This is a genomic window from Bacteroidales bacterium, from assembly GCA_035299085.1.
Lineage (GTDB): Bacteria > Bacteroidota > Bacteroidia > Bacteroidales > UBA10428 > UBA5072.
Map to the genome: position 1 here is coordinate 173,015 of DATGXG010000048.1, position 57,671 is coordinate 230,685.

A 57,671-nucleotide genomic window follows, 5' to 3' on the forward strand; every position below is an offset into this window, starting at 1 on the left:
GGGCGGTTGAATGCGATCTTGATACGGATAATATTTGCAGCAATACATTCACATTGGAATGGCCTCCAAAATCGGGTAAAAAGCAGGACTTTCCGGAAATCGACAAAGCCGGCTGGTTTACAATTGAACAGGCACGTGAAAAGATACTGAACGGGCAGATACCGATACTGGAGGAGTTGATGCAAAACGTTATTGCGAGGAGCGGGGCGTAACCCAGCCGTCATTGCGAGACTTCGATTCCTGCGAAGTCGAAGCAATCTGCCAGCGCAGGAAATACCTCGCCAAGACAGACTCCAGGACCTCAAAGTAGGTCTTTGCCATGCCCTGCCTGTTCGGGCAGATTGCTTCGTCGCATTTTCATACTACTATAATCAGGTGTTTACCACGCTCCTCGCAATGACGTTTGCCTGAACCTTTAAACTCTTCAACTTGTTCCTTCCAAAACAAGGAAATGAATCCAACCCCGTTCAATGAAATCAATCCAGACATCACATCAGGCCGGAACCGGTCATACTGGACAATCTCATCAAAGCCTATCCAATTTGAAACGCTTAAAAAGAACATGGAAACCGATATACTGGTTATAGGCGGGGGTATTTCAGGATTAACTACAGCATATTGTCTTTCCAGGTCTGGCCGCAAGGTTGTGCTTGTTGAAGACGGATTTATCGGCAGCGGGGAATCAGGACGCACAACGGCCCATATAACCTATGCTCTTGATGACCGGTATTCAGAAATAGAAAACATGTTCGGTCATGAAAAAGCGCTTCTGGCAGCTAACAGCCATATGACGGCCATTCAATGGATCAATTCCGTTATCCACACTGAAAGCATCAGCTGTCATTTTAAAAGGGTTCCCGGTTACCTGTTCCTGCACAATTCAGATAAAATTGAAACCCTTGAGAAGGAGTACCAGGTCACCAAAAGTCTTGGTCTTTATACCGATGTTCTTCCTGAAACACCCGGAGTATCAGCGCTTATTGAAAAACGTTGCATTAAATTCCCTGGCCAGGCACAGTTTCATATTTTGATGTACTTAAAAGGACTTTCAGAAGCATTTATCAGGAAAGGAGGCAAAATTTTCACCGAATCCGGGGCTGAAAACATAACAAAAGAAGGAGCCACAGTCAACGGATATAAGGTAAAAGCCAGCCAGATTGTTGTAGCCACAAATTCTCCTGTAAATGACCTGGTGACAATGCACACAAAGCAATATACATATCGCACATATGTGATTGCAGCCAGTATCCGGAAGGGATCTCTTCCCTATTCACTCTGGTGGGATACCGGGGGCCAGCAGTCGAAATGGGTTACCAAGCCCTATCATTACGTGCGTCTTGAAGAATTTGATGAGAAGTTTGATCTTCTGATCGCGGGTGGCGAAGATCATAAAATCGGGCAGGCAGATAAAGAGAATATACCCGAACAGAACAGGTATGAAAACCTTGTAGCATGGACTCGTAAACATTTTCCGGCTGTTGAAACAATTGCCTATAAATGGTCAGGCCAGGTGATGGAGCCTGTGGATTCACTGGCATTCATCGGGAAGAATCCGGGTGATGAAAACATTTACATTATTACTGGTCACTCAGGTAACGGTATGACATATGGCACCATTGGCGGAATGCTGGTTTCGGATATGATACTGGGAAAGAAGAATATTTGGGAATCGCTTTATGATCCATCAAGAAAACCTACCCATGCAGGCGGTGATTTCGTGAAAGAGGCAGTGAACATGGCTGCCCAATACTCCGACTGGATTTCAGCAGGGGATGTAAAAGAACTGGCAGATTTGAAACCGAGGCAAGGTGGTATATTTACATCAGGATTAAAAAAAGTAGCTGTATACAGGGATGACATGAGCATATTGCACGCCTTTAGTGCGGTATGTCCGCATCTTGGCGGAATTTTACGCTGGAATGCGGATGAAATGTCATTTGATTGCCCGGCACATGGTTCAAGGTTCACAACCGGTGGAAAAGTAATTAACGGACCGTCGCAATCCGATCTTAAAAAAATAGAAATTAAGGAATAATTTTCTATTTTTGAAAGGGTTTCTTATCTGTATACCCACAAATCAACATTTCGCTTTACTGTTTTCATATGAAGTTCTGTTTGCTCTTTACCATAATTCTGATGATGGGATTGAAGGGTACCTGTCAGCCTGATACCAGTATTGTTCCCATAGTAGCCTACTGGAAAACCGGTGATATTTGGGGATTCAAAGTAACTAAAATTAAACAAACCATTCAGGATCAGAAAGTAGTTCAAAATGATTCCATTCATTACTTGGCAAAAATGGAGGTCCTGGCACAGGATTCTGATACTTATACACTTGACTGGACTATGGCAAACCCGTTTTATGACGCCTTCGGGTTACCTGCTTCGGTTAGAAAAAAATACCCGAACTACAACTATACAAATGTTATCTATAAAACAACTGAAACAGGCGTATACATTGGAATTCAGAACTGGCAGGAGATTGGTACAATGCTGAAAAAACTGATAGGTGAAAAAATTAGCAGCCTTTCTTCAGACACAATAAGTCAGGCCGGGCAGATCCGAAAAGAACTGAATTCTTTGTCATCAGTATATAATACTAAAAGGGGAATTGAACAGCTTGTCTTTAAAGAGCTGATGATGTTTCATTTTCCTCTTGGAAAACAATATACTGTAGGCAAAATATATAACTATAACGAGAAGGTGCCGGTGATGAAGAATAGTCAGCCTGCAACCGGAAACGGCATTATTGTGCTTCGACACTTAAACAAGGAAAAGCAGACTTGTGAGTTGTTGCAAAGAATGAAAGTTCTGCCCGACTCGGCGAACACCATGTTAAAAAACTATTTTTTGCACCTTGGCATGCGAAAAGAAGCTATTGCCGGTGCGATTTCGGAGTCAATTGTCAGTGTGTATGACGATAACATTTACAATTACTTAATTGATCCGGGTATTCCCTTAAAAATATTAGTATCGAGGGAGACCGTTATTGATGTTCTGGATGATCATGTGAAACAGATTGACAAGACTATTATCGAGAAAGTTCCTTAACCAAATCTCAGATACATGAATCCAATTGACCTCAAACCCACAAACACCACCCCTGCCATTGTTCTTCATGATGACAAACTACTGATTAAAGGCAGATCCATTCCGCTGAGCGAGGCTAAGTTTTATGATCCCTACATTGAATGGGCAAAGGATTGCAGGTTTGACCATCTTTATGTAGATATCAACCTGGAGTATATGAACAGCAGTTCTTCAAAAAAACTCCTGTATTTGCTTAAAACGCTCGACGGAAATCCTGCAATTCGTGAACTTACCATAACATGGTATTTTGAATCGGGCGACGATGAATTGAAAGACCAGGGAAGGTTATTCGAAAAATTAATGAAACATGCCCATTTCAGGTATGTAAAATACGGCGATAATTCTTAACGGCGTATTTTTCTTACCTGTTTTTGCTTTTCGACGGAAGCAACGCCCTGAATTCGCAGGTCGTCAAGGTCACGATCCTGTTCAACTTTGCCTGTAATTACACCTGATATTTTCAGAACCTGTGTTATTTCACAACCCAGGTTCTGAAGACGGCTTGCCACCTCATCAATAGTCCCGAGATAATCGTCAGTTACCGATGCAATAAAATATTTTTTCATAATACAAATTTTAGGGAGCCTGAACCAGTCCCGACCCTGCATCAACCGAACTGAGCTTAAGCCTCTTTGCATGTTGTGTAATCAAAGCCCAAACGCCAAGCGGTCCGGCTTTCTTGTTTTGTTCGAAAAACAATCCTGCAATACCTGCCACAAAAGGAGTTGCCATACTTGTGCCATCCCACTTTTCATGTTTTCCCTGTTCATTGATCATGCTGTATACTGAAACGCCCGGAGCTGCTATATCCACCTGTCCCCCTTTTGCTTTGGTTCCCCCGCAGGAAAAAGGTGCAATTTTCATAGAACTGTCAACTGCACCAACGGCCATTATAGAAGGGCAATTGGCAGGATGGCCGACAGGTGCTACAAAAGAAGGTCTGTTACTTTCATTTCCCGCGGCTGCAACAATGAGAGCTCCGTTTTTAACAGCCCTTTTTGCTACCGATTCATATGTTTCGGAATAAGGCTCTCCAGGCTGGCTAGCTGCGCCCAGCGACATGCTGATGACCCTGCACTTATTTGTCATTGCCCATTCGATACCGGCAAGAATGCCACCATCGGTCCCTTCGCCCTGGTCATCGAGAACCTTTCCCACGAATATATTTGACTCACATGCAACCCCATAGCGAAAACCGTCGGCATCCTTATACCCGCATGCAATTCCGGTGCAATGAGATCCATGTCCGTCGACATCGCCCGCCTTGCCCGTACTCACAAACTTTTTGGTTTTTATATTCCGGCCTTTCAGGTCTTCATGCTGTTTGAAAACACCCGTGTCAAGGATGGCAATGTTAACTCCTTTTCCTGTAAAAGGTGTCTCAAATACACCGGTGGCCTTTATTCCCCAGGAGAATTCAGCATTATCAGCGGGGGCTTTTACTTTACGAGTTCCGATTTTGTAAACATACCTTTCCGGCTCAACCGACAAAACACCTTTGCCAGCAAGCTCACGGTTAACAAAATCAATTTCATCTTCCCTGTTGAAGTTGATAACCGCCACGTTCAGCATTTCAAAATAAATGCCATCGCCGGTTGAAAAGGCCTTATCGAAATTTTCAGGATGGAGGGCGTAATCATTATAATGGGCCATCCGGATGGACGCATTATGAGTGGCCTTAAAAAACCGCTCACGTTTCAGATTTGAGTTTAGCAGGATCAGGTTTCGCCCTGTGTGCTTTTTTGTCTGAGTGTTTTTTGTTTTCATGAGAGAGTTTATTTGGGTTAAAGTATTGGGCTAAACGACACTTAAACAATGATTTCAAAAATAGTTGAAAAATGTAAACATTTTTCATATATTGCGACAAGAAGGTGAATAAATTACTGACAAAGCCTTATTCCTTAAACCCTTTATATGAAGAAAAAGATAATCCTTGAGTACTCCATCAACTCATCACCCAAAGTGGTTTATCCAAGGTTAAGCACTCCCGGCGGATTATCAGAATGGTTTGCCGATAATGTAAATATAAAGGGAATGCAATACAGTTTTTTTTGGGAAAACACTGAACAGAAAGCGGATATCATTCAACGGAAGGAGAATAAATACATCCGATTCCGCTGGGTTGATTCAACTGAACCTGAAGCACACTGGTTTGAATTCAGGCTGAACACTGACGAGCTTACGGGTGATACCGCATTGATCATCACTGATTTTGCCGATGACGACGATAAGGAGAGCGTTATTGACCTTTGGAATTCACAGGTTTCGAAGCTTAAGCATGTAATTGGCCTGTAATTGCTTTACCTCTCCAAAAATATCCTAGCTTTGTAAACGTTTTTGATGTTTTATTTATAGGAGACCGGCGTGAAACGTTTGCACAGATTGGTTATAAAATCCTTTCTCGGGCCATTTGTAATGACCTTCTTCATTGTCCTTTTCCTGCTTCTGATACAATTCCTCTTTCGTTACATTGATGAACTTGTAGGTAAGGGGCTGGGTATAAAAATTATTGGGGAATTCTTCATGTATGCATCAGCTGGCCTTGTTACTCTTGCATTGCCTCTTTCTGTGCTTCTTTCATCGCTGATGACATTCGGAAATATGGGTGAGTTTTATGAACTCACAGCCATTAAGGCATCCGGCATATCGCTTCAGAGGGTCATGATCCCGGTTGTCATCCTGGCCATATTGATTTCTGCGGCAGCTTTCTTTTTTGCCAATAATGTAGTTCCGATCACCAATTTAAAAATGCGGACTCTCAGGAACGACATGAAAAACCTGCATCCAGAGGTGGTCATTAATGAAGGTGTTTTCAATAAGCTCATTGAAGACCGTACCATCAGGGTAGGCAGGAAAGACCCTAACACCAATATGCTTTATGATATAAAAATATATGATCATTCAGGAAGCCGCGGCAATCTTGATGTGACAACGGCTGATTCAGGCCGGATGAAGATGACTGAAGACAAGCGGAATATGATTATTACCCTGTGGGATGGCTACAAGTATACCGAAGTAGAAGAAGGAAGACGCAGGCGCGACAGGCGTTACCCTCACAGGACGCTTAAATTCAGGGAAGAGAACATTATTATTGCGATGTCTGGATTTGAGATGACCCGAACGGATGAAAATATATTCAAAAGCTCTTACCAGATGCTTAATGTTTCCCAGCTTAAGCGTGCCAAGGATTCTTTGAAGAGGGACATCAGGATCGGCAGTGAAACATTTTCGCAAAATCTGATTACAAGCAGTTTTTTTAAGCTCAACAGCAAAGCCACAACCTTCGGACAACGGTACAACCAGATCCGTTATGCGCGAGATCAGAAGTTAGGGAGTTCAAAAGAAAATACAACAATCGGTGCTCCTGATCCATATGATCCCCTGAGAGTGGTTAACAGCCGGCCGGCCGGTAACCAGACTGTTACTAAACCCAAAACGGCCGAACAGAGGAAAGTAGAAGCCCGACGGGCTGCCTCAATGGCCCGAAGGGACCTTGCAAATCCTAAACCGGCTATTCCGGATACAATAGTACAGGCAAGAAGAGATTCCATTTTTGAGGCTGCTCAGAAAAAGCTGAAGAAGATCGACAGTTTTGACAGCCTGTATCAGTCGCTTTCTCTTGCCAATAAACACCGCGTAATAACCGAAGCCACCAATAATGTATCATCGAATACCTACATGGTTCTCACCTCAACCGAGCGAATGGATTATGAGACCCGGAAACTACGCAAGCATGAGATCGAGTGGCATCGCAAATTCACTCTTTCAATTGCCTGTCTTATCTTTCTGTTTATAGGCGCACCTCTTGGTGCTATTATCCGTAAAGGCGGACTCGGCTTGCCGACCGTAATTTCAACCCTGCTGTTCATAATGTACTATGTGATCTCATTAATCGGGCAGAAACTGGTTGAAGAGAGCATCTTAACTTCGTTCCAGGGAATGTGGCTGTCTTCATTCATACTGATCATAGCCGGAATATTCCTCACCTACCAGGCGACCAATGACTCGGCCATTCTCAACATCGACACCTACCTCAACTGGATTCGTGAAAAAGCCGGATTAAGGCGAGGCGCGCTTCTTGAAAAGAAGATGCACATTGCGGGAAAATTCGAAATTATTGAGATACCAAGGACCCAACTTCAGGATAATTTCAGGGAAATAGGAGAAATGGCGGGGCGGTGTGTACAGCAGCTTGAAAATGACACAACATGGTCTGAACTCTTTAAGAAATCACTTCATAACACAGGTTTCTTCTATCTTCTTGAATTTGGTATACATTACAACAGTTTTCTCGACCAGGTAATTTTAAGTACCTGGTTCAGGATACCGTATTTTGAAAAGAGACTTGAAGAATTTCCTATTATTCACGGCCGGATAACTTCTGAATTTTTTAAACTTAAAACGTACCGCCTGATTGCACTGATTATTTTCCCTGTAGCCCTGATCAGGCTTTTCCATTTGAGGTTTAAAATCTACCAGTTAAAAAGGAATCTTATGCAGGTTTCGGATTTATCAACCGGTATGATTAATTTATTGAACAGTTCCACCTACAGAAACATATTAGTTACGCTTGAATGAAAATACTGCAACTGACCAATAAACCTCCATATCCGCCACGAGACGGTGGTTCACTGGCTATGTTCGGTATGGCAAAAGCGTTAAAAAGCCTGGGCCATGAAATAGTTGTTCTCACTATGTTCACAGATAAACACAGGTTAAAACTCGAACAACATAAGGAATTCAGCAAGATAATGGAAGTGCATACCGTGTATGTCAATACGATTGTCAATCATACAGGTATGCTGATGAATTTACTGTTTTCCAAAAAGCCCTATACAGCTACAAGATTTTATTCCCGCGTTTATGCCAATGAGTTGGCGAAACTGTTGCAAAGCCGGCACTTTGATTTTGTTCAGCTCGAAGGTTTGTACCTCACTCCCTACATACCGGTAATTCGCAAATATTCAGATTCAAAGATTGTTTTGCGTGCCCATAACATTGAACATGAAATCTGGGAAAGAATTGCACATGAAGAAAAAGTGTATTACAGGAAAAGATATTTCAGTATCGTCGCTCAAAGGGTGATGGATTTTGAATATAAAGCACTGAATACCTATGATCTGCTGGTTCCGATAACTGAGAGGGATCTGTTAAAATTTAAAAGCATGGGTAACCTGAAACCCGCCCATGTTAGTCCTGCCGGCGTGGATATCAACCCCGAATGTTCCCGGGATGAAGTTCCATCGATGCCGGGCACAGGATTCAGTTTATTCTACCTGGGTTCACTTGATTGGATTCCCAACCAGGAAGGTCTTGTATGGTTCACTACCCATGTATTTCCCAAACTTCGCCGGAAATATCACGATCTCAGGCTTCATGTGGCAGGGCGAAATGCCCCCATGTTACTTATAAGCAAGATTGTTCAGCCCGGTGTTGTTTATCACGGGGAAATCAATGATCCCGATCGTTTTACCAGGGAACACACTGCTCTGATTGCACCCTGTTTTTCAGGAAGCGGTATGCGACTCAAGATTATCGAGGCAATGGCACTGGCTAAACCAGTGATCACAACCACAATGGGAGCCGAAGGCCTGTCGGCCGTAAATGGGAAACATCTATTTATAGCTGATGATCCTGACAATTTCAGCCAGGTAACAGAAATGCTTATCAATGACCGCGATTTGTGCATCTCAACAGGAAAAGAGGCGTGGAAATTTGTATGTGAACATTATAATAACAGGGACATAGCCGTGTCACTTGCTGCATTTTATAACAATTACATGAAATGATCCTCAAGGTCCTTTTTTGGTTTTTCCTTGGCATTGTAATCTATACCTATGCAGGATATACCTTACTGTTATTAATTGCCAGCGGGCTGCGCAGATTATTCACCGCCTGGAACACTACGGATGAAACACGGGCGGAACCTGCTGTAAGCCTTCTGATACCTTCATATAATGAAGAACGATATGTTATTGAAAAAGTCAATAATTCACTCGAACTGAATTACCCGGCTGATAAATTAAAGATAATTTGGATAACAGATGGCACAAATGACAATACATATGAGCTTCTATGCCGTTATCCGCAGATGGTCATTATGCATCAGCATGAACGCCGGGGAAAGATCCATGCCATGAACAGGGGGGTTAAATCGGTCTCCACACCGGTTGTTATTTTCACCGACGCCAATACGATGCTTAATCCGGAAGCTATCCGAGAGATCATCAAACCTTTTTCCGATCCGGCAACCGGTTGTGTAACGGGTGAAAAGAGGATTGCCGATAAGGGATTGCAGAAAGCTGCCGGCGCAGGAGAAGGATTATACTGGCGATATGAATCATTTATCAAGAAGCTTGAATCGGATACCGGATCGGTAATGGGCGCTGTGGGAGAAATTTTCGCAATTCGCACTGAACTGTACGATGAAGTTAAGGAAGATACCATTCTCGATGACTTTACGCTTTCATTACAGGTACTGCAGAAAGGTTATCATATCAGGTATGCTCCGGGCGCATGGGGTACCGAAACCGCATCATTAACCGTTTCCGAAGAAATGAAAAGAAAGGTAAGGATAGCCTCAGGCGGGATGCAGTCTCTTCTTCGCATGGGTGAATTGCTGAATCCTTTCAAATACGGAATGACAAGCTTTAAATATATTTCTCATAAAGTTCTCCGCTGGACGTTGGTACCTTTCTCCTTTCCGGTAATTTTTCTTTTGAATCTGGCTATAGTGCTTATTGGTAAAAGCCCGGTATATGAAGCGATGCTGGGATTGCAATGCTTATTTTATGTACTGGCACTTGCCGGAAAACTGATGGAAAATGTAAGAACACGACTTGGTTTCCTTTTTGCGCCATATTACCTCCTTATAATGAATTATGCCGTATTAACCGGCTTTTTTAAATTCCTCAGGGGAGATTATTCGGTTAAATGGCAGAAAGTCAAACGCACCTGATGAATTTCATTGATTTTTAGACCTGAATTTGATTTATTCGTAGTTGTGGTTCTACAAATTGTATAACAGTTGTAACTTTGCAGATTAATTTTTTACATGAATCTCTCATCCGGATTGGGTTATGAATAACATGCTGATTGAATTGAATACAGTTAAGGAGGCCATTGCAGATATTAAAGCCGGAAAAGTTGTTATTGTTGTTGATAATGAAGACAGGGAAAACGAAGGCGATTTTATTTGCGCTGCCGAGCTTATAACACCAGAAATAGTAAATTTCATGGCCACCTATGGCCGGGGATTGATCTGTGCTCCTATTCCCGAGAAAAGATGTGAACAGCTTGAACTGGAATTAATGGTGAAAAGCAATACCTCATTGCATGCCACACCCTTTACGGTTTCTGTTGATCTGCTCGGCCATGGCTGCACCACCGGTATATCGGCCAGTGACCGTGCCAAAACAATCCGGGCACTTGTTGACCCTGATACCCGGCCGGAGGATCTTGGCAGGCCCGGACATATTTTCCCCCTGAAAGCAAAAGCAAAAGGTGTGTTACGCAGACCCGGACATACCGAGGCCGCCATTGATCTTGCCCGTCTGGCCGGATTAAAACCCGGTGGCGCCCTGGTTGAAATTATGAATGAGGACGGCAGTATGGCCCGTCTTCCGGAACTTCTTGAAATTGCCAAGAAACATAAGCTCTGTATTATCACGATCAAATCCTTGATCGCTTATCTCCTTGAGCAGGAAAGTCTTGTAATTAAGGGTGAGAAAGCAAAGCTCCCCACTAAATACGGAACCTTTACAGTAATCCCATTTATTCAGAAGTCAAACCGGCTTGAACACCTTGCGCTCATAAAAGGCACCTGGACGCCTGATGATCCGGTGATGGTAAGGGTTCATTCATCATGCATGACTGGTGATATTTTCGGTTCTTACCGATGTGACTGTGGACCGCAGCTTCATGAGGCCATGAAAATGATTGAAAAGGCGGGGCAGGGTGTTGTGGTTTACCTGAACCAGGAAGGAAGGGGAATCGGACTTTTCAACAAAATAAAAGCCTATAATCTTCAGGAAAAAGGCCGTGACACTGTCGAAGCCAATATCGAGCTGGGATTTGAGGAAGATGAACGTGACTACGGTGTGGGCGCCAGTATTCTTCATGAATTAGGACTCGGAAAAGTAAGGCTGATAACAAATAACCCTGTAAAACGTGCCGGCCTCGAAGGTTATGGGATTACAATTGTTGATAATATACCGCTCTGTATTCCTCCGAACGAGCACAATGAGTTTTACCTGAAAACCAAGAAAAACAAGATGGGTCATTTGCTGGATCTTCTTGAGGACAAGGATTTCAGAATTGTTAACGAATAAGGAATGGACAAAAACCCGGGCATCGTTTTCATGGGAACTCCCGAGTTCGCTGTGGCTTCTCTTGACGCTATATTTAAGGCCGGATATGATATAAGGGGTGTTATTACAATGCCCGACAAACCTTCAGGAAGGGGTCTTCAGCTACATCAATCTCCTGTAAAGGAATATGCCCTGGCTCATGGTCTGAAAGTATTGCAGCCGTTGAAACTTAAGGACCCTGATTTTCTGAAAGAGCTGAAATCGCTTGATGCCGGTCTCCAGGTTATCGTTGCCTTCAGGATGCTTCCTGAAGAAGTATGGAATATGCCGCCAATGGGAACCTTTAACCTTCATGCATCCCTTCTTCCTCAGTACCGGGGCGCTGCACCCATAAACTGGGCAGTTATCAACGGGGAAAAGAAAACCGGAGTAACAACATTCTTCCTTAATCATGAAATAGACAAAGGATCGGTGATCCATCGCCGTGAGACGGAAATTGGTGAAAACGAAAATGCAGGCGACATTCATGACCGGTTGATGGAAATGGGTGCTGAACTGGTTGTGGAAACCATTCGGGATATAATATCGGGTAAAGCCAGGGGAGTTGCCCAGGACATGATCACTGAACAGGGAGAACTCAGGCCTGCTCCGAAAATTTTCCGTGAAGACTGCCGGATCAGGTGGGACCAGGAATCCATAAAAGTCCACAATTTTATAAGGGGATTGAGCCCGTTTCCAACAGCATGGACTGAATTCGAATCGGCAAATGGGGTAATCACAGGAATGAAAATATATGAAGCGCGGCCGATGTATGAGCCACATAACCATACTTCAGGAACCATTGTAACTGACGGGAAGACCTTTTTAAAAGTGGCCACAAAAGACGGTTTTATTAATATACTGAAACTTCAGCAGCAGGCCAGGAAACAGATGGGTGTAGAGGAGTTTTTGAGGGGGGCACAACCGTCGTCATTGCGAGGAGCGAGATAAGTACTTGATTATAATCAGAATTTAAGGCGACGAAGCAATCTGCCTGCACAGGAAACTGTTCGGGCAGATTGAAAAAGCCCGTCATTGCGAGGAGCGTGAACTTACAATGATTATAAAACTGTTTAATTGCGACGAAGCAATCTGCCTGCACAGGAAAAGCCTAACCAAGACAACAATTTGGAACTGAATGTATCACTCTTTGCAGGGCTCAGCCTGTTCGGGCAGATTGCTTCGTCGCAAAATATTCCTATTATAATCAAAGATTACTCAAGCTCCTCGCAATGACGTATGCATGGCATTGACTGCTCTTTTCACCAATCCACCTTTATCTGCTCCTCATCCGAATCGTTAAGGTCTTTCTTTACCGGTGCTGACCGGAAATGATTCCGGCCATGGGTTCTTACGGCTTTCCTGAGTTGCAGAACAGATCCGGGAACAAGTTTTGTCCCGGGTTGCATATTGTTCATTGAATACAGTTTGTCGAGCCTGACTGCATAAAACTGTGAAATCGTATACATGGTTTCCCCTTCTTTAACGATGTGGGTTTCCTTACCGGCCTCGGCCCTCTTTCGTTTTGGCTGAATATACACTACCTGTCCCGCTTTCAGCGAATCCACATCGGAAAGATCATTGTACTGCGGCAATTCCCACGAAAGTTTACCGAGTTCTGCAGTAACCGATTCAAAAGTGTCGCCCTTTTTGGCCAGTATGTACTTCACCCGGTTACGCTCAAGCACCGGACGTTTTGCTGCGTTTGGTGCGACCGGGTTTTTATCCCTGTTTTCCTTCACATCATCAACCGCCATCCGGTCATAGGTGTTCAGGCCGAAATCTTCGATGATTTTAATGATCGACTCGGCATAATGAGGGTTGGTAGCGTAGCCGGCCTTCTTTAATCCCCTCGCCCACCCTTTATAATCAGTTGGGTTCAGTTCAAACAAAAAGGCATACCTAGTTTTGGAACGCAGGTAATCGGAATGATCACGGTAGGAATCCTCAACAGATGCGTATTTTCTGAAACATTCATTTCGGGTTTCGTCGTCTTCAAGAATGGTCTTTCCGTCCCAGTCGTTATGACATTTTATTCCGAAATGATTATTGGCAACTCTTGCCAGACGGCTGTTTCCATCTCCACTTTCAAGGGCACCCTGTGCCAGGGTAATGCTGGCCGGAACACCCGACCGGTTCATTTCGCGGATTGCAATTTCCCTATACTTATCGAAATACATCGGGCGCGTCATCTTTTCGGGATACTGAGCCAGCAGCAATTTACAGCTGATCAGCAGGCAAAGCATGAATAGTCCTTTTCTCATTTTAACATTGCATATGCTGCAAAATTAACGTGAGAACGGGAAGCTGTGTTGTGGAGTTATTAACAATTCAACAGCATCGTCATTGCGAGGAGCTTGTAAGATCATTGATTATACTATAAATTATTGTCGACGAAGCAATCTACCCGCACAGGCAGAACTTCGCCAAGAGAGACCTTTTAAAGTGTCTGTAGTGGTAAGGCCCTTCCTGTTCCGGCAGATTGCTTCGTCGCCGGAGAATTCGGTATAATCGTTGATTTGCCTGGCTCCTCGCAATGACGATATACCTATTCCATAGTGATCCTCGATCCGTATTTCTTATTCTCAAGCTTGGTAGCTTCAGTGATTACACTTTTGGCACCGCCGCGTTCAATGAAGAACAGGGCAGCTTCCATTTTAGGGGCCATGCTGCCTTCGCCGAACATGCCCTGCTTAATATATTCCCTGGCCTGTTTGTAAGTAATGAATTCCGCAATTTGCTGGTCAGGCTTTTTATAATTCAGGTAAACATAAGGCACATCGGTAAGGATATACAACTCATCGGCATTAATCTTCACAGCCAGCAAAGAAGACGCCATGTCCTTGTCGATCACCGCTTCAACAGGCCTGTAATTCCCTTTTGAATCTATATACACAGGTATTCCGCCACCTCCGGCAGCCAGGACGATATTTCCCTGTCCAACAAGGTATTTAATTATATCGCTGTTCAGAATTTCGACTGGCTCAGGTGAAGCAACTACCCGCCGTAAGCCGCCGTCCGACTTTTTTTCTTCCTTAAAAATCCATCCCTTTTCTTTCGCCAGCTTTTCAGCCATTTCAGGTGAATAACTGCGACCAACACGTTTTACCAAATTCTTAAAAGATTTCCTTTCCCGGTCGACAACCACCTGGCTGATCAAACTGACAATATTCTTTTGAATACCATGTTTGTGAAGCACATTTCGCAGAATTCTTTCAATCATATACCCTATCTCTCCCTGGGTGCCGGCAACGCAAATGTCGAGAGGCATTTGCGGTATGCCATAAACCTGCTCCCCCGCATCGTTACGCTGTAACAGGTCGCCTACCTGTGGGCCGTTACCATGGGTAATGACAAGTTCGTATCCGTCACGGATAAGAAAAATAAGATTCTCAAGAGTTTTGAACGTATTTTTTTCCTGTTCTTCAATTGTTCCTTTTTGATTGTCACGCTGAAGCGCATTGCCTCCAAGGGCTACAACCGCTAACTTTTTCATAGGCTGAAATTATATCTGTTGAAAAGGTAAGTGATTCTACCGGTTCAAAAAATGATAATGTTCCATGTTATCGAACAGAACTTAAAAGCATTATATTTACATTACAGCTAAAGAAAAGTTATCTCATGGAATTACAAAGGACCTTTGACATTCTCGACAACTTGCTTAACATTTGCCCTGAGAAGGAAGACATTCTGTCAAACAAGGAGAAAGGCACCTGGATTAAATATTCGGTCAGGGACTACGCCAGCCAGGTTGAAAATGCAAGTTACGGTCTGATCCATTTAGGTCTTAAAAAAGGAGATCTTGTGGCCACAGTTTCAAATAACAGGCCCGAATGGAACATCATGGATATGGCCCTGAGCCAGGTTGGAATTATCCATGTACCCATCTACCCTACAATAAGTGAAGATGATTACACTTACATCCTGAATAATTGCGAGCCGAAATTGCTTTTTGTTTCTGACAAATCTTTGTATGAGAAACTAAAGCCCATTGCCGAAAAGATTAGCAGCATCAAAGGAATCTACAGCTACAATGAACTGGAAGGGGTGAGAAACTGGAAGGAAATTTTGGAAACCGGAAGCCGGTTCGTTGAAACCTACTATAACACGCTCGACAAAATAAGGAAGAATATAGTGCCCGAAGACATTGTCACCCTTATATACACATCCGGTACAACGGGAAATCCCAAAGGAGTGATGCTGTCACACAGGAATATAATGAGCAATGTGGATTCGATTTCGCATACGTATAGTTTCAACTGTACGCACCGAACCCTGAGCTTTCTGCCCATAAGCCATGTTTTCGAAAGGACAATCAATTATTATTTCCAGAGTATCGGCGTGAGCATATATTATGCTGAAAGCCTTGGAACAATTGCTGAAAACCTGAATGAAGTAAAGCCACATGTATTCATTTCAGTCCCCAGGCTCCTTGAAAGAACCTATGACAAAATTATCAGCAAGGGAAGGGATTTGCGCGGGATTAAGAAACAGATTTTTTTCTGGGCCGTGAACATCGGAATGAAATACAGAATACCACAAACCAATAATTTTTTTTACAGATTACAGCTAAGCATTGCCGACCGCCTTGTTTTCAGCAAGTGGAGACAGGCCCTTGGAGGGAATGTGCAGCTTATTGTGGCAGGCGGAGCAGCACTTCAGCCCCGGCTTTGTGTAATCTTTAATGCAGCCGGCATTCCTGTTGCCGAAGGATACGGTATGACCGAATCTTCGCCTGTGATTGCCGCGAACCGGTTACCGGTAACCGGTGATATCCGCATCGGAACTGTTGGTCCGGCTATTGACGGAGTTCAGGTGAAGATTGCCCATGATGGTGAAATCCTTGTGAAAGGGCCTAACGTAATGGCCGGTTATTATAAGGAACCTGAAATGACAAAAGAAGTGATTGACGATGAAGGATGGTTGCATACCGGTGATATAGGGATCATGATAGAAGGAAGGTATCTGAAAATCACCGACAGGAAGAAAGAAATGTTTAAGCTGTCAAGCGGCAAGTACATTGCACCGCAGGTTATAGAAAACAAACTGAAAGAATCGAACTTCATTGAACAGGTAATGGTGGTTGGTGAAAATCAAAAGTTTGCCAGCGCCATCATTTCACCTGATTTCAATTTCCTCCATAATTGGGCTATGCGTCACGGTATTGAATTCCGTGATAATGCCGAGCTTATTCAGCTGCCGCAGGTCATTGCGCGGTATCAGAAGGTTGTGGTCGAGATGAACAAACAGCTTGGCCAGACTGAACAGATCAAACGGTTCAGGCTGGTGCAGGAAGAATGGAGCCAGAATACCGGAGAGCTATCCCCTACCCTGAAGTTAAAAAGAAAACTTCTTACCAACCGATACTCTGCTATAATTGAAGAAATCTTTTCAGTACAGAAAGGAGATCTTGGAGAATAAACGTTTTGTAAATCATGCAATATGAGTTCGCAGATACTGGGACCCTTCGAGGGAAGTGGTCTGAATTTTATGAATTTTAGCGGGAAGAACCTTGCAGAAAGATATGAATCCTTCAATCATTGGGGTATACTCCGGCAGGAACAGAATTTATGGCCGTTCGGGCTCGAAAACGATAACAGGAGGCCGTTGAATTTCGGAACCCAGGATTACCTGGCATTATCCACACATAAAGATCTGATCCGGTCGCTTCAGCAATTTATTGAAGAGAACGGCATTATCCACAGTGCCGGATCCCCTACTCTTACAGGGAGGACCATATGGACAGCCGAACTTGAAAGGAAACTTGCTGTGCTGCTGCAACAGAATACGGCGCTTGTTTTTCCGACAGGTTGGATGGCTTGTTTTGGCGCAATTGCGGGACTTACCAACAGCAAGGATACCATAGTAATTGATTCACTGGCCCATAATTGCATGCAGATTGCTTCAAAATTCTCAACCGGCAGCCTGTTTAAGTTCAATCATAATGACATGACACACCTTGATAACGTGCTGGAAAGGTGTCGCCAGACGGACGATAAAAACGGCCTGTTCATTGTTACCGAGAGTTTGTATTCGATGAATTCGGATGCGCCTGACCTGAGGCGGCTCATGGAACTGGCCCATAAATATGAGGCCATAGTTATCATTGATACAGCACATGATCTTGGAGTGAAAGGTAAAAAGGGCCTTGGCCTGCTGGAAAGCATTGATTTGCAGTATTCAAAAAATCTAATCATTTGCGGGGCTTTCAGTAAGGCATTCGGTACCAACGGCGGGTTTGTGGCAGGGCCGGAGGATATAAGAAGACAGATGACCATCATGTCACCCAGCTACATGTTCTCAACCGGCGCCTCCCCTCTTCAGTGCCATATTGCTAGTAAAAGCATTGATCTTGTCTTTTCGGAGGAGGGTGATCGCCTGCGGAAACGGCTCAAAGAGCTTGTTGATTTTACTGTCAAAAGTTTCAGGGAAAACGGTTTCATCGTGAACGGTGAGCCTTCACAGATAGTTCCGGTTCTCATAGGGCATGAAAGGCCTACCCGGATGATTTTTAAAAAGATTTTTGAACGCGGGCTGCTCCTGAATCTTATCGAATTTCCGGCAGTCCCTAAAGGAAAAGCAATTTTCAGGTTCCAGCTTATGGCTTCTCATAAAGAGGAAGATATCCTAAAGGCGATTTCAATGCTTAAAACGGCACGTGAGGAAGTTGAAAAGGAGATGATCGACCTGATTGACTGAATGCCTTTTTTGTTACATTTGTCTGCTAATTTCAAAAAACATCACCTATGGCCATTGTAGGCACGATTGTTCACGGGGTTTTGGTAAAGAAGAAGAACAACCTCGAAAAAAAACAACTCAATTTTGATGTACAGCAGGATACTCTTGCAAAACTGCTCAACAAAGCAAAAAACACGGCTTTTGGAAAAGATCACGGTTTTACTGAAATTTTAAACAGTAACGACCTTGTTGCCAATTTTCAGAAACAGGTGCCCTTATATCACTACGAAACTTTATTTAACGATTACTGGCATAAATTACTTGAAGGCAAGCCTGATATCACATGGCCCGGAAAGGTTAAATATTTCGGCCTTACATCAGGCACTTCCAATGATTCAAGCAAAAGAGTTCCGCTTACACGCGATATGATCAAATCAATCCGGCGTATCGGAATCCGGCAGCTTCTTTCGCTGGCCGACCTTGAATTACCTCCTAATTTTTATGAGACCAGTGTTCTTATGCTTGGAGGAAGTACCACACTGGTGAATATGGAAACCTATTTTGAAGGTGACCTGAGCGGAATCCTTGCCGGACGCCTTCCTTTCTGGTTTAACGGCTTCTATAAGCCCGGCCAGATATCAAAAGAAAGAGACTGGAGTACAAAGCTCGATAAAATAGTCTCTAAGGCAAAAGATTGGGATATCGGCGGTATTTGCGGTGTTCCGGCCTGGGTTCAGATCCTTCTTGAGAAAATAATCGACAGGTATGGTTTACAGACCATCCATGATATATGGCCCAATTTCAGGGTTTTTGCACATGGCGGGGTTCATTTCCAACCCTATAAAAAAAGCTTTGAAAAACTTATGGGCAAGGAAGTATTCTATCTTGAAACCTACCTTGCTTCGGAAGGATTCCTTGCCTACCAAAGGAAAAGGGACCACGCGATGCAGTTGTCACTCGATAACGGTATATTTTTTGAATTCATACCCTTCAATTCTGCCAACTTCAAGGCAGATGGAAGCCTTGCCGAAAACCCGGAAGTGCTTACAATCGACCAGGTAAAAGAGAATGAGGATTATGCTCTCCTGATTTCTACTAATGCAGGCACCTGGAGATACCTGATAGGTGATACAGTTAAATTTGTATCAGCACGCGACTTTGAAATAGTGATTACCGGAAGAACAAAGCATTTTCTTAGTCTTTGCGGTGAACACCTCAGCGTTGACAATATGACAAGGGCTGTCAGCCTTGTTTCAGAGAGAATGAACATCGACATAAAAGAGTTTACAGTTGCCGGCATACCTCATCAGAATCTCTTTGCCCATAAGTGGTATATCGGAACCGATGACAAGGTAGCAGACAAAGAAGCACTGAAGCTTCTCCTTGATAAAACGCTGAGTGAACTTAACGATGATTATGCTGTGGAAAGAAGGGCTGCCCTGAAGGATATTATGGTTGAGGTCATGCCGGTGCAGGCATTCTATGATTGGCTGAAGATGAAGGGTAAAGAAGGCGGACAGTATAAATTTCCGCGTGTCATCGGCAGGCAGTTCGAAGAATGGAATGAATTCTGCAGCCCGTATCTGATTTGATATGAGTATCATTCTCAATGGCTTGCTGACCGGACTCCTCCTGAGTGTTCTGATCGGCGCTACTTTTTTTATGCTTATAGAAACCAGCATGACCAGGGGTTTCAAGGCCGCCATGTGGTTTGATGCCGGAGTTGTGCTTTGCGATTCCCTCATTATAACAGGTACCTATTTCTTCGCTGCCTGGATTAACCGCACACTCGTTCATAATCACTATTTCGATATCGTGGGAGGCATAGTTTTTATGGCTTTTGGCGTGAACTATATAATTTCAAGGCGCCGGAATGAATCGTCGGGTATCATAATCCGGAAACATTTCCGCGTATTCATGAATGGCTTTTTCATTAACCTGCTGAATCCGTCTGTTGTAATTTTCTGGTTGGGAACAATGGCGGTAACGCTTACAAAATTCAAGTACACCGGCAGGCAGGTGTTTTTTTATTACATGACCGCTTTGCTTACTATGGCGGCAATTGATATTTGCAAGGCATACTTTGCTTACCGGTTAAGCAGTATCATCCATTCCAAAGTTCTGAAAGTGGTCTATATCATTTCAGGAATCATTATGATTGGCCTTGGTATCTGGATTATGCTGAGATAGCCTCAGGGTCTGGCTTTTGGGACGCTTACAGAAGAATTATCCGGAATAAAATTCTTATCCAGCGGACGGTTTACAAAATGTATGTTTTCAATAGTGAAAAATGCATTCGGTGCCATCCTGTCAATCACTTCAATAGCGGTTTTCAGATTTTTGCGGTTGACAATAATGTACAATATTTCTACAGTGCCCTGCATTCCTGCTGCTTTAACCACAGTGACACCGAAACCGGTGCGACGCAAAGTATCTGCAAGATCAGGACGTTCTATTTTCGTGATTACCCTGATCATTTCATGTCCAATGGCAAGTTTTTCATCCAGCAGCATGCCCACGTAGTTGCCGGTGGCAAAGCCTGCCGCATAGGCCACATAGGTAATCCAGTTATCAAGGTTTTGCATGATACGCGTAATGGCCACAATCCAGATGAGAATTTCAAAAAAACCTATCACAGGGGCAATTTTTTTCAAACCCCTTGTCATAAAAATGATCCTCATTGTATCCAGGGATACATCGCAAATCCTTAGGCAGAAAATGAGAAGCGGCAGCAACAGGTAATCAAACCAGGGCGAATTCAGAATGTCCATAAACCGGATATTAGGGGTTATGTGGCTAAATTAGTCAAAAAAAAAGAGACAGGTTTTTGCCTGCCTCTTTTATGCCGTTTGACGCTTCGCCGTTTCATGCTTCGCGTTTCAAGCTTCGCGTTTCAAGCTTCGCGTTTCAAGCTTTGCGTTTCAAGCCTTGCGCTTGAACAACATGAAACAACTTTGAAACAACATGAAACAACTTCAAAATTTACTTCAATTGCTTATTCAAAAAGCCTGCCAGCGCTTTTCCAAGCTTGGCATAACCTTCTTCAATACGGTATCCTGTGTCATAATCAAAACCCATGGCATCACGGCCCGGACAGTTCTGAACGGTAATGAGGGCTACTTCTTTTCCTGATGCATCTTTAATAATAACCTCTGTATTAATGAAGGCGGGTTTACGGGTAACTCCCACGTTAAATCCGGGTTCAATGAATGTGGTGTGCACAACCATGGTATACTTGGCATCCGCTGCCTTGGGATCAACCTTTGCATTATTTGTATTCTCATTGAAAAGCTGTTCAAATTTCGGCTGATAACGGCCACTTCTGTCGGCTTTCCACTGTTCCTTCCATTTGTCGCCTTTGCCGGCTTCACTCTTATTATAGTCGGCCGATTTCTTAGCAATGTAATCGTCTTCTTTATCAAATTTACCTACACCCATATTGCTGTAGTCATAAGTAACCAGGAGAGTTTGCTGGCCTTTCAACTGATCAACCGATCCGCTTTTCAATGTAATTTTCTGCGCGCTGGCCGTAAAAGCCGACAACAACAGAACTGACATGATCAAGATCAAATTTTTTCTCATAGTAATGAATGTTTTTGTGATGAATGTTAAAGAACGTTCATGTTACGATCATTTTCATCAAAGTGTTACAGGAACTATCCCTGCTTTTTTAACACGAACAGCGAATTTGAAGTGATCCGTGAATCGCCTGAAGTTCGGACTTCAAAACCGTGTTTTTCAGCCAATTCCTTAATCTTGGTGCCTGAAAAGAAAAACAGCCGGTTATCTTCGGCCTTATTAAATCCTGAACGTGTTGAAAAGAATTCAGTGTACTGTGTGGCGCGGTGGCGTTTCTGCTGATCACGGTCCGCATCGCGGATGATAACACGGCCTCCGTCATTGAGCCTGTCCATGCATCTTTTCAGCAACATATCCTGCTTTTCCTCTGGCAGGTAATGGAGCACATCACTCAGAATGAAAATATCCGAATGAGGGAGATCATATTCAGATGCATCAGCGGCAACAAAACAAATATTTTCTGATTTTGAAATACAGTTATTAGCCAGTTCTACTTTATCGGTATCATAATCGATGGCCAGGATTTTCCGGTCAGGCGAAACGAAGGAAAGCATATAACTGAGATAGCCATAACCGCATCCGATGTCGGTAATTGCTGCATTACGCGGAACCAGGCTATTTATAAACTCATAATTTTTCTCAAGCGACAGTTTGATCCTTGTGTACCATTCGAGCACCGGCCCTTTATAAATATAATTCCGTATGAGTTTTCTTCTGAAATAGGCCGGTGTTTCCAGTTCCTGCTTCAACATGGCATATTCGCTCCTGAAATATTTCAGCATAAACCTTGTCATCTCATGGTAATCCGATCCGTACAAGGCCTCGCCGGGTTTTATCCGCGGGAAAATTTTCAATGTGATTGAACCTCCCCGCAGGTGGTTTTCACCTTTGTTCATGCAATCGCCGGCCCCGTGGATCATAATCGGTATAATGTCCAGTTCAAGCTGCTGTGCAACCAGGAATGCCCCTTTATGAAAACGGGTGATCGAGGAATCCGCTGAGCGGCTGCCTTCGGGAAAGATGATAACCGAATATCCTTCATCCAGTTTCTTCCTGAGCTTGCCGGTGAGGTCGCCATAACCCTCCATAACCGGGTAATAATTCAGATAGCGGATTACCAGGGCATATATCGGGTTATTCCATACCCATTTTGTAGTAATTACGATGAGTTTAGGATTCAGCATAAGAAGCAGGAGGAGGTCGATATGCGACTGGTGATTGCTGATGATCAGTGCCGGTTTGGTAAAATCCTCACCCGCCACGTTAATGATCTTCTTTTTTATATGAAACATGGCATAAACAGGTACTCTGCACCAGACCATCATGGCATGATGAAGGATAAGCTGCTTTTTCACTCTCCTTAAAGGAAGGAGTAAAACCAGTACGAGCATAACATTCATGAACAGGCATCCTGCCACGAACAAAGAGAAAACAAGGATAGTAATGATCAGATCCGACAGGATAACCGGAAGGTATCTTTTCTTATTCTTTTTAAGGATAAGGTATTCGAAAAACAATGGCTCGAAAGTATAAGATATAAGCACAACGGAAAGCAGTCCTACTATTGATATCAGGGCTATTGAATTCAGCGCGGGATGTTTTGCCAGGATAAGCACCCCTGTGCCGGATATTGAAATCAGAACCGAAATCAGAATGCAGGTTTTGTATGATAACAGGTTGCGGTCATTGGTCTTATACCCCTGTACAAGTCCCTGCATGATATAAATGCTGTAGTCGATTCCCAAACCGGTTATGAACGATGAAATGATTATATTGAAAATATTGAACCGGATATCGAATATGCCCATGAAACCAAGGGTCCATATCCAGCTGAGCAATATGGGCACAAAAGTTATAAAACCCAGCTCGATTCGGCCAAAGGCAAGGATCAGCACCAGCAGGATCAACAGAAGGCTGACATTGGCGATGAAATTGAAATCATTTGCCAGTGTGTTCACCATCCGGGTAAGAACCGATTTCCTGTCGATTACAATGGAACCCTGCAAATCGCTGAATTTTTTCTCTGCCAACTCTTTCCCCTCGTCTGTTACCTTAAGAATGGTAACTATGGAAGCCAGGTCAGGTGAAACCGATATATTGTCAACAAAGAATATCGATTCCAGTGTTTTAAAAACAGAAGAATCAGCTGGTTTGAAATCAGTGTGGATTGCATTTTCAAATTCAGAAAAGGATCCAGGACGGAAGCCGGCCTGAACAGCTTTCTGGTTGAGTGTTTTCAAAAACCGTTCCCTGTTGTGCCTGTTCCAGAAATCATTCCAGCGTGCAATCCGCACTGCCTGCAGTGAATCTGACATTAAAAGTGAACTGGGACTTGTAAAGCTCTTTACATAGCCGTCTTTTCTCAGGCTCCCGGCTAAAGCAAGAACACGTTCATTGCTTTTCAGAGCATCCTGAAGATCGGAGCCATAAGCCACCACGTAAAGCGAACTGAGTTTTGCATTGTTGATCCGGTTCAGGTCGTTCTCGGTTCGTTTGAGGGCATCCGACATAAAATTCATCTTCATCATATCGGTTTCGAACCCGACACGGTTGAAATAGAATGCGGCCACAAAGGTATACACAACCATGGCACCGAGCAGCAATTTGTTTTTGTCGAATGCATAGTTGGTGATGCGGTCCAGGACTTTTTCAAGGTAGTTTTTCTCTTCGGTTTCATCACTTACACGGTGAGTGGCTTCCAGTATGTGCGGAAGCACAACCATTGTGAAGAAGGCTGCGGTGACCACACTAATGGAAGCCAGGATGCCCAGCTCATGCAGCGATTCAGATGAAACAAAAACAAGAGTCAGAAATTCAAATGCCGTGGCAAATCCGCATACAATAATGGGAAATGAAACATCCTTAATAGTTTGGATTACCGAATGCTTATGCTTGTAATGGGTTGTGATATGAAGTGCGTAATCGACGGTTATGGCCATAATCACGGTTCCGATGCTGAGCGAGATAACCGAAATTTTTCCCTGTACAAGAAACAGCACAGCAAGGGCCATTATCCCACCGAAAATGGCAGGGAGGAAGATAAAAGGGAACAGCGCTTTCTTTTTAACCGAAAAAGTAATGATCAGTGAAAGAAGAATAATGGTGATCGTAAGCGTAAGCCGTATATCCTTTTTAAGCCGTTCGGCATTGCCCGATGCAATAAGAGCAGAACCAAAAGGTTCAATTTGCACTCCCCTGTGATCCTTTTGAATTTTTTCAATAGCCCCGTTAAGCTTTTCAATAAAAACAGCATTCTGCGATGTTTGTGTCGAAGCAAATACCGGTGTAATAAACATCATCAGGTGGCTAAGATCTTTCGAGAAAATACACCCGTTAACCATTGTATAGTTCTCATCGTTCTGGAATGAACCAAGCTTTTTAAGGGCGAGACCACTGAAACCAACCGGATCGCGGACTATCATCTGCTTCATTGTAAAACTGGCGGGCGATAGTAGGTTTTTCAGGTCGTTGCTGACAGCTTTTTCAATCCGTTCCGGAGTTACCATAGAATCCATAACGGCATAATCGGCTTGATCCAAAAACAGCGGAACATGGTTGTAAACCACATCCATCATGGTTTGTGCCACCGTGTCAGCCACACGGTAAGTAACAACTTTCACCCAGGGTCTGAACGTTTCTGATTTCAGGGTATCGGCGAGCCTGTCACCGGCAGACACAAGTTCATCCGGACTTACGTTCCCGTTTGATTGATCTGCTGTAACCGATATAATGATTTTATCGAGAAATTTGGATTGCTCCACAATACGGCTAAGGATTCCGGAGGATTCAACTCCCGATATCATTTTATTTATATCCTCCTCAAACCGGATTCGTGAAGCAAGAAATATGGATATTGCGGCCACCGCTGAAACGATGAAGAAAAGTCGGAATCTTCTTTTGCTGAAAAAACGGTACAGGTGTACGAAAAACATTTCCATAGCTCAATCGATTATGACAGGATTTCTGCGGAATGTTTTAAGACACAAGTAAGTCAGCAAGCCTGAAAGTGCCGACATTATTACGGCAAATACAACGGAACCCAGTAAATACTGCAGCAGGTTTGTTTTAACCCATGCCAGTGTGATATCCGAACTGAACGGTAGACTGCCGTTTCCTGAAAGAATCAATCCCCCGGTAACATAACTGCAATACAGGATCAGCGGAGTAATAGGAAATATGCTGATATTGGCTGCAACAATAACAAGAAGTTTGTTCAATCTCAGCAGGTATGCAAGTGCAATGGCTGTGATGAGCTGGTAACCCCAGATGGGCACTATCCCCATAAAAACACCGAACATCACCGACAGGATCAGTTTCTGGTTTGATTCGCCTGTCTGCAGCACATTGCGTTTAACAAAATCCTTTATGTTCTCCTTTTTCAGGAAACGAATAAATGAAAAAGGCTTGACATAAAGCACTGCTATCAGCACGCAAATGGCATTAAGGACACTGATGCGTACAAAATCGCGGAATGGCCTGTAATGGCTTACGCGTTCTTCTTTTTCAGGGTAAAATACATTGATGGGAATATTCATGAGAGGTATGCCTCTCCATGCCGAACGAATCAGCACTTCCAGCTCAAACTCATACTTGCGGGTCAGGAACCGGATTGACTGCAACGATTCTAGAGGATAAAGCCTGAAACCGGATTGTGTATCGGGTAAACTGACACCCGAAATAAAACGGAACCAGAAATTGGAAAACCGGTTGGCAAAACTGCTGCCCGCCCTCATTTTTTCAGAAGGCAATGTGCGGGCTCCAACAATCAGGGCGCCCGGATTTTCCTTAATAGACTTTAAGAACAGAGGAATATCCTTTGCGTAATGCTGACCGTCGGAATCAATTGTTATGGCATATGAAAAACCAAGTTGCCTTGCTTTTTCAAAACCACGTTGCAAGGCATAGCCTTTACCCTGGTTTTGCCCGTAACTCACAATGTTTACCTGCGGGAAATCATTAAGTATGGCTGCTGTAGAATCAGTGGATCCGTCATTAACAACAATTACATTGCGGGTCACCTGTAAAACATCGGAAATAACTTTACCAAGTGTCCGCGCGTTGTTGTAGGTAGGGATTACCACACACCAGTCCATCGTTGAAATATCTCCTCTCCCGGTGGTATTTTTTGCGTTCATTTACAAATTGCAAATATATATTTTTAAATGAACCGGCAACGATAACCCCTGTTTTGAAATCAAGAAGCAATAAATGGCTTACCTGTATAGCATCCGGGAATGGAATGAAAGAATAATGCCGATTTGTCCCCCGGTATAGGACAGGTCAAAACTTGTCTGGTTTTCCTTATAACCTGCTGAAATATTGTTATCAACTGCTTGCACATAACGGAATGCAAAATAAGGCTGAATATTAATTTTACTGAACTGCATGCTATAACCGGCCTGAATTTTAAAACCGGGCGCTGAACCGGTGAATTCTTTAAATTTTATGAAACTGTAGCTAATGCCACCGCCTATCAGGAAGGCATTTTTACCGGATTTGTTTGGCAGATAATAGTTTGCCGTTATTTCCGGGGCAACTCTTGAATAGGTGTAGGAAAAACTGCTGCCATTGGTAACCGCGATATATTTAGGTGCTATGTCATATTCAAGCGCAGCTGTGAAGTCAGCTTTTTTAATCCTGAATGTCAGCCCGCCTTTCACCTCAACATACATATAAATTTGGGTATTGACTGTGTAATCATAACCGGAAGCTATTACAGTTTCGACGTATTTGTTAACGTCTGACGGGTAAAAGAAACCTAAACCAACTCCCAAAGTAGGATAAATCATTGATTTTTTTTCTGTAGTTTCCTGAGCTTTTAGAACGTAGGGAAAGGTGGCCATGATAACAAAAAGGAACAGGCCTGAAAGCATTTTTTGTGTTTTCATGCAAATAAGGTTTAAAGTGTTTTTGGTAGCCGGAAAGTTAACACATTTATTTCCGTATGATTTAATTTTTTTATTATTTTGCAGCCGTTTTTTTTCAAACCCGAAACCCAATAAAACGACTATATATCATTTCTATTGCATAAATCTTTTCAAGTAATGTTAAGTATTGGTGAACGAAAAATTTCTCTTGATGATTATTTCCATGTTCTTTATGAAAATGAAAAGGTAGAGATACATAAAAATTCAGCTGAAAGAATAAAAAGTAGCTTCGATTTCCTTGAGTCCTTTCATCACAATAAAATCATATATGGAATAAATACAGGCCTGGGTCCAATGGCTCAGTACAAAATTGATGAGTCTGACCGCCTGAAACTTCACTATAATGCTATCCGGAGCCATGCATCTGGGTGCGGCGATCCAGTAAAACCCGTTTATGTTAAATCGGCCATGCTCACGCTGCTCAGCAATTTTTCACATGGCTTTTCAGGCATGCACCCGGAGGTAATTGAATTACTGAAGCAATTGGTAAACCTGGATATTATTCCGTTTGTACCCGAGCACGGTGGTGTCGGTGCCAGCGGCGACCTGGTTCAGCTTGCCCATATTGCCCTGGTTCTGATTGGTGAAGGAGAAGTTTTCTTTGAGGGAAAATGGTCTGACACAGCTGAAGTTTTTGCCTCTAAAGGGCTTAAACCCATTTCCATCCATCTTCGTGAAGGTTTGTCGCTTATCAACGGCACTTGTTTCATGACAGGAACCGGGATGGTAAACCTGCTGCATGCCCGTAATCTTATGGGCTGGGCCATAACGGTTGCAACCATGATCAATGAAATCGTCAGGTCATTTGACGATTATTTTTCATCGGAATTGAACCGCGTTAAGAAGCATTATGGCCAGAACCGTGTTGCGGAGCTTGAGCGTAAAATCCTTGCCGACAGCAAGCTGATCCGCAAGCGTGAGGAACACTTTTTTAACGGCAAGCACAGCAATGACTATGTTATAGCGGATAAGGTGCAGGAATACTATTCAATCCGCTGTGTTCCCCAGATCCTGGGTCCCATTCTGGATACCATTGAGTATACCGAAAAAATACTTCTTGAAGAAGCGGATTCCGCCAGCGATAATCCGGTTGTAGATGCCGAAAAAAACAATATCTTTCATGGTGGAAATTTTCATGGAGATTACATTTCACTGGAAATGGACAAATTAAAAATTGCCATTACCAAAATGTCAATGCTCTTTGAAAGGCAGATCAACTACCTGATGAACGACAGGCTGAATAATAAACTTCCTCCTTTTGTGAACCTGGGTAAACTGGGAGTGAATTTTGGCATGCAGGGCACACAATTTACAGCTACATCAACCGTGGCTGAAAATCAAACCCTGTCGTTCCCCAATTATGTACACAGTATATCAAACAATAACGATAACCAGGACATTGTGAGCATGGGTACCAATTCTGCCCAGTTTGCCCGCAAAGTAATTGATAACACTTACCAGGTACTTGCCATTGAATTGATGACTATTTTGCAGAGTATTGATTACCTGAATATCGAATCCAGGATGTCGTCATTCACCTCTTCAAAATACAGGGAATTAAGGAAACTGGTTCCGAGATTTGAAGAGGACACCGTAAAATACCCTGAAATCAGGAAGATTCAGGAGCATTTATGTACAAATTTTATTAACCTGTAGATTATGAAATTTGCACTGGTAACAGGAGGATCGAGGGGAATTGGTAAGTCGGTATGCATAAAGCTGGCAGCCATGGGTTATCATGTGCTAATTAATTATGTGCGAAATACAGGAGAGGCACAGAACACTCTTGAGCTTATTAAAAACGAAGGCGGTGAAGGAACAATAATACAGTTTGATGTTACCGATGCCGCTGAAGTGGAAAAAGTACTGAGTGAATGGCAGCAAAAAAATCCGGACAGTTATATTGAAGTTCTTGTAAACAATGCCGGAATCAGGAAAGACACCCTGTTGATGTGGATGGAAAATAATCACTGGCAGGATGTGATGAACACTAATCTGAACGGCTTTTTTTATGTTACCCGGTTCGTTCTGAAAAACATGCTTGTGAATAAGTATGGAAGGATCGTGAACGTCGTTTCACTCTCAGGTTTAAAAGGTCTTCCCGGCCAGGTAAATTATTCCGCAGCCAAAGCGGGCGTTATTGGCGCCACAAAGGCACTGGCGCAGGAAATCGGCAAGAAAAAAGTCACCGTAAATGCGGTAGCGCCGGGTTTCATCAAGACTGATATGACAAAAGACCTGAATGAAAATGAATTGAAAAACCTTATACCACTCAACCGTTTTGGCCTGCCGGAAGAGGTTGCCGAAGTTGTTTGTTTTCTGGCATCTGAAAAGGCATCCTATATAACCGGCGAAGTCATTTCGGTAAATGGGGGATTATATACCTAACTATTGCTGTTTTTAATTTATGAACAGGGTTGTAATTACGGGCATAGGAATTTATTCTTCGATTGGCAAAAACCTGGCTGAGGTAAAGGAATCGCTTTACACAGGAAAATCAGGCATTGTGCTTGATGAAGAACGTAAATCCTATGGCTATCAGTCGGGATTAACCGGGAAGGTTGAACGTCCGAATCTTAAAGGTATACTTGACAGGCGTGCCCGCGTGTGTATGCCAGATCATGCAGAATATGCCTATGTTTCCACGGTTGAAGCAATTAAAAACGCAGGTCTTGAGGATCATTACTTTGAGAACAATGATGCCGGCATAATATTCGGGAATGACAGTTCCACCCCGTCAGTCATACAGAGCGCGGATGTGATAAGACAAAACAGGGATACTGCACTTGTAGGTTCAGGTGCCGTATTTCAGTCGATGAATTCTTCGGTTACCATGAATCTCTCGGTAATTTTCAAGCTTCGCGGTGTAAATTTCACATTAAGCGGAGCGTGTGCCAGCGGTTCACATGCTATAGGACTCGGCTTCCACATGATTCGTCACGGTTACCAGGACATGATTGTGTGCGGAGGATCACAGGAAGTGAATCTGTTTTGCGTTGGCAGTTTCGACGCACTTGGCGCCTTTTCCAAACAGGAAGCTGATCCTGCCAGGGCATCCAAACCTTTTGACCGTAAAAGAGACGGACTAGTGCCCAGCGGCGGAGCAGCCACCGTAATTCTCGAAAGCCTTGATCATGCCATTAAACGTGGCGCTCCCATTGTAGCTGAAGTAATCGGGTATGGTTTTTCCTCTGACGGCAAGCATATTTCAGTGCCTGATGTTGACGGTCCGATCCGTGCCATTTCCATGGCCCTGAAAGACGGGGATGTCAAACCTCAGATGATCGATTATATTAACGCCCATGCCACCTCTACACCCATCGGTGATCAGAACGAAGCCAGGGCTCTTGATTTTATTTTCGGAGATGTGAAGCCTCTTGTTTCATCCACAAAATCAATGACAGGTCATGAAATGTGGATGGCAGGAGCCAGCGAAGTGGTTTATTCAATACTCATGATGCAGAATTCATTTGTGGCTCCGAACATTAATTTTGAAGAACCGGATGAATTTACCGGAAAATTGAATATTGCCACCCAAACCACCCCGAAGGAAATCAACACGTTCCTTTCGAATTCATTTGGTTTTGGAGGTACAAACTCTTCATTAATTTTGAAAAAATACATCTAACATATGACAAAAGAAGAAATCGCCAGGATCATTAATACTTTTCTTATTGAAGAGTTTGAGATTGACGAAGCCAAGATAACTCCACAGTCACATCTTAAAGACGACCTGGGCCTTGAAAGCCTCGACTTTGTTGATATTGCCGTAATTGTTCAGAAAGAATTCGGTCTTACACTCAAAGGCGAGGAAATGACCGCGATCAGAACGCTCGATGATCTTTACGGATATATTTTTAACTGCGTAAACAAGAAATAGCCATTGTGGCATCATGGAAAGGTAAAACACGGGGCGGACTGACAGGTTACAGGATTTTTATTGCAATCCTGAAATACCTTGGTTTACCCGTGGCCTATTTCTTTCTCCGGTTTGTTGCCTTTTACTTTTTCGTCTTTGGCCCGCGCTCCTTCCGCAATATTTACTATTTCTACAATAAGCGGTTGGGATTCGGCTTTTTTAAATCCATTATAGCGGTATACCGCAATTACTATGTTTTCGGACAGGTAATCCTCGACAAAACTGCCGTCATGGGCGGTTTTGATCCTGAATTTACATTTGACTTCGAAGGCGAGGAATACCTCCGGCAAATGGTTTCGGAAAAGGCAGGCGGATTGCTTATCAGCGCGCATATCGGTAATTTTGAAATGGCGGGGCACCTTCTTGAAAGACTCGAAACACGGGTGAATGTCATTATGCTGGATGCCGAGCACAAAAGGATTAAAAAATACCTTTCTGAATTTACCCGGAAAAGCTTTCATATCATAGCTATTGGCGATGATAATGAACATATCTATGAGATCAGCGAAGCTCTCAAAAACAAAGAAATCGTTTGTATGCACGGCGACAGGTTTATGCCGGGCAGTAAAACCCTGACAGCCGATTTCCTCGGCTTGGAAGCGGAATTGCCCACAGGGCCTTTCTACCTGGCAATGAAATACGGCGTGCCGGTTTCATTCGTTTTTGCCATGAAAGAAACAAGCAAACATTATCATTTTTACGCAACCCCTCCCCGGTTTTACAGTCAGCAGAACACTCCGGCAGGCCGCAATGATATGCTGAAAACCATGCTGAATGATTATCTTGATGAAGCGGCGAAAAAAATACAGTTGTACCCCTATCAGTGGTTTAATTATTACGAATTTTGGAAGGTAAACAGGAAATCATGAGCCCGGTTGATTTTAATATAATTGATCTTATCCCCCAGCGTGAGCCAATGCAAATGATCGACAAATTGCTGGAAGCTGATGACCGCAGTGCAACCGGCATTCTGCTCATTAAGGAGAATAACCTCTTTGCAATGAATGGATTTCTGAGCGAATCAGCCATGGTTGAGTTCATAGCCCAAACAGCCGCTGCATTCACAGGTTATACTAACAAGGTTAAAAACCAGCCGGTGACTGAAGGTTATATAGGGGCTGTTAAAAACCTGGTTGTTCACTCCCTCCCTGCAATCGGGACGGAAATCACAAGTCGTATTGAAGTAGTTAATGAAATAGTGGGATTTACAATTATTAACGGATTTGTCAGGCATGAAGATCAACTTCTTGCTTCATGCGAAATGCGTATTCTGAGCGCTTAACAGGTACTTAGGGGGATTATTTCCGTATATATTTATGATATTGCATTGTGAAAAAAATTTTCATGTTGTGCAATGTTTTTTTTAGTTTTATAACTGACACCCCTGGTGATTATAATTTACTTCTTATGCCCTTGATGTTCACATCTAAAATCCCTTATTATGACAAAACTCCGTTATTTATTTACAGTTTGTTTAATTCTGTTTGTTGTTTCCGCTTATAGCCAGCCGGCGCCGGCCAGGTATGGAAAAATTGATATGGCCGATTTGGAAATGAAGACATATCCCCTTGACACTACGGCCGAGGCGGTAATCCTGTGTGATTATGGCGTATTTAATGACAATACATTCGATTTTACAAGACTTTTACGCATTAAGATACTCAAGAAGGAAGGTTCCTATGTTGTGAACAGGGCCTATCCTATAACAGGAACCGGTTCAATAAAAGGATGCACTTATAACCTCGTTAATGGGGAAATCGTCGAAAGCAAATTAAAATCCGAATCAATATTCAGGGAAACAATCAGGGACGATTATTATCGCTATCGTGTTACAATGCCTGATGTCAGAGCAGGATCTGTTGTTGAAATTCAATATACTTATCCTTATCTGCCTTATGAATGGTCATTCCAGGATGTAGTTCCGGTGCGATGGAGCGAATTAAGAATAGCCGGCTCCCCCATATTTACTTTCCAAAAAGTATTTTTTGGTTTTGAGCCTTTCTACATAAATGAACCAGGACGTTGGGCGACCAAAGACCTACCCGCTATGAGACCTGAACCCTTTGTTAATTCGATGAACAATTACATGAACCGGGTGGAGATCGAAGTTCAGAGTATTACTGTTCCCGGATATCTGCGTTATTTTACAACAAGCTGGGATGCCGTAAACCTGTATCTTGATCAACATAAATCATTCGGAATGGCAACTGCCATGGGTACATTCATGAACGATGTAACCCGAAATATAAAAAACCTGGATCTTTCACCCGAGAAAAAAATGAAAGCAGCCTGTGACAGTATCAAACGCAGAATTAAGTGGAATGAACAGGAAAGTCTGCTTTCTACGGCGGAACTTGCCTATTCATATAGAAAAGGATCCGGTAATTCAGCTGATATAAATCTTACTCTTGTTCAGTTACTTAAAAAGCTCGATTTTACAGCATTCCCGATTGCTTTAAGTACACGTGAAAACGGCATCCTGTCCCCGGCATTTCCCTCTATTAATAAGTTGAACTATGTAATTGCCGGTGTTAATTATAATGGCAAAACTTATCTTTTTGATGCCACTGATCGTTGCCTGCCTTCAGGAATGCTTCCCTTCAGGGCTCTTAACGGACGCGGTAGAATAATTAAAACCGATATGTCGGACTGGATTGATCTGACTCCGACAGCAGAGGAAAAACAATCAGTATATTTTGAAATGAAACTGGATGAAAATGGCGAGATGTCAGGTAAGGCAACCTATACTAAAACGGAATATGCAGGATATTACCTTAGGGATGCACTCAGAAAACACAATAGTCAGGATGAGTATATAAAAGAGAAGGAAAGTCAAAATCCGGGACTTATAATTAATTCCTTTTCCTTTGAAAACTTAGACAGCCTGCAAAAACCTGTTCAGGAAATTTACGATATGTCGATTACCGGTTTTGCTGATATAATAGGTGATATGATCAGTGTAAGCCCCATGTTATTTGAAAAATTAACCAGCAATCCGTTTAAAATGGAAAAAAGGAAATACCCCATCGATTACGGTCACCAGATTAAAAAGCGTTTCATTATAAATCTTACACTTCCTGATGGGTATGAAGTATCAGAAATTCCTTCTCCATTAGCATTGTCACTTCCTTCGAAATCCGCTCGCTTTACTTACAACACCATTGTAAATAATAACACAGTCCAAATGATATGCAATTTCGAAATTGCGAAAATAATATTTACAGAAAGCGAATATGACTTGGTGAAAGAATTCTACAACCAGGTTATTGCAAAGGAAGCGGAAGTTATAATGCTTAAAAAGAAAAATTAACCATGAGAAGGCAGTTATTTTCAGTTTTCGTATTCATTATGAGTGTTCAGCTTTCACATGCAGGTGATGATCTGAAATACCCGGTAGCAGAAATACCTGATAGTCTGAAAATGGATGCCAAATTGGTAAAAAGGAATGAAGAACAGACATTTGAAATAAAATCGGTTGGAAAAGGCATTTTAACAATGTCATATGCCTATACCATTATGAATGAAAACGGTCTGGAACAGGCCATGCTTATTGTTCCTTACTCTCAAAAACTCAACAGGGTACACAGCATTCATGGTGCAATCTATGATATTTCAGGTAAAAAGGTAGAAAGCCTGGTAGCGGACCGAGTGGTAGATCAGAGCCTCATAGCAGGTTACTCTTTATATGAGGATAGCAGGGTTAAATATTTCCGGCCAAAAACACTATCATATCCCTTTACGGTTGAATATACTTATGTGATTGAATTTGATGGTCTGATGCAGATACCTGAATGGGATCCGGTTAACTCTGCCAACGTTTCTGTAGAAAAAAGTATTTTCAGGATTATTTGTCCTCCATCCCTTACATTCCGTTATCTTGAAAAAAACCTGAAAATAAAGGCCGATATTGTTAATGGAGAATCCGGTACAATTTATGAATGGAAAATCACCGGCGTTCCGGCTTTTGTTACCGAGCCTTTTAGCGGTCCACATGAAAATTTCTCACCCATGGTTTATGTTGCACCTGATAATTTTGAACTCGAAGGATATGCAGGTAATATGTCCACTTGGTCAGATTATGGAAAGTGGGGTATTCTTGTGAATCAGGGAAGAGACCAGTTACCGGCAGAAACTGTTGCGCTGATAAAAGAAAAAACTAAGAATTGCTCCGATGATAAAGACAAAGCTCGTGTCATTTATGAGTATATGCAGGACAAAACACGTTACCTTAATATTTCTGTGGGTATAGGCGGCTGGCAGACACTTCCGGCTGAAACTATTGACAGACTTGGTTACGGCGATTGCAAAGCGCTTTCAAACTATACTATGTCTTTACTTGGGGCTGCAGGCATCAAGGCAGATTATGTATGGGTCAGAGCCGGTGAAAACGAAGTCAACCCTGATCCATCTTTTCCTATGGATTACTTCAATCATGAGATCCTTTGCATTCCCACGGAAAAAGATACGATCTGGCTCGAATGCACGAATCAGCATTTGCCTTTTGGTTTTATCGGTACTTTCACTGATGACCGAAAGGTACTGATGGTTACTGATGAAGGCGGAAAGCTTGTCAATACAAAAATTTATAACGCCGATGAGAATTGTTACAACAGGAAAATTACTATTACACTTGGTGAAACAGGTGATGTAAAACTAATCAGTTCTACAGATTATAGAGGTATCCAATATTACAACCATCTTAGTTTATTCCTGGCAGGTACAGAGGATAAAAAACGGAAAATTCTGGATGACATCAATATACCAGGCACAGATATCCTGAATTTTAAATATTCAGAAAATAAAAAAGCAATTCCTGTTATAAATGAATATCTTGAACTTGGTATAATGCGCTATGCAACGATTTCGGGATCCCGATTGCTTATGCCGCTTATAGCAATTGACCGGCAACGTGATGTTCCGAAAATAGTAAAAAACCGTAAATCCGATGTTATTATCAGAAGATCATCCATATCAACTGACACCATTGCTGTCCTGATCCCTGAAGGCTTTACAACTGAAGTCATGCCTGCAGAAATTAAAACCGAATCAAGATTTGGAAAGTATTCCCTAAAAGTTATGCCTGATAATAACAAAGCGTTGATATGTGTGAGGAGATTTGAGTTATCTAAAGGGACACACCCTGCTTCAACATATATTGAATTGGTAAATTTTTATAAAAAAATAGCTCTGGCAGACAACTCAAAGATAAGTTTCAAGCGAATACAGCAGTAATTATTTCCACCTGCGATACTCACCTTTAAACGTGCAGACGGTTTTTCCGGCGGCATTGACAGTGGCGCTGCAACTCAACCCGCCCGACTCATTTTCTTTTGCCGATAGGGTGAAAAGCATTGCCGGAGATAATACCGGGGAAACAAATCCAAGATATTTAATATTTCCGGCTTTCTCCAGTATCATTCCAGTGTTGAAGACTAATTCGAGGATCTCTTTTACAATCTGAACGGTACAAACACCCGGAAGGATCGGATTTCCGGGAAAATGTCCTGCAAATACCGGATGTTCAGGGTTAAGAGCTACTTCTGCAGTTATGTTTTCACGCAATGCATCCGGGTTGAGGGCTGTAACCGTATAGAGTTCATTCAAAAGCATAAAGCCTTATTCAATTATCCTGTTCAGGTTGATGGACAAATTTATTGTATAATGCTCAATATTTACCGAATCGATACCGGTAACCTCGTTACCGTAAAAAGTTGCATGTACCTTGTTTGAAAGTCCCCTGATTTGCCTGGCCTTAACGGGCTTGTCAATGCCTGGAGCCAGAACATAATAATTCTTTTTGCATCCCTGGCTGTATTTGTATACCGGGTAACCTGTTTTCTTTTCAGTTAACTTCACCGGGCTGTCATCGTTGTAGTTCATCAGAACCATTCCGATATCATTTTTCAGCGTCCGTATCAGTACTTTCCTGTTCATCGGATCCATGATATAATACACTTTCATGTCGCCCGAGGGGTAAAACTCAAAGTCCATAACCTTAAGTCCCATCTGGGTAATCATCACCACCCTGTCGGTATCCCGTCCTATCGGCTTAACAACAAGGATCCCGCTGAAGTGGTTCTTCATAACATCAACCCGTGTATTGAACAGAAACCGGGCTGAATCGGGCTGAAACCATGATTGTGGCTTATCAGACACTTCCGTACCGGTTGAATTCCGGTAGCCCGGGAAGAGGGCAACCGAGCAGGAAACATTGATTAACAGGACAGATAAAACAACGTACAGGCCTGTTTTATTTAAAACTGAATTTTTCAACCGGTACTTCGGTATTAATCTTCTTATTTGTAAAATCTATTTTGGTGTAATCGCCGCCCGATTCGATCATACGGATCCTTGTCACAGTCAGATCGGATTTAGCAAACCATATCTGCACTTCGTTCAGCATTTTCCGCATGGCTTCTGCTTTTGGCTTCAGGCTTACAAAAAAACTCCTGTCGTCTTCAAAATAACCTATTGCAAAATCCTTGTCATTCTTAAGTATATCACCCTGGATACAGCCGCTGATGAACTTGTTCATTTCCTGGAACATCTTGTTCGACTGGATATCATATTGTTTCTGATTCTGTTCTTCTTTAACAAAAATCTTGTTGTTGCTGATGATGATCAGGTATTTATAGGGTTGAAGGTATTCCCACCGGATGTTGTTTTCCTTTTTAAAAATGAAATGACCTTTTGAAACAATCGTATTTGCAAGGACGCTCAGGTTTTTTTCCTGCACAAAATCGCTTTCAATTGTGTTCACATTTTGAGACATGGCTTCCAGCTTTGCTTTAAAAGCCGGTACATCCTTTACCGGTGATGCAGGGGGTTGTTGGGCAATGACTGAAGCACAAGCCTGTAAAAGAAAAGCAACAATATATGATTTAATATGCATATGCCTGTAAATTTAAGATTTTATCAAGGCGGGTAACCACAAGATTCCTGTCTTTCAGTTCATCCAGGAACTGGTCCAGCATTTTTACATTCCACGGTTTAGTGTCGTGTAAAAGTACAATATCTCCTGATTTCACCTTTTTATTCAGCCTTTTCAGAATAAGCGAATCATTTTCAATAACTGTATCATTTGATTTAAGGCTCCATCCGATAGAATAATAGTTCCTGCGGTTAATTGCTTTTGCAAGCGGCGGGTTAGTTACACCGTAAGGAGGTCTGAACATCTTTATTTTTTTCCCGATGACCGAGTAGACAATATTTTCAGTTTCTTTCATTTCTTCATTCATCCTTTGCCACGGGAACAGGTCAAAGAAAAAATGATGAGTATAGCTGTGGCTGCCTATAAGATGCCCTTCCCGATCCATTCTTTTCAACAGATCGGGATTAATCCCGGCCTTTTTTCCGATTATAAAAAAACAGGCTTTCACATTATGTTTTTTTAGGACATCCAGGATAAGCGGTGTTACCTGTGAATCGGGACCATCGTCAAAAGTTAGAGCAATTTGCCCTGATGTCCGGTTTCCTGTTGAAAATGATTTTATGTAGTAATCGGACCGTATTGATTTCGAACCCCAGGTCAACAGGCAGATAAAAGCAAAAATGATACCGGGATAGGCCCACCCGCTAACAGAAAAATAATAATCAAGCACTATAATGGCTGCCAGGGCAACCACAAAGAGTAACAATGTATTTCGGTAGTTCAGCATCTTTCAAGGAGAAACAGCGAATGATCAATTCCGCGCAAATGATTATACACTAATATACGGTTAATCTGCGGGGGAATATGAAACAGGCCTGACAGGTTATCTTTCAATAACACAGTAGCCAGATACAGGGCGAATGATGAAGCGGTATCATATTCTCCGCAGAACTTTTTAAAGGGAATGACTGGTTTGGCAGGAAATATATCATTAAGGACCCTGGAATATAACAAGTCCGTTTTCTGGTCTCCGTTATTGCCGGAGATCACCACATCAATGTCACACCGGGTAAGAGCCGCTTCATTCAGGAATTCCTTAACTCTTTCGGAAATGCTGTCTGCAGCTTCAGGCAAAAAGAAAGTATTCATATGCCTTAGTAAAACACCGGTTGACATATGCTTTTCCCCGGTGAGCATGAAGAAAGCAACCCCTTCACCGGGTATTGCTTTCCTCCAAAAACCCATGCGGCTTGTAATGGCGTATGAGGTTTCTGTAAGTTCGTCAAAGCCTCCGGCCAGTATATTCCGACCCGGATTTTCACTTAATTGCAACAGCGCATCTGTCATTGCACTTTCAAATGAAAATCCCCTATTGGTATAAGTAGAATTGTAACTATGACATTTAATGGCAAGGGCTATGGCCCCGGCCACTGTATTGTGTGTGGATTGAATAAAAGGTGTCGGATTCAGGAGTTTTTCATCATTGGTGTAAATGGAAGACAGGAACTTTTCGGTGTCTTCGAGGCAACCCAAACCCGTGCCGGCAATAATGGCATCAGGAGTGCTTACATCAGCCGATTTTAGGCACTTCAGAGCGGCGCAAACACCCATTTTAACAATACGACTCATCCGGCGGGCTACCATCGGATCAATATAATCGCGGTAAACCGGTTCAATGCATTTCAGGAACCGGGCTTCCGGAAATGACAGGATTTCCCCGGGGAAGCCCTCTTCAGAAAAAGTTTTCTGAGGCGAAATAACGGCAGTGCTGTGGATGTAGGCTTTCATATCAGGCTTCTGAAAAAATAAGGGAGGAATTATTTCCTCCGAATCCGAATGAATTGGACATTACATGGCTGATCCGTGTTCCTGTTGTGAATTCCCGGGCAGGTTCAAAGCCAAGCTCCTGCATTTTAGTATTGAAGTTCAGGTTAGGGAATATGCAATGGTTTTGGATGGCAAGAACACTGAATACGGCTTCTATACCGCCTGCTGCACCAAGTGTATGACCCGTATAGGATTTTGTGGAACTGCATGGAGGTATACCGGTTGAGAAAAGTCGCTCAATGGCAATCCCTTCTGAAAGGTCATTATTCTTTGTGCCGGTTCCGTGTGTATTGATGTACTGAATATCTGATGTTTGAATTCCTGCTGTCTGCAATGCTTTCTGCATGGCCAGGTATGCGCCGTTCCCGTCGGGTGATGAAGCCGTCTGATGATAGGCATCACAGGCATTGCCCCACCCTTTTACTACGGCCAGTACAGGCTTTGAACCTACAACCTCTTCAGATTCAAGGACAAGGAAACCTGAACCTTCTCCAAGGTTCAATCCGTTACGCGTGTCATCAAACGGACGGCATTGTTCACGGTCAAGGATCATCAGGCTGTTGAAACCGTTCAGGGTAAATTTCGTCAGTGAGTCGGTTCCACCGGCAATGACTCTTTTGGCTTTACCATGCTGAATCAGTCGCGCGCCCATCATAATGGCGTTAGCAGATGAAGAACAGGCAGTATTGATGGTAGATTGAAACCCGTTTATACCCAGGTTACGCGCTATGTCTTCGGTACCGGCTCCGCAATCGTGCCCTGCCGCCAGTTTAATTTTTCCTTTGTTGTGATTGAGCCTGAAGGTGTCATAGAAAACTTCAGTCCGATCCATACCACCAACAGTGGTTCCCGAGATGAGGGCCGTTTGTTCCAGGTCAGCATTGCTTAAAGCTGCCTGCCGTATAGCCTGTGTAACGGCTATCAGTCCCAGCAGGGCTGTCCTTGAATAATACCCGCGGATATCAGGATTTGCGAGGTTGTAAAGTTCTTCGTTTGATTTCTTAATTTCGCCTGCCGGAATCTCATCCTTGTAAATGGATTGGATCAAAGACAGATGCCCGATACCAGTCCGCTTTTCTGCAAGCGATTTCAATACTTCGGAAGAATTGCTTCCGGCAGCACAGATAATCCCTATCCCGGTAATGCAGACTTTAGGCACGATACAAGTTTAACCTTTGTTATTTGCCCTTATAAAATCAGCCATTGAACGCACTGATTTCAGTACCTTTTTTCCTTCATCAGCCGTTCCAAGTTTCAGGCCATATTTCTTTTCAAGCAAAACGATCAGTTCAAGGGCATCAATGGAATCAAGGCCCAGACCTTCAACAAACAGCGGTGCATTCTCATCGATATCATCAGGATTCATTTCAGTAAGATTCAACACTTCAATGATCTCCTGTTTAAGTTTTTTTATTAATTCGTCCATGTTAAATAGCCTGTGAGTAAATATTCCTGACATTTTCAGGGTCAAAAATAACAATTCCGCTGTTACCCGTATTTGATTTTTCAATCAAATACAATGCGGCATCATAATGATTTCCGTCTAGTTCGAGCCAGCCGCAAATACAGCTTTTCATAATGTCTTCGTCAAAAAGATCGGTTACATAGTCAACCAACTGTTTAAAATCAAAAGTCCTGCTTATGAAAAAAGCGCTTTCGCCAAAGAACTTATTCCGGATACAAATTTCGCCGATAACAATGTTAGCCAGGGTATAGACAAAAACAGAAGGACTTGGAAAATAGGCTGACCGGTCATTGATCGACTGCTGGTGGTTCCTGTCGGTTTCAATGGATGAACCGGCATTAAAGAGCAAAATGCCTGTTTCATCGCTTTTATACCTTGCATGGTAATCCCTTCCACCCAATAGCATTTCTGAAGCAAGGAAACCAAGTTTGCAGAGGAAATCCATTTTATGGAACTTAGGATAGTTCATATTGAAATTCCTGTAGATTTCAGGCAATAATGCTGCAACCTCAGTATTATGGCTTTCAAACAACAATTTGCCATCACGCGAAACCTTACCGTTTCGGATGATGCAGTTCCCGGTTATGTAGAGGTTGCTGCTCATGATCGTGAAATAAGTAATGATGCATTGCTTCCACCAAAGCCTGATGCAATTTTGAGCATAACACCTACCGGTTTATGAATGTTTTCAACGATCACGTTGATCGGGTTTGTCACTCCCGGGGTACTGAAACCATATGTTTTATACAGAATGCCTTCGCGCATCGAATTTATGCCGGCAATGGTTTCAATCAGCCCTGCTGCGCCCAGCGTATGCCCCCAGTATCCTTTAAGGCTGTTAACCGGGATATCGGCCATTCCGGCGCGGGTAAGTGCTATTGATTCCATCTCGTCGTTATACGGAGTAGCCGTTCCATGTGCAGAAACATAGCCAGGTCTTTTACCGGACTTTTTTAGCATGCGGTCGATGGCAATATAAAGTCCTTCCCCTGTACGGGACGGACCAGATATATGATTGGCATCGTTGGCAGTGAAGCCTGGATCTATAATGAGTCCGTCGTCTGAAAGATTTTTATCCCGCGTAATTACTAAAGTTCCGGCAGCCTCACCCAGTGAAAGTCCGTTTCTTTCGGCGTCAAAAGGTTTGCATGGCCCCTGGCAAAGTGACAAAAAAGAGTTAAATCCTGAAAGTACGAATTCGGTGACTATGTCGGCGCCGGTAATAATCACATGGTCAAACCGTCCTGACCTGATCATGCGGGCACCCGCAGAAATGGCGAGTACTCCTGAAATACAGGCGTTTGAAACAATAACGGGCTTATGTTTCAGATTAAAGAATTTCTGCAGGATTAAAGCAGTGTTCCAGAGGTACACTCTTGATTCTTCAAAGGGATTGCTTTTCAGGAGTCCGACATTCCCTTTTGTTGTGGAAAGGATGCACATAACCCTTTCGCCAGCAGGATCAATTTTATGGGAAGTAAGGGCATCCTTAACAGACCAGATTACAAATTTTTCAAATAAGGTAAAATCCGAAGATTTCCCCAGTATTGAAAATTCATCATCCAGCCTTTGCCGGTCAACCATGGAAGCCCAGAAAGGTGCCGGTGAAATGGTATCATTGGTGTGAAGCGCGATGCCCGTTTCGTTTGCCTTCAGCTTAACTGCATTCTCGCTGGTAGTAAATCCAAGAGACGAGATGATATTGTCCGATGCGATATAAACCTGTTCCAAAATAATTAAATCAGTTTATGTTTTTTCTTCCATTCAAGAAAAAACGGGGGAAAATCAAGTAGCAATTCCATGTCGGTATTAAGGAAAACCTGCACCGATGAACCCGTTGCCACCACCTCATCCGTATCATTCCTGTAAATCACATAGTCATATAGAAGCTTGGCCGCATCCGAATTGACAAACCGGGTTTCAATAACTGCCGTATCTCCGTATCTCAAAGGTTTCTTGTAATCACAGTTAATCTTAACAATGGGAATCATAAATCCCCTGCTGTAAAAATCCTGGTAATTAACCTGGTACAGGTTACCAAAGGCTTCACGGCCATCTTCGAAGTACTTTATATAGTTGCCGTGCCACACCACACCCATTGAATCCACATCACTGAATCTCACCTGGCTTTTGGTGCGACAAACTAGTTTTTCAGAACTCATAAATGCTCAAAAATTAAAACCCCGTTGCGGTTAAACAACGGGGGATAAATATAATTAAAACCTGACAGAGTCTGAAGGACCTGTAAGAGTTTTAATTTATTTGCCTTTCAGCCATATCTTCATGATATTAAATACTGATCCTGCCCAGTAATTCCTGAACCCGATTCCCACCGCTTTAACTTCAAATCTCTCCGAATCAATGATTTCCTTGGTGTCCTGGTTAAAGAATACCACGTAGTAACTTCCGGTTTGTTTCACCTTGTGCAGATCTTCAGCAACAAATATCAAACCCAGTCCCGATTTGCCCTTTGTATTGTATTTCGAAATAACGGCCTTAACATCTTCAGGAGTGATCGTATGCTCATCGCTGATAACAAGTGAACCCGGATCAATTTTCGAATTCCTTTCATTAACCTGGTCAATATCAAAAGCAACATCTACCTTATTGAACCATTTCTTCAGATCGAATTTTTCAGGTTCAGCCTGGATAAGCTGGTTGATCGATTTCAGGTATTGGTTGACAATAACCGTAGGGTCTTCGGTTACCAATGTAAATTTAGCCTTTGTAAAATCAATGCCATACCAGGTGATGGCCTTTTCATCTTTTGCCTGTTGTTTGTTTTGGGAAAACAAAGCAGAAGAAACGCAAAATGCCAGTGAAATCAATGCGAATAATAGTTTAGTCTTCATAAGTTTATGGTTTGTGATTGAAGAACGAAATTAATAAATATGATCGTCATTGCGAGGAGCTTGAATAATTTATGATGATTGCAATATGATTTTGCGACGAAGCAATCTGCCCGAACAGGCACACCCATACTAAGACTGATGAATAATTTTCATTCTTTGTATACTCTCCTGGCTAAGTACTTCCTGTGCCGGCAGATTGCTTCGTCGCAATAATTTCCTTTTATAATCATTGTTCTGTCTGGCTCCTACTAATGACGACTTTTAGTAATTCGTTGTATGCTAATGAATAACCCTGAAAGGGTTCAATTTGAATAACCGCGCGTGAAACCCGTGGTCCGGTGCTACGATCACGAACACAACTCTGAAAGAGTTGAATAATGCATAATTAAAATTGAACCCTTTCTGGGTTCTTGTCTGCTGGCATCATAATCCACGGGGTTCACCCGCGGTTATTCAGATCTCGCTACTTCGTAGCTATTCGTGAAAGCCCATGGTTGTCATATCATTGGATGATCCTTAATAAGGTGTTCTTACTCGCAATGACGGACTTATCCAGTATCCAGCATCACTTCCCCCTCTTCCACTCATAATACTCATCAATCATCTTTACATTATCCCAGTTCGGATAATCGATGGCCTGTGGAACGCCTTTAAGAAGCATGGCCCGGGGATTTTTCGGATTAAAAACAGGCCATTGAGGCAGGTTGACCCCGTTTGGATTCCCTGTTTTCACAAAATTGGTATAATATTCAACCATCATTTGAGAAAGCTTCCTGTCCTCGTCAGTGTATTTTATTTTCGGGTCCAGGTCAAGATGGTTGAAAACGTATGCCAGGTCAGAACCGTGATAGGGTTTGTTCGATTTAAAAAGCATGGTGGCTGGGGATGGCGGCAGTGTCTGATCGAAATAATACACATATACAGGAGCTTTTCCGTATTCATTTTGCAATGTTGCCCATTTATACGCGTACCATCCGAAGTATGAATCCCTTAGCAAATCGGCAGCGGATCGCCTGATGCTGTCGGATGTACTGCCAACAGGATACGTTTGCAGGATTTTATCCTTATAAGCAGTGCCAAACCGGTTTTGAAGATAAGCCGGGTAATCCTCCGGTTTCAGTCCGAGAATAAACAAAGTTCCTTCATCGGAAGTGCTGCCTATCAATGCAGGGACATCGGAAAACTTTCCTGACTTGTACACATTCTGAACTTCATCTGGTATAACAAATCCATCGATAACCGGCCAGTATGAAAATCCTGCTGTACCAGTCGTCTGTGAAGCAATCAATTTAGCAGGGTCAATGGCTCTCAACTCAGCCAATGATGTGGCACCCGTTTTCTTCTGAAATTCAAGTCCGTCCTGCTCGGCTCCTTTAAGAATTTCAACGGTTTCCTCTTCTTTTTTCATTGAAGCATAACCGAAATAACCTCCGCTGGCGGAAATTAATTTTTGAAACAGTCCTTTTGCAAGCGGAGAAGCGGCGAGGATATTCACCGATTGTCCGCCTGCTGATTCGCCAAAAATGGTAACGGAACCCGGATCGCCTCCGAAAGCCTGAATATTGTCGTGTACCCACTGAAGTGCGGCTACCTGGTCGAGAATACCGTAATTTCCAGAGACGTGCTTATCAGATTCGGCTGACAATTCAGGATGCGAAAGAAAACCAAGTGCACCCAGACGGTAAGCAATGCTGACAACAATAATACCTTTAGCTGCCAGCTTTTCACCATCGAGGGCAGGTTGTGAAGCAGTACCGATTGTGAATCCTCCGCCATGGATCCAAACCAGGACAGGAATTTTACCTGAGTTGGATTCGGCAGGCTTCCAGATGTTCAGGTACAGGCAATCTTCGGAAGTTCCATACCTGAGATCGGAAATACCGGGATAAACCGGCTGCGGACAGGCCGGGGCAAAATGGTCGGCTTTAAACACGTCGGCATGCTTGTTGGGGGGTCGTGGCGGTCGCCACCTAAGATCGCCTGTAGGGGGTGTGGCAAAAGGAATGCCTTTATATACGATTAAACCGTTTTCAACGACACCTTCAACAGGGCCCTGTTGGGTGTTGACAAGGGTTGAGGGGGCCTGGCAAAAAGAATGAGAGCAAATCAGCAGCGCCAGGAAAAAAGAAAATGAGGTTTTCATATATTGTTATTCATTGTTACCCGTTCAGATTACAATATTTATATTAAACCTTGCGTAGAGACGCGATTCATCGCGTCTTTGTCAGAACGTCGTTTGAACACGGCTGTTATAACAAATAAAACAGCACCCATAACCGTAACCCATCCCAACCAATCACCGAACCGTGAATACAGTGTATCAACCCTTTCAGGATGAATGGATGCATTCAGGATAACCGGGATGCCGCTTTCACAGCTCGCTTCCGAAGTCACCCGTCCATATGGATCGCTGACGGTTAATCTTCCTGTGCGGGCTGTACGTATTTCGGAGAATCCGTTCTCAACGCCTCTCATAATCGCCATTCGGGAATGAAGCCACCCGTCTACACTGAAATCCCATGCCGGAACACACAGGAATGACACCTTGTCCCTCCCATATTGGCTTATATAACCGGGATAATCCAGGTCCTTACAAATTGCAACGCCGGACTGAATACCACCAACACTGAACACTGCGGTTTTATTTCCGGGTTGAAACTGACTTTCAAGTCCCTTAACCAAATGAATCTTATCATAATCAGCAATAACATCTCCGTTATCATCGATCACCAAAGCTGAATTTCCTGGTTTATCGTTTTTATAATTACTATACCCTGTAATAATCGTAATCCGTCGTGTAATTGCAATGTTGCTCAGAATGGCAAAAATCGCAGAATCTATTTCCCTGTTTATATTCAGCGCTCTTTCGGGTAAAACAACCAGTTTTACATCAGGTGTGGCATATTTTGCTATTGCAGCAGCATAATTTTCAGCATGCTTTATTTCATACTGGTTTTCCTTTAATTCGAATTTATGGCTCTCTTCATTAAGGACAATTAACGAGACAGGTATCGATTTGCCAGGGGTATGGCTGGATAAACGAATCAATCCAAAAATAAAGACCATACCAATCAGGCTGATTCCTGTCAAAAGGAGAGGAATGAGTTCCTTTTTGTTTTTTCGCAGAATAAACAAGAGGGCCAGAAATGAGGCGATGAAACTTACAATAAATGTTATTCCCGATAAGCCGGAGACGGACGCAATCTGGATTATGGGAAGGAAATCAGCCTGGGTATAGGCAATGCTTGCTGCCGTTCCATCATAGGAAAACCTTGAAAATAACAATTCATAGGCTGTGATGAAGATGGGGAAGGCAAACACGGCATACCATGCTTGAACTTTGATCACCACAAACCGTGTAAGCAAAACAATCAATGCAAAAACCACGGTCAGCATAGTGACCACAATGAGTGCAGGCACCGGGGGCATAACACTTCCAAGGTAACCGAGCCATCCAAGCCGTCCCAGGAATGCTGCAATAAATGAAACAAGGAATGCCTTGCCGGCCCCTGAATTAAATGACAGAACAAGAATGGGGACAGGAGCTATCCATTGAAGGAAATATAATCTCCCCGACAAACCGTCAGAAAAATAGAAAGCCAGGGCGGACACAAGGATGCATAAAATTATAACCAGGATCTTCTTCATTGAATTAACTATTTAGAAAACAATTCATCGTCATTCTATTTTTGTGGGATGGTTATAATGTATTCTGAAATATGAATATAGGAATAATAATTGTGAATAATTTGATCATGATAATTAGGCTGCCAGAAGAAATCAGGGGCCATTTTACGGGCATTAATGGTACAGATACGTTAATATTGGTTGATTATAACACCTAATGTGGACGGTTTCCATTTTTGTGATGCGGCAACACCATACAGTATTTTTAGAATGTAATGAATTCGTATGATTTATATTTCACTTTTTTTCCCTTAAATACTGCAGGAACCAGTTTAGGATAGTAGCTTAATATTGACACCAGGTCATTTTCAATGTTTGCTTTGTTTTCACCTAGTTCGACTTCCGGCCATGTGCCTATATATTCTGCTTTTAAAAGGTTCCCTTTTTCTGATACTATAATTTCAAAAACAATACTTAAAGCTTCGAGATTATATCCAGTTTTAATATTCTGGTACTTGGCTCTAAGTACTGCCTCTCCCCTTTGTCTCATGTTAACGTATTCAGTTTCGCGCTGACAATTGGCAGGAAAAGTTGCCCATGTAAATACTTTCATCGTGTCAACCATTACATAAGCTCCAATAATATCTGTGGTTCTGGCGGAAAGATTAACTAAACTATTATCGCACCCATAATCTGTAGTAAACCTCTCTCCTCTGTATCCTTTGGCATGATATATACCGGTAATATTATTTGTGTATTTATCGGTTCTGATCACTTCTAAATAGCGATAATCGTAAGAGTCAGTTTTATTAAACTTCCTGTCATAAAAAATGGTATCAACATTTTTGCAGCAATGCTTATGGAACAACTGCGTAGCTTCGACATCGTAATATCGGTTTGCAGCAACGTTCAGGTCTTCACAAGCACCTAGAGTATCCTTCTCATATAATCGTGCTGCTGCCCTGTTGAAATATACGTTTTCATCTTTAAATGTGCATAATGCCATTGTAAGGAGGGAATCTGCGATTTTAAAATTTCCGGCACGTATTTGGTTTGTTCCGGTTTCAAATAGTTCTGAACCTTCTTTATTCTGAAAGTTTATTTGCGAAAATAAAGGGCAGCACATAAACATTAGCAAGCTGCAACTATACAACGATATTTTCATACAAGTCAGGTTTAATAGTTATGTGAATTGACAAGAACTGTTGGTCATATCGATTTCCGATAAAATAAATGAGTTTCCGACTACTTTGATTTGACGGCAATTGTTTGGGTTAATACGAATATATAAAAAATTCTGCCTCATGATTATTTTTAAACCACGAGGTCAGTAATACATGGCAGTCTTGTTTTTCTCTCTCTGATTTCGTTGATTTATGGCTGGGTAATACAAGGGTTGAGGTTGGAATTATGGTTTATCAACCACAACCCGCCATGTCCCATTATTTTGTTTTTTCCACACAAGAACATTGACACCTTTTTGTTCAATTCTTTTACCTGAATCGGGAGTATAATAACCACCCCATGGAACCACTGTATAGCCAATATCACCTGATTTTGCTACCTGCACATCCTGTATTGAACCGCTGATATAAAATCCCGGAAGTGCAAAACCACCTCCATAATTGGCTTTTATTTCTTCTATTCCATTATGAACGCCGGATGTAGGACTGATGAAAAGTGCTGCAGAATCATAATATGTTACAAAAAGATCCACATTTTTTTGATTAAGCGCTTTCAGAAGGCTGTCGGTTGTCTGCCGCAGCAATAAAACTTCCTTTTCCGGATCTGGTTTTGGTGTGCAGGATGCAATTGAGATTATTGCAGACAATAACAGGAGCAGAATTTGTTTATTCATTTGATGGGTTGATAGTTATTCAGGAAATTCGAAAGTAAGAGTAAAACTATTCCCTGCCAGTTGTTGGAACTGATTCGTCAACTGTTTCAAAGCTGATTTCATCAAACCAGACTTGTCCGGTACCGGCCAATAAAACACCGTATGCCAGGTTTATTGCGGTTTGAGGAACATCCAGAACAATCTCATACTTTTTCCAATCATTAGTTCCGGTGATCGATCGGTCTGTTTTACCGTCATGCATGTTATCAAAACTCAGTACTTCATAAGGTTCTTTTTTATCCACCCTGAGCCATAGTCCGGCCCAATTGGCAACATCTGCCGTTTTCACATACCCGGTCATTCTTACCCTTTTACCTGCATACTCATTAACAGGCGTATTTTTCATAATAGTGCCGAAGCCTGTAATTTCCGGAACAATTGATTTGATAGTCATCACATTTGTATCAAGCCGCTTCATATCGATATCAATATCCATGAAGTAGTTTTGAGGTTGGGTACCGGCTACAAACCAGTTGTCGGGAAGGTCAAACGAAATCAGGGTCATTGTCAGAATGACAAGCAACCATTTTGCTTGAAATGATTTCTGGGTTTTCATAGTATATGATTTAAAAGAACGTTTGCGGAAGAAACAGGAAGTAAAACATTGAAATTTACGATAAAAAGCAATTCGGTTTAATATATTTAGCTTAAAATTTCACCATACCCAACACCTAACACCCGGCATCCAGTATCCTGTATCCAGCATCCGGCATCTATTCCGACTTTTTTCCTTTTGAAAAAAACATTTTCAATACAGGAAATGAGGCTACAATTATAAAAATCAACAATATATAAACTGAATACTGCATAACATCCGGGTATGCTTTGCCAATAAAGAAACCCAACGGTACCAGCGTACAAACCCAAGTGACAGCTCCCAGAAAATTAAAAAGCAGAAACCTCCTAAACGTATATTCAGATGCCCCGGCTATCATGGGTACCAGAGTACGTACAACGGGCATAAACCTGCCCATGATAAAGGCCAGGACTCCATAACGGGTATAAAACCTGCTACCGCGTTCAAGGTATTCTTTTTTAAAGAATCGTGATTTATTATCCACAAACAACTTGGAGCCCAGCCATTTTCCTTTGAAATACCCTGTTAGATCACCAAGGAAAGATGCTATTACCATCAAAAGCAGCAATAAAACCAATGGCATTTCGAGGTACCGGGTTCCGCAAAACATTCCGGCAGCGAACAATAAATAATCGCCGCCCGGTAAAACAAATCCAAGGAAAAATCCGGTTTCTATATATACAACTGCCAGGATAAGGAGCAACCCTCCATATTCAATAAGATGGTGAGCATTGAAAATTGAATCTGCCATTAATGATTTTTATGTGATAACAACAACATAACGACTTTTGTTTAGGCAACCATCAGGCATTCATCCTGTTAAAATTTCATTATTAAATAGTAACTTTTCTTATAATTCGTAGTCTTTATAAAAATAGCATTAACGCTTGGACGACAAAGCCCTGATGGCGGCAGTGATTGCAGGAGACCCGGAAAAACTGGGGATTTTGTACGAGAGGTATAAAATGCCTCTTTATTCCTATTTTTACAAGTTCACAGGCGGAAATAAGCATTCGAGTGAGGACCTTGTTCAGACTGTATTTTACCGGGTGCTCAAATATAAAGAACAGTACAGGGGCACCGGCACATTTGTGGGCTGGCTGTTTACGATTGCCCATAATACGGGTATCGACTTTCATAAAGCAGAGAACCGGAAACCTAAAGCTTCAGCTGATCTTCGGGAAATAAAGGTATATGCTGATTCATTGCAGCGTGATGAGGAGTCCGCTTTATTGCTGAAAGCCCTGGGAAAGTTAAAACCCGACGATAAGGAAGTGCTTATTCTGAGTAAAATGGAATGCCTTAAATACAGTGAAATAGCTGTGATCATGAATTGTAACGAAAACGCAATCAAGGCAAGGGTGTTAAGGGCGCTGAACCGCCTTAAACAGATATACCTGAAACTCGAAAATGCATAATGGTGCTGTTATGAAAAAAGAAAAAAACAAGTCAGTATCTCCTGGTGATCTTCACGATAAAATAGGGAATATCCCTGTTCCTGAACCATCAGGTTTAATGGACGCAAAATTCAGGCTTCTCATTAAGGAAGAAAAGAAAAGACTGATGAAGCCGGAACTGATTTCCGAATTGAAGACGACACATCCTGCCGGCTATTATGTATTACGGATAGCTGCGGGTGTAGCCTTATTTCTTTCAGGATGGTTTACATCTACTGTAATTGGTACAAACAACAGGCAACAATTAACTTCACTGGGTAATGAAGTAAATATGCTTAGAGAAACGCTGGTTTTGGCGATGGTGCAGCAGAACTCGAGTGTAGAAAGAATAAAAGCAGTTCAGATGTCAAGTCAGTTGGGAGGTGATGAAAAAATAATTGAAAGCCTTCTCGATTTACTCACTTCTGATGAAAATGACAATGTGAGACTAATGGCCCTTGAAGAACTCATTAAATATGCCGATCAAACAGAAGTACGTGAAGGTTTGGTAAACTGCATTGCCAAACAAACGTCGCCGCTGGTGCAAATCAGGCTTGCCGAAATCATGATGAATATTCATGAAACAAGGTCGGTTCCTGAGTTTCAAAAAATACTACAGAATATTAACCTGAATTATACCGTAAAGAATAAAATTGATGAAACGCTGCACTCATTAACTGAAAACGTATGAATACTGCTGTATACAAGGGAATGCTCAGCCTGTTTTTTTTCATGATGCTGTTTGACAAGGGATTGGCCCAGCGTGATCAGATGATCATCAGTTTGTCTGATCCGGCTGCGCGAGGTATGCTTACTTTTTCAAATCCGAAAGGTTCGGTTAAGATTACCGGGTATTCTGGCAATACATTGATTATTGCAGCGACGACGCGTTTTAATTCCGGATCGGATAACGAAAAGACCGGAAGCAGCTTGTTTTCTGCCAGTGAAAAGAGCAACACGGTTACTATTTACAGAACTGAAAGCAACCGGACAATCGATTTTGATCTTAAGATACCCATTAACTTCTCACTGAAAGTAAGTTCACGTGATAATGGCAATGTAGAAATCATCAATATAAATGGAGACATTGAGGCCTCAAACACACAGGGAGATGTCATTCTTAAAAGCATTTCCGGATCGGCCGTAATAAACTCGGTGAATGGCAGCATATCCGCATCGTTCTTAAAAACTAATGCCGGTACACCCATGATGTTAACATCTCTTGAGGGAAGCATTGAACTTTTCCTGCCAGAAAAAACGAATGCTGAACTGAAAATGAGAAGTCAGCATGGAAATATATTTTCTGACTTTACGATTAAACCCATCCACAATACGGGGCAGTCTGCCGGATATAAAATGAATCCGGATGTAGGCTGGACTTCAGGAAAACTGAATAACGGAGGCCCCGAATATATGATCAGCACATATAACGGAGATATTTACCTGAAAAAAACAGGCAAAACCCTGTAACTTTTGTACCCGGATCAGGTCGTTATCCTAAAATTTAAAATTAATACCATGAAAAAGCCTTTTTTGATATCAGTTTTAACTCTTCTCTGCCTTTCAAACGGTTTTTCGTTTGCACAGAATAGCATCAATGGCAAATGGGAAGTGGTTCCCGAAAAGGGAACATTGCTTTTTGAACTGAGGAAACAGTTAAATGCATCCGACAGGGATAACTGGAATATGAATGAAAACATCAGTAAAGAATCTCTTACCGGATATAATCAGGGCGACAATATAACCTTTTCCCTGCGCAGGCCTGCAGGTGAAATTCAATTCAGGGGATCGGTTCATAATGACACCGGCGAGGGATCATTTACATTCAGTCCAGATGCAGCATACGTCAAATCATTAAAAGACATGGGTTTTGATTTAACAGGCAGTGAACTGCTTCTTTTTGCCCTAAAGAACCAGACTATACAATATGTTACAACCATGAAATCGCAGGGATTTGAGGATCTGACTAAAAGCAACCTGATCGCCCTCACTGCACTTGAAGTTACAACGGATTATATACAGTCAATAAAGAAGGCCGGATACGCTGACATCCCGGTTAATCAGCTCATTGCTTTCAAGGCTCAGTCAATTACGCCGGAGTATATTTCAGGAATCAGGGAATTTGCAGGGAAAGACATATCCACCAATGAAATCATCACTTTTGCGGCTCTCGGAATTGATACAAAATACGCTTCTGAAATGAGCAAACTGGGGTATGATTTGTCAGGTGACGACTTAATCTCGTTCAAATCAATGGGAATAACTCCGCAGTACATTTCAGAAATGAAATCATCGGGAATTAAAGATCTGGATTCTGATAAGCTGATTCAGCTCAAAGCCCAGAATATAACGCCTGAATACATTAAATCGTGCAGGAAAATGGGATTTGGCGATGTCTCAACCGATGATATCGTTCAAATGAAAATATTCAATGTCGACAAGGAATATGTTGATCGGATCAAGGCAGCAGGATATCCTGATATTTCACTTGAACAGCTTATTCAGTTCAGAATATTTAAAATTGATGAAGCCTTTATTAAAAAAGCCACCGAATTTGATGGAGCAAAACCCGACGTTGACAGACTGGTTCAGTTAAAAGCGGTTGGGAAGTAACCAACCTGTTAGCATCCGAAGGACCTGGCAGCGTTGTTAATTATAAGGACCAAACGCTGACAGGTCTGTCGACGCTGTAAGGTTTTTCCCGCCAAGCGTAGTATGCAACTACGCTTTAGGTTTATCTCCAATTCCAATTACCTGAACTGCCTTTTCAAGAAATGGCGATTCAAAAGTAGCTGTAATTTCTCCTGTATCAGCCGTAGCCTGGATGTAAACCCGCAACTGGCCGTTTTTACACCGGCGGACATGATCATCCATATTTACAGAATGCCAGTTCGACGCGTTTTCAATGCCCAGTAATTTGCCCGGACCTTTAATCCTGCATGTAATTTCGTTATCGGCCAGGTTTACCAGGTTACCATCCTTATCTGTTACCGAAATGGTAAGCATGGTTACATCATTTTTACCTGCCGGGATTTCCTTAACTTCAGTACAGGTAATGGCTGCAGGATATCCTGCTGTAAAAACCATATCTTCAGATAATTTGCTGTTTCCTGAATATGCCACTGCTTTTAACATGCCCGGTTCATAAGCGATATCCCAGTAATTCACTCCCGTTTCAGCATTGCGTTTCTGTCGTTTGCCGATTACATTATTATTCATTGTAAGTTCAACTTCCTCGCAGTTCGTGAAACAAACCACCCTGATCGTATCACCTTTCTGGTAATTCCAGGATCTGGTATTATCAAACCCATTGTAAAAACGCCTTCCGGCTTTTGCCGTGCCCATATAAACCATCGGTTTCTTACTCCACAGCGATTGCCTGTAATAACCGATAGGTTTAATGTTGTTGGCCATATCGAGCAGTCCTGCAGAAGAACCCCTTGATGGCCAGGGACCTGATTCTCCCATATAATCGGCACCTGTCCATAAAAACTGGCCGAATATGAAATCGTTGTCAGCGACACTTTTCCAGGCCTGGATGTCGTGCCTGTTTTCGCTTCCATACAATACCCTTTTCGGATATTTCGCATGGTCCGTTTTATACCGGTATTCGGTGTAATTATAACCAACTACATCAAGAATCTCCGGATACGTTGTCTCATTCGACATTACAGCTCCTGCCAACGCACCGGTTACCGGCCTTGAAGTATCAAATGACCTTACTACAGCGGCCAGCACAGCGGCAATGTCCCCTATTCGTTGTGCACTGGGCTGACCGGGCTGGAATCCTGATACATGATACTGTTCGATACCCTCTTTGTCGAGTATCGTGTGAGTATAGGGATCGTTGGGGTAATCCACCTCATTTCCGATGCTCCACATAAAGACCGACGGATGATTCCTGTCGCGCAAAACCATCGATTCAACGGTTTCCCTGCCATGTTCCCTGAAATATTCTGCTTCACCCTGGAAACCCGGTTCGCCCACATTCCATCCTACAAGCCATTTTTTCTTCGGATATTCCCATTCATCAAATGCCTCATCCATCACAAGCATTCCCAGCTCATCACAAAGATCATACAGATCGGAAGATTGCGGATTATGACTCATCCGGATGGCATTGCATCCGATTTCTTTCAAGCGAAGGATTCTTTCTTTCCAAACCACTTTGGGTACAGCGGTTCCAAGTACTCCGGCATCGTGGTGCAGACAGACACCTTTAACCTTCATCCAATTATTATTCAGAGCAAAGCCTTTATCCGGATCAAATTTTAAATACCGGATGCCTACATTGACAACATTTTCGTCAACCTTTTTCCCATTTTCAGAAAGGATAGTCCTGAGTTTATAGAGGTAAGGATTGTCAATACCCCACAATTGAGGGTTCTTCAATGTCAGAGTCTGATCCTGGGTAAATTTTCCTGATTTGGATGCAGTTAATTTCCTGCTTGCTGAGGCTACCACTCTCCCCTCTTTATTGAGCAGCTCATGAATGATCTCGATGGCGCCGGACTGCGGCAATTCTTTTTTAAAATTGGTTTGTACGCGGATCAGGGCTGAATTCCCATCAACAGATTCCGAACGGTAAAACACACCCCAAAGATCGATGTGCGTGTTGTTTGCCTCCACAAGTCTCACCGGCCTGTAAATCCCGGAGCCCGTATACCATCGTGAATCCGCATCTTTGCTGTGATCAACCCTTACAGCCAGAATATTGTCCTTGCCTGCCCTGATATACGGCGTGATATCATACATAAACGAAGTGTACCCGTCATAATGTTTGCCCAGCCATACACCGTTCAGATAAACTTCGCTCTTGTTATAAACGCCTTCAAAATATAAATAGAAACGCTTACCTGATTTATCAGCCGGAACAGTGATTTTCGTGCGGTACCATCCGATTCCGCCCGGCAAAAATCCCATGCAGCTGGCATACTGGGGACTTGGTATCTGTTTCACGCTCCAATCATGCGGAACCTGCACGTTTTCCCATTTCGAATCATCAAGCAATTCATTCTCACCATATTTAACATCTCCCAGCATAAACTTCCAGTCATCAATTGTATTGGATTGTCCAAATCCCTGTGCAGAAAGTGAACCGGCTTTTAAGGCAAGGAAGAAAATTAAAATGATTCTGCTGATCTTTGTGGCTGACATGGCTTCGTTATTTGATGGTTAAGGTTTATCTTTTGCTATGATTATCTTTTTTGTTTGAGAGGACAAGTCGCCTCTTCCTGACACCAGGTACACCCCGTCAGGTAAATCAGATGCTGACAATACTGCAAGGTTCTGACCGGGTTTAATATTTTTTACCTGCAACAGGCTTCCAGAAACAGAATACAGCATAACCTGCCGGAAAGCGCCTCCCGAGCTAAACGTAGTAGTAATCTGATCTCCTGCCTGATTTAAGAAAGCATCAAATTCCGTTGTATTTGTTTCAGATATACCGGTCGGGATAACTTCAAGTCCAGCGGTATAAGTGACCACTGATCGTGCAGGTACAACCAGATTTTGCGATGACAGATCGATATCCTGTTTCAGGAGATTTGAGAAATCGTCGGTAAGAAACAGGGCCGGA

General features: G+C 42.6%; 54 protein-coding genes (2 of these 54 running past the window's edge). 26 read left to right on the forward strand and 28 right to left on the reverse strand.

Annotated features, from left to right (window positions below):
* The 4 genes from VK179_16505 to VK179_16520 form a co-directional block, all read left to right on the forward strand.
* Positions 1–212: the end of an NUDIX domain-containing protein gene (locus VK179_16505; protein HLO60354.1), read on the forward strand. 259 nt of this gene lie to the left of the window's left edge; the window shows 212 of its 471 coding nt (coding positions 260–471); its start codon lies beyond the left edge, outside the window; it ends in the stop codon at positions 210–212.
* A 239-nt stretch (positions 213–451) separates the two neighbouring features.
* The gene (locus tag VK179_16510) at positions 452–2,035 is read left to right on the forward strand and encodes an FAD-dependent oxidoreductase (protein HLO60355.1); all 1,584 of its coding nucleotides are present in this window, start codon (positions 452–454) and stop codon (positions 2,033–2,035) included.
* Between the two features lie 68 nt (positions 2,036–2,103).
* The gene (locus tag VK179_16515) at positions 2,104–3,051 is read left to right on the forward strand and encodes a hypothetical protein (GenBank protein HLO60356.1); all 948 of its coding nucleotides are present in this window, start codon (positions 2,104–2,106) and stop codon (positions 3,049–3,051) included.
* A 15-nt stretch (positions 3,052–3,066) separates the two neighbouring features.
* The gene (locus VK179_16520) at positions 3,067–3,438 is read left to right on the forward strand and encodes a SiaC family regulatory phosphoprotein (GenBank protein ID HLO60357.1); all 372 of its coding nucleotides are present in this window, start codon (positions 3,067–3,069) and stop codon (positions 3,436–3,438) included.
* Here VK179_16520 and VK179_16525 read toward each other — a convergent pair.
* Both VK179_16525 and VK179_16530 read right to left on the reverse strand, forming a co-directional pair.
* A complete protein-coding gene (locus tag VK179_16525) occupies positions 3,435–3,656 on the reverse strand; it encodes a hypothetical protein (protein ID HLO60358.1) in 222 nt (73 codons plus the stop codon). The two genes, VK179_16520 and VK179_16525, sit on opposite strands and share 4 nt — an antisense overlap.
* A 10-nt stretch (positions 3,657–3,666) precedes the next feature.
* Positions 3,667–4,857 (reverse strand): S8 family serine peptidase, encoded by a 1,191-nt coding sequence (locus VK179_16530; protein ID HLO60359.1) that lies wholly within the window; start codon positions 4,855–4,857, stop codon positions 3,667–3,669.
* 147 nt (positions 4,858–5,004) lie between these two features.
* On the opposite strand from VK179_16530, the gene VK179_16535 reads away from it, so the two are divergent.
* The 6 genes from VK179_16535 to fmt all read left to right on the forward strand — a co-directional run bounded on the left by VK179_16535 (position 5,005) and on the right by fmt (position 12,389).
* Positions 5,005–5,385, forward strand: a complete 381-nt coding sequence (locus VK179_16535) for an START-like domain-containing protein (protein ID HLO60360.1) — start codon at positions 5,005–5,007, stop codon at positions 5,383–5,385.
* A 69-nt stretch (positions 5,386–5,454) separates the two neighbouring features.
* Positions 5,455–7,668 carry an LptF/LptG family permease gene (locus VK179_16540; GenBank protein HLO60361.1) on the forward strand — a complete coding sequence of 738 codons (2,214 nt, stop codon included), beginning with the start codon at positions 5,455–5,457 and terminating at the stop codon, positions 7,666–7,668.
* Positions 7,665–8,879 (forward strand): glycosyltransferase family 4 protein, encoded by a 1,215-nt coding sequence (locus tag VK179_16545; GenBank protein HLO60362.1) that lies wholly within the window; start codon positions 7,665–7,667, stop codon positions 8,877–8,879. The genes VK179_16540 and VK179_16545 overlap by 4 nt, the downstream gene beginning before the upstream one ends.
* On the forward strand, positions 8,876–10,048 hold the full coding sequence (locus tag VK179_16550) for a glycosyltransferase family 2 protein (protein HLO60363.1): 1,173 nt from the start codon (positions 8,876–8,878) through the stop codon (positions 10,046–10,048). The genes VK179_16545 and VK179_16550 overlap by 4 nt, the downstream gene beginning before the upstream one ends.
* Before the next feature lie 121 nt (positions 10,049–10,169).
* Positions 10,170–11,420: a bifunctional 3,4-dihydroxy-2-butanone-4-phosphate synthase/GTP cyclohydrolase II gene (locus tag VK179_16555; protein HLO60364.1), complete on the forward strand. Its 1,251-nt coding sequence runs from the start codon at positions 10,170–10,172 to the stop codon at positions 11,418–11,420.
* Positions 11,421–11,423: 3 nt separating this feature from the next.
* Positions 11,424–12,389, forward strand: coding sequence for a methionyl-tRNA formyltransferase (gene fmt, locus VK179_16560; GenBank protein HLO60365.1), 966 nt, complete (start codon positions 11,424–11,426; stop codon positions 12,387–12,389).
* A gap of 311 nt (positions 12,390–12,700) precedes the next feature.
* Here fmt and VK179_16565 read toward each other — a convergent pair whose 3' ends face one another.
* A complete protein-coding gene (locus VK179_16565; protein HLO60366.1) occupies positions 12,701–13,702 on the reverse strand; it encodes a glucosaminidase domain-containing protein in 1,002 nt (333 codons plus the stop codon).
* 284 nt (positions 13,703–13,986) lie between these two features.
* Positions 13,987–14,934, reverse strand: a complete 948-nt coding sequence (locus tag VK179_16570; protein HLO60367.1) for a carbamate kinase — start codon at positions 14,932–14,934, stop codon at positions 13,987–13,989.
* Between the two features lie 125 nt (positions 14,935–15,059).
* On the opposite strand from VK179_16570, the gene VK179_16575 reads away from it, so the two are divergent.
* From VK179_16575 to VK179_16590, 4 genes are read left to right on the forward strand one after another with little or no spacing between them, the layout of a single operon-like run.
* Positions 15,060–16,859, forward strand: coding sequence for a long-chain fatty acid--CoA ligase (locus VK179_16575; protein ID HLO60368.1), 1,800 nt, complete (start codon positions 15,060–15,062; stop codon positions 16,857–16,859).
* Positions 16,860–16,880: 21 nt separating this feature from the next.
* Positions 16,881–18,137 carry a pyridoxal phosphate-dependent aminotransferase family protein gene (locus VK179_16580; GenBank protein HLO60369.1) on the forward strand — a complete coding sequence of 419 codons (1,257 nt, stop codon included), beginning with the start codon at positions 16,881–16,883 and terminating at the stop codon, positions 18,135–18,137.
* Positions 18,138–18,184: 47 nt separating this feature from the next.
* Entirely contained in the window at positions 18,185–19,708 is a 1,524-nt protein-coding gene (locus tag VK179_16585) for a GH3 auxin-responsive promoter family protein (protein HLO60370.1), read from the forward strand.
* Position 19,709: 1 nt separating this feature from the next.
* Positions 19,710–20,306 carry a LysE family transporter gene (locus VK179_16590; GenBank protein HLO60371.1) on the forward strand — a complete coding sequence of 199 codons (597 nt, stop codon included), beginning with the start codon at positions 19,710–19,712 and terminating at the stop codon, positions 20,304–20,306.
* Between the two features lie 2 nt (positions 20,307–20,308).
* Here VK179_16590 and VK179_16595 read toward each other — a convergent pair whose 3' ends face one another.
* The 5 genes from VK179_16595 to VK179_16615 form a co-directional block, all read right to left on the reverse strand.
* Positions 20,309–20,887, reverse strand: coding sequence for a DUF2179 domain-containing protein (locus VK179_16595; GenBank protein HLO60372.1), 579 nt, complete (start codon positions 20,885–20,887; stop codon positions 20,309–20,311).
* Positions 20,888–21,098: 211 nt separating this feature from the next.
* Positions 21,099–21,698 (reverse strand): hypothetical protein, encoded by a 600-nt coding sequence (locus VK179_16600; GenBank protein HLO60373.1) that lies wholly within the window; start codon positions 21,696–21,698, stop codon positions 21,099–21,101.
* A 74-nt stretch (positions 21,699–21,772) separates the two neighbouring features.
* Positions 21,773–25,633 carry a 1-acyl-sn-glycerol-3-phosphate acyltransferase gene (locus tag VK179_16605; protein ID HLO60374.1) on the reverse strand — a complete coding sequence of 1,287 codons (3,861 nt, stop codon included), beginning with the start codon at positions 25,631–25,633 and terminating at the stop codon, positions 21,773–21,775.
* A gap of 3 nt (positions 25,634–25,636) precedes the next feature.
* Complete coding sequence (locus VK179_16610) at positions 25,637–26,830, reverse strand: DUF2062 domain-containing protein (GenBank protein ID HLO60375.1); 1,194 nt, start codon at positions 26,828–26,830, stop codon at positions 25,637–25,639.
* A gap of 78 nt (positions 26,831–26,908) precedes the next feature.
* The gene (locus VK179_16615) at positions 26,909–27,583 is read right to left on the reverse strand and encodes a hypothetical protein (GenBank protein ID HLO60376.1); all 675 of its coding nucleotides are present in this window, start codon (positions 27,581–27,583) and stop codon (positions 26,909–26,911) included.
* Between the two features lie 156 nt (positions 27,584–27,739).
* Here VK179_16615 and VK179_16620 point away from each other — a divergent pair, with 156 nt between their 5' ends.
* The 8 genes from VK179_16620 to VK179_16655 all read left to right on the forward strand — a co-directional run bounded on the left by VK179_16620 (position 27,740) and on the right by VK179_16655 (position 36,773).
* Positions 27,740–29,278 (forward strand): aromatic amino acid ammonia-lyase, encoded by a 1,539-nt coding sequence (locus VK179_16620; GenBank protein ID HLO60377.1) that lies wholly within the window; start codon positions 27,740–27,742, stop codon positions 29,276–29,278.
* A gap of 3 nt (positions 29,279–29,281) precedes the next feature.
* Complete coding sequence (gene fabG / locus VK179_16625) at positions 29,282–30,010, forward strand: 3-oxoacyl-ACP reductase FabG (protein HLO60378.1); 729 nt, start codon at positions 29,282–29,284, stop codon at positions 30,008–30,010.
* A 19-nt stretch (positions 30,011–30,029) separates the two neighbouring features.
* On the forward strand, positions 30,030–31,250 hold the full coding sequence (locus tag VK179_16630; protein HLO60379.1) for a beta-ketoacyl-[acyl-carrier-protein] synthase family protein: 1,221 nt from the start codon (positions 30,030–30,032) through the stop codon (positions 31,248–31,250).
* Positions 31,251–31,253: 3 nt separating this feature from the next.
* Complete coding sequence (locus tag VK179_16635) at positions 31,254–31,502, forward strand: phosphopantetheine-binding protein (GenBank protein HLO60380.1); 249 nt, start codon at positions 31,254–31,256, stop codon at positions 31,500–31,502.
* 5 nt (positions 31,503–31,507) lie between these two features.
* Positions 31,508–32,410 carry a hypothetical protein gene (locus tag VK179_16640; GenBank protein ID HLO60381.1) on the forward strand — a complete coding sequence of 301 codons (903 nt, stop codon included), beginning with the start codon at positions 31,508–31,510 and terminating at the stop codon, positions 32,408–32,410.
* Positions 32,407–32,823, forward strand: coding sequence for a hypothetical protein (locus VK179_16645; GenBank protein ID HLO60382.1), 417 nt, complete (start codon positions 32,407–32,409; stop codon positions 32,821–32,823). The genes VK179_16640 and VK179_16645 overlap by 4 nt, the downstream gene beginning before the upstream one ends.
* Positions 32,824–32,982: 159 nt before the next feature.
* Positions 32,983–34,851, forward strand: a complete 1,869-nt coding sequence (locus VK179_16650) for a hypothetical protein (protein ID HLO60383.1) — start codon at positions 32,983–32,985, stop codon at positions 34,849–34,851.
* Between the two features lie 2 nt (positions 34,852–34,853).
* Complete coding sequence (locus VK179_16655; GenBank protein HLO60384.1) at positions 34,854–36,773, forward strand: DUF3857 domain-containing protein; 1,920 nt, start codon at positions 34,854–34,856, stop codon at positions 36,771–36,773.
* On the opposite strand, the gene VK179_16660 is transcribed toward VK179_16655, so the two are convergent.
* From VK179_16660 to VK179_16740, 17 genes are all read right to left on the reverse strand, one after another.
* The gene (locus tag VK179_16660) at positions 36,774–37,151 is read right to left on the reverse strand and encodes a hypothetical protein (GenBank protein ID HLO60385.1); all 378 of its coding nucleotides are present in this window, start codon (positions 37,149–37,151) and stop codon (positions 36,774–36,776) included.
* 6 nt (positions 37,152–37,157) lie between these two features.
* The gene (locus VK179_16665; GenBank protein HLO60386.1) at positions 37,158–37,814 is read right to left on the reverse strand and encodes a hypothetical protein; all 657 of its coding nucleotides are present in this window, start codon (positions 37,812–37,814) and stop codon (positions 37,158–37,160) included.
* Positions 37,792–38,433: an outer membrane lipoprotein carrier protein LolA gene (locus tag VK179_16670; protein HLO60387.1), complete on the reverse strand. Its 642-nt coding sequence runs from the start codon at positions 38,431–38,433 to the stop codon at positions 37,792–37,794. The genes VK179_16665 and VK179_16670 overlap by 23 nt, the downstream gene beginning before the upstream one ends.
* Positions 38,423–39,199 carry a polysaccharide deacetylase family protein gene (locus VK179_16675; GenBank protein HLO60388.1) on the reverse strand — a complete coding sequence of 259 codons (777 nt, stop codon included), beginning with the start codon at positions 39,197–39,199 and terminating at the stop codon, positions 38,423–38,425. The genes VK179_16670 and VK179_16675 overlap by 11 nt, the downstream gene beginning before the upstream one ends.
* A complete protein-coding gene (locus VK179_16680; protein HLO60389.1) occupies positions 39,193–40,200 on the reverse strand; it encodes a beta-ketoacyl synthase chain length factor in 1,008 nt (335 codons plus the stop codon). Before VK179_16680 ends, VK179_16675 begins: the two co-directional genes overlap by 7 nt.
* Before the next feature lies 1 nt (position 40,201).
* On the reverse strand, positions 40,202–41,398 hold the full coding sequence (locus VK179_16685) for a beta-ketoacyl-[acyl-carrier-protein] synthase family protein (protein HLO60390.1): 1,197 nt from the start codon (positions 41,396–41,398) through the stop codon (positions 40,202–40,204).
* Between the two features lie 9 nt (positions 41,399–41,407).
* Complete coding sequence (locus VK179_16690) at positions 41,408–41,665, reverse strand: phosphopantetheine-binding protein (GenBank protein ID HLO60391.1); 258 nt, start codon at positions 41,663–41,665, stop codon at positions 41,408–41,410.
* A gap of 1 nt (position 41,666) precedes the next feature.
* Complete coding sequence (locus tag VK179_16695) at positions 41,667–42,308, reverse strand: hypothetical protein (protein HLO60392.1); 642 nt, start codon at positions 42,306–42,308, stop codon at positions 41,667–41,669.
* Positions 42,305–43,435 (reverse strand): beta-ketoacyl synthase N-terminal-like domain-containing protein, encoded by a 1,131-nt coding sequence (locus VK179_16700; protein HLO60393.1) that lies wholly within the window; start codon positions 43,433–43,435, stop codon positions 42,305–42,307. Before VK179_16700 ends, VK179_16695 begins: the two co-directional genes overlap by 4 nt.
* A 5-nt stretch (positions 43,436–43,440) precedes the next feature.
* The gene (locus tag VK179_16705) at positions 43,441–43,866 is read right to left on the reverse strand and encodes an acyl-CoA thioesterase (GenBank protein ID HLO60394.1); all 426 of its coding nucleotides are present in this window, start codon (positions 43,864–43,866) and stop codon (positions 43,441–43,443) included.
* 96 nt (positions 43,867–43,962) lie between these two features.
* Positions 43,963–44,556 (reverse strand): hypothetical protein, encoded by a 594-nt coding sequence (locus tag VK179_16710; GenBank protein HLO60395.1) that lies wholly within the window; start codon positions 44,554–44,556, stop codon positions 43,963–43,965.
* 565 nt (positions 44,557–45,121) lie between these two features.
* Positions 45,122–46,699, reverse strand: coding sequence for a carboxylesterase/lipase family protein (locus VK179_16715; protein HLO60396.1), 1,578 nt, complete (start codon positions 46,697–46,699; stop codon positions 45,122–45,124).
* A gap of 38 nt (positions 46,700–46,737) precedes the next feature.
* Positions 46,738–48,204: a nitrilase-related carbon-nitrogen hydrolase gene (locus VK179_16720; GenBank protein HLO60397.1), complete on the reverse strand. Its 1,467-nt coding sequence runs from the start codon at positions 48,202–48,204 to the stop codon at positions 46,738–46,740.
* 244 nt (positions 48,205–48,448) lie between these two features.
* On the reverse strand, positions 48,449–49,348 hold the full coding sequence (locus tag VK179_16725; GenBank protein HLO60398.1) for a hypothetical protein: 900 nt from the start codon (positions 49,346–49,348) through the stop codon (positions 48,449–48,451).
* Between the two features lie 243 nt (positions 49,349–49,591).
* Positions 49,592–50,041, reverse strand: a complete 450-nt coding sequence (locus tag VK179_16730) for a DUF4440 domain-containing protein (GenBank protein HLO60399.1) — start codon at positions 50,039–50,041, stop codon at positions 49,592–49,594.
* A gap of 46 nt (positions 50,042–50,087) precedes the next feature.
* Complete coding sequence (locus VK179_16735; GenBank protein HLO60400.1) at positions 50,088–50,636, reverse strand: hypothetical protein; 549 nt, start codon at positions 50,634–50,636, stop codon at positions 50,088–50,090.
* A gap of 157 nt (positions 50,637–50,793) precedes the next feature.
* Positions 50,794–51,408 carry a DedA family protein gene (locus VK179_16740; protein HLO60401.1) on the reverse strand — a complete coding sequence of 205 codons (615 nt, stop codon included), beginning with the start codon at positions 51,406–51,408 and terminating at the stop codon, positions 50,794–50,796.
* Between the two features lie 136 nt (positions 51,409–51,544).
* Here VK179_16740 and VK179_16745 point away from each other — a divergent pair, with 136 nt between their 5' ends.
* The 4 genes from VK179_16745 to VK179_16760 are packed head-to-tail and all read left to right on the forward strand — an operon-like array spanning position 51,545 to position 54,706.
* Positions 51,545–52,075, forward strand: coding sequence for an RNA polymerase sigma factor (locus VK179_16745; GenBank protein HLO60402.1), 531 nt, complete (start codon positions 51,545–51,547; stop codon positions 52,073–52,075).
* Positions 52,076–52,085: 10 nt separating this feature from the next.
* Positions 52,086–52,784: a HEAT repeat domain-containing protein gene (locus VK179_16750; GenBank protein HLO60403.1), complete on the forward strand. Its 699-nt coding sequence runs from the start codon at positions 52,086–52,088 to the stop codon at positions 52,782–52,784.
* Positions 52,781–53,563: a DUF4097 family beta strand repeat-containing protein gene (locus tag VK179_16755; GenBank protein HLO60404.1), complete on the forward strand. Its 783-nt coding sequence runs from the start codon at positions 52,781–52,783 to the stop codon at positions 53,561–53,563. The genes VK179_16750 and VK179_16755 overlap by 4 nt, the downstream gene beginning before the upstream one ends.
* Positions 53,564–53,611: 48 nt before the next feature.
* Positions 53,612–54,706 (forward strand): hypothetical protein, encoded by a 1,095-nt coding sequence (locus VK179_16760; GenBank protein HLO60405.1) that lies wholly within the window; start codon positions 53,612–53,614, stop codon positions 54,704–54,706.
* Positions 54,707–54,814: 108 nt separating this feature from the next.
* Here VK179_16760 and VK179_16765 read toward each other — a convergent pair whose 3' ends face one another.
* Both VK179_16765 and VK179_16770 read right to left on the reverse strand, forming a co-directional pair.
* Complete coding sequence (locus tag VK179_16765; GenBank protein HLO60406.1) at positions 54,815–57,250, reverse strand: glycoside hydrolase family 2 TIM barrel-domain containing protein; 2,436 nt, start codon at positions 57,248–57,250, stop codon at positions 54,815–54,817.
* 18 nt (positions 57,251–57,268) lie between these two features.
* Positions 57,269–57,671 carry part of the coding region annotated (locus tag VK179_16770) for a T9SS type A sorting domain-containing protein (protein ID HLO60407.1) on the reverse strand (this coding region is incomplete at its 5' end). 286 nt of the annotated region lie beyond the right edge of the window, so 403 of the 689 annotated nt are shown.

Excerpts from the sequence above, each read along its gene's own strand:
- VK179_16510 (HLO60355.1), top strand. The coding sequence starts at position 452 with ATGAATCCAACCCCGTTCAATGAAATCAATCCAGACATCACATCAGGC.
- VK179_16515 (HLO60356.1), top strand. The coding sequence starts at position 2,104 with ATGAAGTTCTGTTTGCTCTTTACCATAATTCTGATGATGGGATTGAAG.
- VK179_16520 (HLO60357.1), top strand. The coding sequence starts at position 3,067 with ATGAATCCAATTGACCTCAAACCCACAAACACCACCCCTGCCATTGTT.
- VK179_16525 (HLO60358.1), bottom strand. The coding sequence starts at position 3,656 with ATGAAAAAATATTTTATTGCATCGGTAACTGACGATTATCTCGGGACT.
- VK179_16530 (HLO60359.1), bottom strand. The coding sequence starts at position 4,857 with ATGAAAACAAAAAACACTCAGACAAAAAAGCACACAGGGCGAAACCTG.
- VK179_16535 (HLO60360.1), top strand. The coding sequence starts at position 5,005 with ATGAAGAAAAAGATAATCCTTGAGTACTCCATCAACTCATCACCCAAA.
- VK179_16545 (HLO60362.1), top strand. The coding sequence starts at position 7,665 with ATGAAAATACTGCAACTGACCAATAAACCTCCATATCCGCCACGAGAC.
- VK179_16550 (HLO60363.1), top strand. The coding sequence starts at position 8,876 with ATGATCCTCAAGGTCCTTTTTTGGTTTTTCCTTGGCATTGTAATCTAT.
- VK179_16555 (HLO60364.1), top strand. The coding sequence starts at position 10,170 with ATGAATAACATGCTGATTGAATTGAATACAGTTAAGGAGGCCATTGCA.
- fmt (HLO60365.1), top strand. The coding sequence starts at position 11,424 with ATGGACAAAAACCCGGGCATCGTTTTCATGGGAACTCCCGAGTTCGCT.
- VK179_16565 (HLO60366.1), bottom strand. The coding sequence starts at position 13,702 with ATGAGAAAAGGACTATTCATGCTTTGCCTGCTGATCAGCTGTAAATTG.
- VK179_16570 (HLO60367.1), bottom strand. The coding sequence starts at position 14,934 with ATGAAAAAGTTAGCGGTTGTAGCCCTTGGAGGCAATGCGCTTCAGCGT.
- VK179_16575 (HLO60368.1), top strand. The coding sequence starts at position 15,060 with ATGGAATTACAAAGGACCTTTGACATTCTCGACAACTTGCTTAACATT.
- VK179_16580 (HLO60369.1), top strand. The coding sequence starts at position 16,881 with ATGAGTTCGCAGATACTGGGACCCTTCGAGGGAAGTGGTCTGAATTTT.
- VK179_16585 (HLO60370.1), top strand. The coding sequence starts at position 18,185 with ATGGCCATTGTAGGCACGATTGTTCACGGGGTTTTGGTAAAGAAGAAG.
- VK179_16590 (HLO60371.1), top strand. The coding sequence starts at position 19,710 with ATGAGTATCATTCTCAATGGCTTGCTGACCGGACTCCTCCTGAGTGTT.
- VK179_16595 (HLO60372.1), bottom strand. The coding sequence starts at position 20,887 with ATGGACATTCTGAATTCGCCCTGGTTTGATTACCTGTTGCTGCCGCTT.
- VK179_16600 (HLO60373.1), bottom strand. The coding sequence starts at position 21,698 with ATGAGAAAAAATTTGATCTTGATCATGTCAGTTCTGTTGTTGTCGGCT.
- VK179_16605 (HLO60374.1), bottom strand. The coding sequence starts at position 25,633 with ATGGAAATGTTTTTCGTACACCTGTACCGTTTTTTCAGCAAAAGAAGA.
- VK179_16610 (HLO60375.1), bottom strand. The coding sequence starts at position 26,830 with ATGAACGCAAAAAATACCACCGGGAGAGGAGATATTTCAACGATGGAC.
- VK179_16615 (HLO60376.1), bottom strand. The coding sequence starts at position 27,583 with ATGAAAACACAAAAAATGCTTTCAGGCCTGTTCCTTTTTGTTATCATG.
- VK179_16620 (HLO60377.1), top strand. The coding sequence starts at position 27,740 with ATGTTAAGTATTGGTGAACGAAAAATTTCTCTTGATGATTATTTCCAT.
- fabG (HLO60378.1), top strand. The coding sequence starts at position 29,282 with ATGAAATTTGCACTGGTAACAGGAGGATCGAGGGGAATTGGTAAGTCG.
- VK179_16630 (HLO60379.1), top strand. The coding sequence starts at position 30,030 with ATGAACAGGGTTGTAATTACGGGCATAGGAATTTATTCTTCGATTGGC.
- VK179_16635 (HLO60380.1), top strand. The coding sequence starts at position 31,254 with ATGACAAAAGAAGAAATCGCCAGGATCATTAATACTTTTCTTATTGAA.
- VK179_16645 (HLO60382.1), top strand. The coding sequence starts at position 32,407 with ATGAGCCCGGTTGATTTTAATATAATTGATCTTATCCCCCAGCGTGAG.
- VK179_16650 (HLO60383.1), top strand. The coding sequence starts at position 32,983 with ATGACAAAACTCCGTTATTTATTTACAGTTTGTTTAATTCTGTTTGTT.
- VK179_16655 (HLO60384.1), top strand. The coding sequence starts at position 34,854 with ATGAGAAGGCAGTTATTTTCAGTTTTCGTATTCATTATGAGTGTTCAG.
- VK179_16660 (HLO60385.1), bottom strand. The coding sequence starts at position 37,151 with ATGCTTTTGAATGAACTCTATACGGTTACAGCCCTCAACCCGGATGCA.
- VK179_16670 (HLO60387.1), bottom strand. The coding sequence starts at position 38,433 with ATGCATATTAAATCATATATTGTTGCTTTTCTTTTACAGGCTTGTGCT.
- VK179_16675 (HLO60388.1), bottom strand. The coding sequence starts at position 39,199 with ATGCTGAACTACCGAAATACATTGTTACTCTTTGTGGTTGCCCTGGCA.
- VK179_16680 (HLO60389.1), bottom strand. The coding sequence starts at position 40,200 with ATGAAAGCCTACATCCACAGCACTGCCGTTATTTCGCCTCAGAAAACT.
- VK179_16690 (HLO60391.1), bottom strand. The coding sequence starts at position 41,665 with ATGGACGAATTAATAAAAAAACTTAAACAGGAGATCATTGAAGTGTTG.
- VK179_16695 (HLO60392.1), bottom strand. The coding sequence starts at position 42,308 with ATGAGCAGCAACCTCTACATAACCGGGAACTGCATCATCCGAAACGGT.
- VK179_16705 (HLO60394.1), bottom strand. The coding sequence starts at position 43,866 with ATGAGTTCTGAAAAACTAGTTTGTCGCACCAAAAGCCAGGTGAGATTC.
- VK179_16710 (HLO60395.1), bottom strand. The coding sequence starts at position 44,556 with ATGAAGACTAAACTATTATTCGCATTGATTTCACTGGCATTTTGCGTT.
- VK179_16715 (HLO60396.1), bottom strand. The coding sequence starts at position 46,699 with ATGAAAACCTCATTTTCTTTTTTCCTGGCGCTGCTGATTTGCTCTCAT.
- VK179_16720 (HLO60397.1), bottom strand. The coding sequence starts at position 48,204 with ATGAAGAAGATCCTGGTTATAATTTTATGCATCCTTGTGTCCGCCCTG.
- VK179_16725 (HLO60398.1), bottom strand. The coding sequence starts at position 49,348 with ATGAAAATATCGTTGTATAGTTGCAGCTTGCTAATGTTTATGTGCTGC.
- VK179_16730 (HLO60399.1), bottom strand. The coding sequence starts at position 50,041 with ATGAATAAACAAATTCTGCTCCTGTTATTGTCTGCAATAATCTCAATT.
- VK179_16735 (HLO60400.1), bottom strand. The coding sequence starts at position 50,636 with ATGAAAACCCAGAAATCATTTCAAGCAAAATGGTTGCTTGTCATTCTG.
- VK179_16740 (HLO60401.1), bottom strand. The coding sequence starts at position 51,408 with ATGGCAGATTCAATTTTCAATGCTCACCATCTTATTGAATATGGAGGG.
- VK179_16750 (HLO60403.1), top strand. The coding sequence starts at position 52,086 with ATGAAAAAAGAAAAAAACAAGTCAGTATCTCCTGGTGATCTTCACGAT.
- VK179_16755 (HLO60404.1), top strand. The coding sequence starts at position 52,781 with ATGAATACTGCTGTATACAAGGGAATGCTCAGCCTGTTTTTTTTCATG.
- VK179_16760 (HLO60405.1), top strand. The coding sequence starts at position 53,612 with ATGAAAAAGCCTTTTTTGATATCAGTTTTAACTCTTCTCTGCCTTTCA.
- VK179_16765 (HLO60406.1), bottom strand. The coding sequence starts at position 57,250 with ATGTCAGCCACAAAGATCAGCAGAATCATTTTAATTTTCTTCCTTGCC.